Source organism: Vibrio sp. R12-SW3-ISO1 (genome assembly GCF_059834005.1).
Genome location: NZ_JCBDGK010000028.1, coordinates 1 through 56766, shown reverse-complemented (window position 1 = coordinate 56766; position 56766 = coordinate 1). Strand labels below are relative to the sequence as shown.

The following is a 56766-nucleotide window of genomic DNA, read 5'->3' as shown; positions in this document are numbered from 1 at the left end:
TGTTCACTAACGTGATGTTTGATTCTGGTCTTATTTCTCCAGCGTCTCCTGGTTCAATCTTTGCGGTACTACTGATGACGCCTAAAGGCTCATACGTGGGTGTGGTTCTATCTGTGATTGCATCCGCCGCTGTGTCGTTCATCGTTGCTTCTATCCTAATGAAAACTTCAAAAGCGACCGACGAAGACGAGTCTCTAGAGAAAGCTTCTGCCGCTATGCACGACATGAAAGCAGCATCTAAAGGTCAAACCGCTGCAGTTTCTGTGGACCCAGCAGCAGTGAAAGCGATTTACGTTGCCTGTGATGCGGGTATGGGCTCAAGTGCGATGGGCGCAGGTCTTCTACGTAAGAAAGTGCAAGCGGCTGGTCTGGATATTGAAGTCTCGAACTTGGCCATCAACAACCTACCGAGTGACTCGCAAATCGTGGTGACTCACAAAGATTTGACAGACCGTGCTCGTACTCATGCTACTAGCGCAATGCACATCTCTCTAAGCAACTTCTTAGATGGCACTGTGTATGACAACCTTGTTGCTCAGCTAGTTGAAGCAAGGAGTGGCGCTGTAAAAAAGCCTGAGGCACCTGCAGCGGCCGAGGAAAAGGAACAGACGTTGACGCTGACTAGCGACAGTGTATTCCTCGGATTAAAAGCCAACTCTAAGGAAGAGGCGATTAAGTTTGCAGGTGAGCAACTGGTCAAATTAGGCAACGTTGCACCTGAATATGTTGATGGCATGTTTGCCCGCGAAGAACTCGTGTCTACCTACCTAGGTGAGTCAATTGCGGTGCCACACGGAACTATTGAAGCGAAACAGTACGTCAAGAAAACCGGCATTGTGTTCTGCCAATACCCTGAAGGTATTAAGTGGGGTGAAGATGAGGATGACATCGCCAAGATGGTCATCGGCATCGCTGCCCAAGGTGATGAGCACAACATGGTTCTCATGGCTATTACCAATTCACTTGATGACGAAGAGGCCGTTGAGCGTTTACAGAACACAACCAACCCAGAAGATGTTCTGAATATTCTCAATGCATAGCAGTACTTTGTCTAGCTCCTAAGTGAACGAGGCCAGTTCTCCCCCGCTCTGGCCTCTTTTTTAGTCTAGATAGCTGAAGGCTTAGTCGTGTGCTGTTAAGCCGTTAGCTATACAGATTCAACATTTGAAAGGTTAGTGATTATGAAAGCGTTACATTTTGGTGCAGGAAATATCGGTCGTGGTTTTATCGGTAAATTACTCTCAGACGCAGGCATGGAAGTCACATTTGCAGACGTCAACGAAACGGTCGTCTCTGAGTTGCAAAGACGCAACGAATACCCAGTGAAAGTCGTCGGTGAAGAGTGTGTCGTAGAAGTGGTGAAAAACGTCACGGCAGTCAACTCCGCCACCGATGAGGTGATTGGCTGTATCGCCAACGCCGATCTCATCACCACAGCGGTGGGTCCTACCGTACTTAAGATTATTTCTGGCTCAATTGCCAAAGGCATTGAACAGCGTTTTGCTGGGGGCAACACGTCACCACTGAACGTTATCGCGGCAGAAAACATGGTGCGCGGCACCACCCAGCTTAAAGAAGCCGTGTATGCGCATCTTAGTGATGAACTCAAAGCGTTCAGTGATGCGCACATTGGTTTTGTCGACTCTGCGGTCGACCGCATCGTGCCGCCAGCAGAAGAAGGCGAAACCGATCCACTGGCGGTCACGGTGGAAACCTTCAGTGAGTGGATTGTAGATCAAACTCAGTTCAACGGCCCAATCCCAACCATCCCGGGAATGGAATGTACAGACAACTTGATGGCGTTTGTCGAACGTAAGCTGTTTACGCTCAACACTGGTCACTTGATCACAGCTTATCTCGGTGTACTGGCGGGTCATGAGACCATCAAAGACTCGATTGAAGATCCCGCGATTCGCCAAGAAGTGAAAGCGGCGATGGAAGAAAGCGGGGCGGTACTGATCCAGCGCTACGGTTTTGATTCTAAAGCCCACGCAGCCTACATTGATAAAATCTTAGGTCGTTTTGCCAACCCGTACTTGCGTGATGAAGTGGACCGTGTGGGTCGCCAGCCTATTCGTAAGCTCAGCCCGCAAGATCGTTTGATCAAGCCACTTAATGGCACGTTGGAGTATGGGTTACCAAACGCGCATTTGATCAAAGGGATTGCAGCGGCCTTCCATTACAAGAATGACGATGACCCACAAGCGGTTGAATTGCAGAGTATGTTCGCAGAGAAAGGTTTTGCCGAGACGCTAGCTCACTATTCGGAGCTGAATATTGACTCAGAAGTTGTTAAACTAGCCGAACAAGCGTACAACGCAATCAATGAATGATGGAACACCAAAGTGCCACTGATGTGGCACTTTCTCCTTTTGAAGAAGCCATGCCAATACACTCGAGTCATGAAGTAGAGCTCTTAGAAGAGCTAGCAGAATCAGCCAATGCCGCTGAGTGTCTGCTATGTGCTTATGATGTATTGGAGGACATGCTTGATACCCTGTTAAAAAGTATTTTCCACAAAGACGATTATGCAGTGAAATTCGTCGTTGATCCGTTACTGACCAGTGATGGGCCATTAGGGGAAATACTGGTGCGCATCAAGTTACTGCTCGGGCTTGGGGTGATCAGTAAACAAACCTATGACGACATCGAAGTGTTTGTCACCCTAAAAGAGTGGGTTAAGGTTCAAGAGGGGAAAGTGGACTTCTGGGACCAAGATATCGTGTTTGAGCTCAACCGAGTGAATGCGATACAGAAAATCATGCCTATCGATTACTCACCCGAGTTGGTCGAGGGATTAAATGACGAAATGAAAGCCATGTTTTTAGATCGTCATTTCCAAAAAGTGCGTTCCACCATAGTGTTGGCCGTGAACGACATCCATCAGCAGCTCGCAAGAGAAAACGCGCTGACTTCTTAGTGATTTTCTTTGTCAGTTCTGTTGACGCTATCTTTAGATAGCGTTTTTCGTCATCTACAGTAGACAAGCATTCTAGGCAATTATTCTTGGTAATTTCCTTCGCCAACTATATCAGACAAGAAAAAAGCCACCGAAGTGGCTTTTTTTGTTTCGTGCTAGCGAAAACGTCTTACAGACCTTTAATGTTTTCCGCTTCCAGTTCAGAGAAGTATTTCACTGTCTTCACTTTAAGCTCTTGCTGCGCTGGTTCATCCGCAACGATGATTGCTTTGCGATGCATTTGCAGTGCAGTGACTGTCCACATGTGGTTTACGCTGCCTTCAATCGCCATTTGCAGTGCCAAGGCTTTGTTGTGACCAAGCGAGAGAATCATCACTTCTTCGGCGTCCAGTAGCGTCGCGACACCAATCGTTAACGCAAATTTTGGCACTTGGTTGATGTCGTTATCAAAGAAACGAGAGTTTGCGATACGCGTGTCTTCGGTCAATGTTTTGATACGAGTACGTGATGAGAGTGATGAGCCTGGCTCGTTAAACGCGATGTGACCATCAATGCCAACGCCACCCATGAATAGGTTGATCTTGCCGTAAGAGCGGATCTTGTCTTCGTATGCCGCGCAGTGTGCATCGATGTCGTCCGCTTGGCCGTCAAGCAGGTTGATGTTCTCTTCCTGAATATCAACATGGTTGAAGAAGTTGTTGTACATGAAAGAGCGGTATGACTCTGGGTGATCTGGGTCGATGCCCACGTACTCATCCATGTTGAACGTGACGACGTGTTTAAAGCTGACTTCACCTGCTTGGTATAGCTCGATCAGTGCTTTGTATGTCGACAGTGGCGTACCGCCAGTGGGTAGACCTAAAACAAATGGGCGTTCTGCCGTCGGTTTGAAGGCGTTGATTTTCTTCGCGATATGACGCGCAGCCCATTTGCCGACTTGTTCTGCATTTTTTAGGGGAATCAGTCTCATTGGTCTTTATCCTGTTTCAAGTGCTCGATTGGATTTCTTAATTTGCATTGTAAAATAAGGCGTGAGGTTTCGCCACTATTTTTGTGGAATAAATGATCTTTCGTCACGAATTAGGCTGTCAATGGCTTTTATGACTCTATTCTCTATATCAATAGTGACAGTTTTTTTATAAAGCGAGAAAAGAAGAGTGAAGGAAGGATGGGGTTGATCATCGAGCGACTAAAACGCCGCCCGAAGGCGGCGATAGTGATTGAAGACGTCACTTTGAAAGCAGTACTTTTTGACAGGAATAACCGTACAGCGCTTAAGGCGTCGTCTCAAGATAGGCTTTGGTTGAGATGTCGGTCCAAGCGCGCACTTTAGTGAGGTACTCGCGTTGCGAAGTGATGATCTCTTGCGCCAGTGCGTCTTTTTCTGCTTGCTCTTGCAGTAAGGCTTCTGTGGCGCTGTGTAGCGCTGACAATACTTGCGGCGGGAAGTCGCGCACTTTGATGTCTGGGAACTCTTGGCTCATGCTTGCCCAACTGTTGGCATTAGCGTCAATCGCTTGGGTATACATATCAAAAGCGGCCACTCTAAAGGCGGTTTCTAAGATCACTTGCAGATCCTTTGGCAAGCTGTCCCACACCTTCTTGTTGACTAAGAACTGCGTCTCGGAACCTGGCTCGTGCCACGCGGTGTAGTAATACGGCGCGATTTTTTGAAAGCCCATGCGTAAATCAAAAGCAGGGCCGACCCATTCGAGTGCGTCAATCGTGCCTCTCTCTAGTGAGGTGTAGAGTTCTCCAGGTGCGATGTTGGTTGGAGCGGCGCCGACGCGCGCCATGACTTCACCGGCAAAGCCCGGAATGCGGATCTTCAGCCCTTGCAGGTCATCAATGGTGTTGATCTCTTTTTTGAACCAGCCGCCCATCTGAATATCGGAGTTACCACCGGGGAAAGAGAGCAAATTGTGCGGCGCGTAGACTTTCTCCATCAACTCCATACCGCCACCGCGATAAAACCATGCGTATTGCTCGGTCGCCATCATGCCAAAAGGCATCGAGGAGAAAAATAGCGTATTGGGTACCTTGCCTTTCCAGTAGTAAGAACTGGAATGGCCTAAATCGTATTGACCGGATTTGACCATATCAAAAATACCCAAAGGCGCTTTGTGCTTATTGGCAGAGTCAATACGGATCTGCAAACGACCATTGGACATCTCTTCAGCCAGTTTGGCCATGTTCTTACTGGCATCACCTAGGATAGGGGTATTGGGCCCCCAAGTTTCGGCAAGTTTGAGTCGGTAGACTTTATCGTCAGCGTGGCTGACGCTAGCAAGCAGAGCGCATACGCTCGCGAGCAACGTGGTCGTCACGCGTTTCATGTTTTTGAGTGAGCGGGGAGTGGATGGCAGCATGTTGAGTTCACGTCCTTTTGTGTTGTTATTAGAATATTGCAATGATTTTTGTTTATTGCTTCAAATTCTCTGTTAGCTTCGAATTTGCGCTATTTTTCGTCAACCATTTTATTGGTGGCATCAAGTGATTGGGCGAGAAGATATTCGGGTAGAGAATGAATAAACAGTGAGAAGTGAGCTTAGCTGAGCGGCAAGAAGTTAAATTGCCCTAAAACCAGCCGTGCTTTTAGAGTAATGATGCGATCGATAGAAAATGCCATGTGAATCACATGGCATTGAGTTTTTGCTCGACAGGGATCAATCCGCTTGCGGGTTATGATGGTCAAGGTATTGGCTTGCGGCGTCTTGACCCATATAGCGGGCAAGAGTTTTGGTGGCAACGCGGGTTAAATCCACCATGATCAATCCATCCAAAGCGTTGTTGAAATCAGGATCGACATTGAATGAGACCAGCTTGCCATTGAGGTTCAAATATTGGCGCAGAAGAACAGGCACTCCCTTGCCTTCATCAATACGATCAATCACGCGAGAAAGCAGTTGTAAATCCGCGAGCGCGGTTAACATGCTGGTGTTCCAGTGGGTGTCGTGTTTCGGCAGCGGGTTGGACGGCGAGACGTACTCAGCGGCTTTCGTGTCGTAGTGGTGCAGCGTCATGGTTTCTGCGAGCAGTTGTCTTGCCTGCTCGCTGTAATCACTACTGATGCTGACTGGGCCAAACAGGTGCGTATAGTGAGGGTGGCGAGAAACAAACGTTGCTATGCCCTTCCAAAGCAAGAGTAAAGCGCCCATGCTTTTTTGATACGGCTTATCGATCACTGAGCGGCCCATTTCAATGGCGCAGCCCATCGTATTAATAAAGCGCTCATCATATTCAAACAAAGTACGAGAGTAGAGCGCATCAACCCCTTGTTGCTCAATCAGTTTATCGACTAAACCGAGTCGGTAGGCGCCGACCAGGCGTCGTTGCTCTCTGTCCCAAATAAACAGGTGTTGGTAGTGACCATCAAACTGATCGATGTCGAGGGCCAAGCCCGTTCCTTCTCCCACCGCGCGAAAGTTCTTTTCACGCAGGCGGCCTATTTCATACAACACAGAGGGAATGTAGTCGGCGCTGGTACAGTAGACATCGAATTCACCGCTCGATAATAGATGATGTTCGCGCGGCAATTGGTTGAGATCCACTTCAAGATCGCTCGCAGGGAGAGGGCTCGCGATAGGACCGCTGAGATCAATGCCAGGCGCTTTATTGGAGCGAAGCTGAGTGTTTGCCGCGAGCAAATAGGTATTGAGACGCAGATAGTTAACGATTTGAGTATCATTGAGCGCGTGGAGCTCTTTGTACTTGATGGCGGAGCCGATGGAGAGTCGAATCGGGGTGTGTGATTTGTTGAGTAACTCTCGACCCAGCATTAATGTTCGCAGCAGTGGGTGCACTTTTCCCGCAAGGTAAAAGCGTTTTGAGTTTTGACCGTCAATAAAAACGGGTACCGTGGTAGCTTTGGATCTTCGCACTAAGCTAGCGACCGAGCGGCTCCACTCTTTATCTTCTAATTTCTGAGTTTTGCTATCGACCAGTTGTGACACTTCGCCGGCGGGAAAGATCAATAAGATCCCGCCTTGCTCTAGGTGTTGGTGAGCCAGTCTCAGCGCTTTTAAATTGGCTTTGTGCGCCTGTTTGCCTTCAAACACATCCACACCAATAAATAGACGATCCAACTCTGGGACAGTTTTGAGGTACTGATTGGCTAAGATCTGCACGTCTTGACGGATATGCAGCAGCAATTCAGCGAGGATCACACCTTCGACACAACCTAGCGGATGATTGGCGACAATAACCGTCGCGCCACTGCGCGGAATAGGATCGAGCGAGCCTTTTGCAATCTGGTAGTCGATACCTAGGATAGTTAAGGTGTAGCGCAGAAACTGCTCTGTTGTGGCGTTAGCCGGGCGCTTGGCGTAAAACTTATCCAAACGACTGAGGCCCGTGGCCCATTCAGTGAGGTTCTCACCAAGGCCAAATGGCGTTTTGCGCGGCAATCGGAAAGGGCTAGATACGTCCATATCAATCTCGTCTAAACAGGAGTTGATGATGAGCGTAGGTCGTTTAGATGTCACTGAAAGGACAGTTTAATGAGAGTTCGGTGACTGAGCAATGACAGTTTGATGACGAACGATAGGATGGCGATCAGGTAGTGAGCAGGCAGTGAATTTTGACTCACTGCCTGACAAGGAGAGGACGATTTCGCTGTTTAAGCGCTGCGATGCACCGCCATATGAGCAAGCGTTACCAATGCTTCTTTATAAGGCGAGTCAGGCACAAGGGCAAGCTGAGCGATGGCTTTATCGGCTTCTTGATAAGCCAGCTGGCGCGTGTACTCCAAAGAGCCGGTTTCATCCATCGCGGCCAGAATCTCGTTGAGCTTCTCCATTCCGTTTGCTTGTTCAATGGCTTCGCGAATCATTGCCGCTTGTTCTGGGGTGCCATGGCGCATTGCGTAAAGAAGAGGGAGTGTCGGTTTGCCCTCGGCCAGGTCGTCGCCCACGTTCTTACCCATCTCCTCGCCGTCAGAGGTGTAATCCATCACATCATCAATCAACTGGAATGCGGTGCCGAGATATTTGCCGTAGTTTTGCATCGCGAGCTCAAGTTCGGCGTCAGCGTCGGTGAGAGTCGCGCCGATTTGCGTTGCCGCTTCGAATAGGCGTGCCGTCTTCGAATAGATGACCTGCATGTAGCTCTCTTCGGTTGTATCGGGATCGTTACAGTTGATCAACTGCTGCACTTCACCTTCGGAAATCACATTCACCGCGTCACTCATTAGCTCGAGGATCTTTAATGATCCGAGTGCCGTCATCATTTGGAATGAACGGGTATAGATGTAATCACCCACCAAAACACTGGCGGCATTGCCAAACGCGGCATTCGCGGTGGCTTTACCACGGCGCATGTCAGATTCATCCACGACATCATCGTGCAACAGGGTCGCTGTGTGAATAAACTCAATGAAGGCGGCGGCGGTGGTGTGATCCTGACCTTGGTAGCCCAGTGCCCGGGCAGATAACACCGCAAGCAGCGGCCGGATCCGTTTACCGCCACCACTGACGATATAAAACCCGAGTTGGTTGATTAAAGAGACGTCAGAGTTGAGTTGGGCATGAATTGTTTCATTCACTTTTGCCATGTCATCGGCAGTGAGCGCTTGGATAGCTTTAAAATCCATTATACATCCGGCTGAAGGTTAGAACTGGTAAGGTATTCTTATCTGTATTTGTTGGCCAATAATACACTAAAAAACGTTGATTAATACATGCTTAACGGGCATGATTGGCGCACTTTTCATTGGCGATTAGCTTTTCGCCAATTTTTTAAAAATATGGCTTGTCATAGGTGCGAGCTTTCTGTAGAATCTGCGCCCTATTGATGATTAGTTTAGCGCACACCCAAATTGCCCAAAGTGCATAAGGCTGTGCGGAAAAAGCGGAGTAAGATATGTACGCTGTTTTCCAATCTGGTGGTAAACAACACCGTGTAAGCGAAGGTCAAACTCTTCGTTTAGAGAAATTAGACGTTGAAACTGGTGCAACTGTTGAATTTGATAAAGTTCTTCTTGTTGCTAACGGTGAAGACATTAAAGTTGGTGCTCCTCTAGTAGAGGGCGGTAAAGTTGTAGCAGAAGTTGTACAACACGGTCGTGGCGATAAAGTTAAAATCGTTAAGTTCCGTCGTCGTAAGCACTCTCGTAAGCAACAAGGTCACCGTCAGTGGTTCACGGAAGTGAAGATCACTGGTATCAACGCTTAATCGATTAGGAGAGTTTAACAATGGCACACAAAAAAGCTGGTGGTTCTACTCGTAACGGCCGCGATTCAGAAAGCAAACGTCTAGGTGTTAAGCGTTTCGGTGGTGAATCTGTTCTTGCAGGTAACATCATCGTTCGTCAACGTGGTACTAAGTTCCACGCTGGCACCAACGTTGGTATCGGTAAAGACCACACTCTTTTCGCTCTTACTGAAGGTAAAGTGAAATTTGAAGTGAAAGGTCCTAAGAACCGTAAATTTGTAAGCATCGAAGCTGAATAATTTACCTTCTGACTGAATTCAAAAGCCCTGCCGATTCGGCGGGGTTTTTTATTTATGAACCAATACTCAGGCACTCTGTATAAGAGTCCCTCATTATTGGTTCCCCACGGGCGATGTCCTGCTCAGCTGATGAGATCAAGCTGAAGGTGGAATCTGCTAGAATTTATATCATTCAACCTGAGCGGTTGAGATGATGTTGCAACGCAGCGGCGCACTCAGCGAGGTGCGCGGTAAGAGAGCGGAGTAAGAGATGAAATTCGTTGATGAAGCGGTCGTTAAAGTTCAAGCCGGCGACGGCGGTAGTGGTGTCGTCAGTTTTTGGCGCGAAAAATTCGTAACCAAAGGTGGCCCTGATGGTGGTGATGGTGGTGACGGTGGTGATGTTTACATCCTAGCGGACGAAAACCTCAACACCCTAATTGATTACCGTTTTCAGCGCTTCTATGAAGCAGAGCGTGGCGAAAATGGCCGCGGCGGTAACTGTACGGGTAAACGCGGAAAAGACAAAGTGTTGCGCGTGCCTGTTGGTACACGTGCGGTGGATATCCACACTAATGAAATCGTGGCTGAAGTGGCCGAGCATGGCAAAAAAGTCATGGTCGCAAAAGGCGGTTGGCACGGTTTAGGTAACACGCGTTTTAAATCCTCGGTGAACCGTGCACCACGTCAAAAGACGCTGGGTACGAAAGGTGAAATCCGTGAGCTGCGTTTAGAGCTATTGCTATTGGCCGATGTGGGTATGCTTGGTCTTCCTAACGCAGGTAAATCGACCTTTATCCGTGCCGTTTCTGCGGCGAAGCCGAAAGTGGCGGACTACCCATTCACGACCTTGATCCCAAGCTTGGGTGTGGTCAGTGTTGTCCCAGAGAAAAGCTTTGTTGTCGCCGACATCCCTGGCCTTATCGAAGGCGCGGCTGACGGTGCCGGTCTTGGTATTCGATTCTTGAAGCACCTTGAGCGTTGTCGCGTGTTGCTGCATATGATCGATATCATGCCGATTGATCAATCGGATCCGGTGCAAAATGCGCTGACGATCATTGATGAGCTTGAGCAGTACAGCGAGAAGCTTGCGGATAAGCCTCGTTGGTTGGTCTTCAATAAAGTGGATCTGATGCCAGAAGAGGAAGCCAATGAAGTGATTCAAGCTATCCTTGATGCACTGGGTTGGGAAGACGAGTACTTCAAAATCTCTGCCATCAACCGACAAGGCACTAAAGAACTGTGCTACAAGCTGGCTGACTTTATGGAATCTCTACCACGCGAAGAGGAACAGATCTCTGAAGAAGAGAAGGTCAACTTCATGTGGGATGATTACCACAAAGATGCCATGTCAGGTAAAGATGTCATCACTGAAGATGAAGACGACTGGGATGATTGGGACGACGAAGAAGACGACGGTCATGTGGTCTACGTCCGCGATTAATTAAACCTTTTTAAACAGCCGCAATCACATATTGCGGCTGTTTTTTTATCTACATCAATACGTATAGTGTGTGTGAGTTGCACAATAGGGCACTTTCTTGATCAATATTTCTTGATCAATATAAGCAGCCTATGGCTGTGACTTCTCTCTAATGGAATAGGACATCGGTAATATGGCATCGAAGCAGCGAGCCGTCTCTCGCTTGATTGCCCAAGCAGGGCAAATGCTCTTGGCCCACGGCGCGGAAAGCACGTTGGTGGGCGATTTGATGCGCCGCTTTGGGCGCGCCTCTGGAATGGATGAGGTGGAAATCTCGCTATCATCAAGTTCACTCGTCGTGACGACCTTATATCAGCAGCACTGCATCACCACCACTCGCAGTTGCCCCGATCGCGGCATTAATATGCGTGCCGTCACTCAAATCCAACGTATCTGCATTATGCTTGAGCGCGGCGTGATTGACTATGAGATGGCGCAGCGTAAGCTCAACGCCATCAGCCCCGAACGATATAACCGTTGGTTGGTAGTCGGGATGATTGGGCTATCTTGCGCCGCCTTTAGCCGCCTTGCGGGAGGTGACTGGACGGTGTTTATGATGACGTTTCTCGCCTCATCCGGTGGCATGATCGTGCGCCAAGAGGTAGGCCATCGTCACTTTAACCCGCTGATGAACTTTGCCGTGACGGCGTTTGTCACCACAGTGATTTCGGCCCAAGCCGTGATTTATGAGCTGGGTAATGCGCCATCGATTGTGATGGCGTCTTCTGTACTGATGCTCGTACCGGGCTTTCCGTTGATCAATGCGGTGGCTGATATGCTCAAAGGCTACACCAACATGGGCATCGCTCGATTCGTGATGGCAAGCTTACTTACGTTGGCGACCTGTTTGGGCATTGTCGCCGCGATGAGTGTGGTTGGCGTTCGTGGATGGGTAGTGTGATGATGGATGTCGGAATGGAACTGTTGTTAGGTCTACTCAATGATATGTTGTTCGCCGCAATACCCGCGGTGGGCTTTGCCCTGGTGTTCAATGTGCCGCAAAAAGCCTTGCTTTACTGCGCGCTAGGTGGCGCGATTGGTCATGGCTCTCGCTATTTGATGATGCAATTTGGCGTGCCGATTGAGTGGGCGACGTTTTTCGCGGCCATGATCGTCAGCATGGTGGGGATTGTTTGGTCACGCCGCTTTTTGGCGCATCCGAAAGTGTTTACTGTCGCCGCGTTGATCCCTATGGTGCCGGGTGTGTTTGCTTTTAAAGCCATGATTGCGTTAGTCGAGCTCAACCATGTGGGTTACAGCCCTGAGTTGGTGGCCATGCTGCTCGAGAACTTTCTCAAGGCGATGTTTATTATTGCCGGATTAGCGGTTGGCTTAGCAATGCCTGGGTTGCTATTCTATCGCCGCAAACCCATTGTATAGCGTTGATATTGCGCAGTCTTGATTAGGAGTAGAGTATGATCATCAGTATGATCGCGGCGATGGCCCAGGATCGTGTCATTGGAAAAGATAACCAAATGCCGTGGCATCTGCCCGCCGACTTTGCGTGGTTCAAACGCTGTACGATGGGCAAGCCTGTGGTGATGGGGCGAAAAACGTATCAATCGATTGGTCGTCCTTTACCGGGACGAACCAATATTGTCATCAGTCGAGACAGCAGTTTGTCTATTGAAGGAGTGACGGTGGTGGCGTCGATTGAGCAGGCGCTTGCCGCAGCTGGAAATGTCGAAGAAGTGATGATCATCGGTGGCGGATCCATCTATCAACACTGTCTGGCGCAAGCAGATAAGTTGTACCTGACCTTTATTGATGCCAAGGTAGAGGGCGATACCCAGTTCCCAGACTGGGGCGATGCGTATCAAGAAACCTACCGCGAAGCCTACGCTGCGGATGAGAAAAATCGCTACGATATGCAGTTTGTGGTGTTAGAAAAGTAGGGCAGTACTCTGGCGCGGACCATTCCCGTTCGCGCTCTTTTTACCTAATAGCGTTACCTAATAGCGCTTGCACTCCCCCATCCTGTCCCTAAGCTGCATCACCCATCACCCATCACCCATCACCCATCACCCCAAACCTCTACTATTTCTTCCCTGCTTCGACACTGTGGTAACGCTGCTTTTCCCAATGGAGTAAGGTCAGCTTTCCGCCCCACACGCAGCCGGTATCTAAGCCAATCACTTCCTTGCTCTGGTAACCTTCTAAGGCCGCCCAATGACCAAACAGCACGGGCTTTTCCAGTGCGATGCGACTTGGCAGTTTAAACCAAGGCATCAATTCACCGCCGCTCACTTGTTTTGGTGGCAGTTTGCAAGCCATGTCCAGCCGCCCATCGGCAAAACAAAATCGCATCCGCGTGAAAGCATTGATGGTGTAGCGATAGCGCTCCAATCCGCTTAGTGCGTTGTGCCATTTGTCTGGTTGGTTGGCATACATGTTTTCAATCAGCCAAGGCCAATCGTCACTTTTTAAAATCGCTTCCACTTCGGCGGCGCACGCTCTGGCCTCTGCAAGATCCCAGTCAGGTGAGATGCCCGCATGGCACATCACGAACTCGTCATGTTCTGCCAATAACGGCTGTTGTCTCAACCAGTCAAGCAGTGCCTGTTTATCGGGCGCATCAAAAATCGGCGCCGTTTTGTCTTTGTCTTTTTTCTTATGGATACCCAGCGCAACAGCCAGCAGGTGTAAATCGTGGTTCCCGAGCACCACTTTGGCGCTCTCGCCGAGGCTTTGGACAAAGCGCAGGGTTTCCAGTGATTTGGGCCCGCGTGCGACCAAATCGCCGGCGAACCAGAGGGTATCTTTTTTGGGTTTGAATTTGATGTTGCTGAGGAGTTGCTGCAATTCGTCAAAGCAGCCTTGAATATCACCGACAATATAGGTAGCCAAACCGTTGTCCTAATTTAGTTAAGAATATTGGGCAGTGCGAGGCGAAAAGGCTCAATCTCGGCATGGAACTCACGACCTTGCTCATCGTGCATTATGTATTGACCTTGCATAACACCGACTGGTGTTTCGAGTGCGGTACCACTGCTGTACGTGTATTCATCACCGGCAGCGATAAATGGCTGCTGGCCGACGACGCCATCGCCTTCAACCGTCATCTGCTTGCCATTGGCATCGGTAATCAGCCAGCGTCGGCTGATCAATTGCACGGTCTGATTGCTGAGGTTTTTTATGGTGACCATGTAGGCGAAAATATAGCGCTTCGCGTGTGGTTGAGACTGCTCAGGGATATAGCGAGTATTGACCTGAACTTTGATGCAAGGGTCGACATCCATTTCACACCTCCAAAAAAGAAAAAGGGCGACAATGCTTGGCACTGTCCCCCTTATACTAGATGATTTTATTGATGTTTTGCATCCAGCCAGTTAGCTAGGGAGACAAATTGCTGCAAGGTGAGGTTCTCTGGTCGCATGCCTGGGTTAATACCTAGCGCTTCAAGCGATTCTGCATCAATCAGTGACTTGTAGCAGTTGCGCACGGTTTTACGGCGCTGGTTGAAGCCTTCACGGCAAACGCGATCAAGCCAATTCAAGCTGGTCGCTGGGTAAGGCAGCATCTCGTAGGGCACCAAGCGAACCACGGCTGAGTCCACTTTCGGTGGCGGAACAAACGCAGTCGGCGGCACTTCAAGGACCGGCACCACTTTGCAGTAGTATTGTGCCATCACCGTCAAGCGGCCGTATGCCTTAGTGCCAGGGCCAGCAGCGAGGCGGTTCACCACTTCTTTTTGCAACATAAAGTGCATGTCTTGTACGTCTTTATGGTACTCAAAAAGGTGGAACATCAACGGCGTTGAGATGTTGTATGGCAGGTTGCCGAAGATGCGTAGCTTATTGTTCGGCTTAACGAGTTGCGAGAAGTCGAAACGCATCGCATCGCCTTCATGGATGGTCAGCTTATCCGCCAGTTCAGGGTGATTGCGTAGGCGCTCTGCTAGATCGCGATCGAGCTCAATCACGGTGAATTTATCCACTTCACGACCGACTGGCTCAGTGATGGCGCCAAGGCCAGGACCGATCTCAACCAAGTTCTGCCCAGGTAGTGGGTTTATGGCCGAGACGATACCGTCAATGATGTATGGGTCGTTTAAAAAGTTCTGACCAAAGCGTTTACGTGCTTTGTGTCCTAAGTGGACATCGTTTCTCATAATGATCTCAAGTTAACTGGGTTTCTTTTCCACTAGCTCAATCGCATGAGCCAGTGCAGTTCTAAAGCTTCCTGTGTCCGCATCGCCTGTTCCTGCAAGATCTAATGCGGTGCCGTGATCAACGGAGGTCCTAATAAAGGGCAAGCCCAAAGTAATGTTTACTGAGCGCCCAAATCCTTTGTATTTTAGTACAGGAAGTACCTGATCGTGGTACATCCCTAATACGGCGTCCGCCTCTTCAAGGTATTTTTCGTTGAAGATGGTGTCAGCGGGTAACGGTCCGATGAGGTCGATGCCATCGCGCTCGCGTAAGCGCTCTAATGTTGGCGTTATCGTCTCTATCTCTTCTCGGCCTAAGCAACCGTCCTCACCTGCGTGCGGGTTTAAGCCACACACGTAAATTTTCGGTGATGGGATCGCAAATTTCTCGACCAAATCTTGGTGAAGAATATGGATGATGGCTTCCAAGCGTTCTGTGGTGACCGCTTTGGACACATACGCTAAAGGAATGTGTGTGGTGACCAGCGCGACGCGTAAGCCTTGTGTCGCCAACATCATGACCACCAGTGGCGTATTCGACTTTTCAGCGAAAAACTCAGTATGACCACTGAATGCCACACCTGCACGGTTGATGACCCCTTTGTGCACAGGGCCGGTGACAATAGCATCAAATTCACTATTCATACAGCCCAAAGCGGCTCTTTCGAGCGTTTTTAGTACGTAGTGACCGTTCGTTTCATTGAGTTCGCCCGCAATGCAGGGGGCATCCATCGCAATGTGATCGACAATCAGCGTACCTTGACGTTGTGGGCTCGGATCGGTGCCTTTCTCATAATCCAGCAGCTCAACCTCAATACCGAGTTGAGCTGCGCGCTCGGCAAGTAAGGACTTATCGGCGCACACCACTATCTGATGAGTCCAACTCTCTTTGGAGAGCGCCAGAACTAAGTCTGGACCAATACCGGCAGGTTCACCGGCGGTGACTACGATACGTCTAATTGTCATCTTGCTCATCCTCAACCATTTCGACAAAGGCGCTGGCTCGGATCTCTTGAATCCATGTGCTGGCTTCTTCATTAAATTTGCGGTTGAACAATATGCGATACGCGCGGTTTTTTAGCGCGGAGTCCGTGCGGTCCACCTCGCGGCGATCGAGGACTTCGACAATGTGCCAACCATGAACGGTTTTAAATGGCGCACTGATCTCTCCAGCAGGTAAGGTGTCCACTTGGTGTTTGAACTCAGGGACGTAAAGATCTGAGGTTTGATAGCCGAGTTCACCGTCACGTGCAGCTGAGCCTGGATCTTGGCTGTATTGCTGCGCCATCTCACCAAAGGTCGCTTCGCCATTGTTGATGCGCTCAATGATGTCGTTCAGCTCTTTTTGCACCCCTTCATCACTGAGGATTACCGTCGGCTTAATCAGGATGTGACGCGCATTTACCTCGGTCACCGCCACGGTTTCTAGCCCTTTGACGTCGTCGATTTTGAGGATATGGAAACCGACACCACTGCGAAATGGACCAATGATGGTGCCTTTGTTTTGCAAGCTAATTTGGTCGGCGAAGATGGTCGGCATCTCTTCTTTACGCATCCAGCCCCAATCACCACCTTCAAGGGCTTTCGGACCTTTTGAATAGGTGTAGGCCATGGTGCTAAAATCTTCACCCTGATTGAGGCGTTCAACGAGCGCTGTCGCCTCTTTTTCTACCGCTGCTTTGTCTTCACCGTCGTCGACACGTAACTGAATATGGCTGATTTTGTACTGCACGGTAGCGTTGGTCTCTTGCGCGAGAATATCCGCTAGGTTATCGACCTCAGCCGGCAGAATGTTGATGCGGCGACGGACCAGTGCATTGCGTGCTTCGCTCGCCGCGATTTCTTTGCGGATTTGTTCACGAAACTCAGGATAACTCAAACCTTCACTGACAATAGCGTTACTCAGTTCTTCGATGGTCTGGTTATTGTTTTCGGCAATCTCAGCGATGGCTTGGTTAAGACGGTTGTCATCAATACGCACACCCAATCGTTCGGCTTCTTGCTGCTGAATGGTATCAACGATAAGTTTTTCCGTGACTTGTTCACGCAGCGTCGCTTCATCGGGTAACGCTTGGTTGTTTTTACGCGCGTTGGCTTTCAATGTTTTCAGTGATGCGTTGATGTCACTGTGTAAAATCACCCCATCATTGACGATGACAGAAACGCCATCCAGCTCAACCGGCTGCGCGTGAGCGATGGCAACTTGGCTCGCGGCAACGAGCGCGAGTAGGGTGTGTTTCAATGGTTTCATTAACATCCTATCCATTATTAGGCTCCTGCCGCTGCGCAGCAGGAGAGAGATTTAGTTGTTTAAGAAGAATGGGCGACCGTAGCCAAGGGAGTTGCCTGCACTGTCCATCCCTGCCATTCCTGAGCCTGCCCCAATATTTGTGCCAAAGCCGATAATGCCAAAGTTAACACTAAAGTTATTTTCATAGACAGGGTCTGAATCTGGATAACTTGAGAAGCTAGGATCCCAGCTATCCAGCTGATTGCTGTAGGTGAAGCCGATATACCAGCAGTCGTCGGTATAGTTCACTCTCGCCAGCCACTCTAATGCTTCGTTGGTCGTGACATCATGAAAGTACTGAGCACCTACACTCCAGTGGCGGGAGATATTATAGCTGGCCAAAATACCGGCTTGAGAAATACCTTCTTCCGTGATGCTGTCTAGGTCACCTAAGCTGTCGCCTAATGTTTGCTCAATATAGTCTCTCGTGACATATCGGTAATTACCTTGAAGGTAACCACCATTGAATCGATACTCCAATGTGCTGTTGGCGAGTTGTACCTCTTCCGCATCTATATCGTATTGGATACCACCATGATAGAACAAGAAATCATCATAGTTGAAATCCATTTCGACGGCCCACGCAGAGTAGTTGGATGTGCTATCAGTATCGCTATCAGTGTCACTATCCGTGAGAGACTGGTTTTTTATGCCATTCTTCAAGTAGAAGATTTGTCCAAAGGAGACGTTCAATCTTTCTTTAAACTGGTCGTCTAAGAAACGAGTCGATGCACCGTAGCTAATTTGGTTAGCGTGAGCAATTTGATCAACACCACTGTATCGACGACTGCGAAATAAGCCGTAATAGTCGGTTTGCATCAAGGTTGTATCATATGTTGCGATGTTGCTTTGGTCTTGATTCGGGACATAGACATACTGAAGTTGTGGTTCTAGTGTCTGCGTATAACTGTCTAACACGACAGTATCTCGCTCCAGAATCAGACCTGCGTGAGTTCTAAATTCGGGTATTACACGAGACACACTCTCTTCTAGTCCATAATAATCACTATCGGAGGAAGTGGTATCAACACCTTCGAGTTCTTGTTGATAGTAGGTACCTAGCAATCGTGCTTCGGTTGTCCATGAACCCCAAGTCGTACCAATAGGAATTTTGAATCCAGGCTCGACGTGTACGCGGGTGGCACTGGGCTTTCCGTCAGCGTCAGTGTCAAAACGGGATATGTGACTGATTACATCAAAGTCTAAATAGCGCAGTACTTCTGGCGCATAGTAGTTAAACTCCAGTTGAGGTAACAGTCGGTATGGAAGGCTGCTAGTACTTTCGGTTAATAGCTGAAAGTCACGGGTGAGGATTGATGCGTCCCAAGAATCACTACGGTACGTCGCTTGTGCTTCTTGAATCAATTGCCCATCTTCTCTATTACCGATACTGGAGTCTACGTGGGAGAAATAGTAGATATCACTGACTTTTGAGTAATCAACCTCAAACTTCCAATGTTGCTTGTAAATTCCATTGTGCTCCCATTGCATGCCCCAGCGATCGCTATAGCCATCAGAGGTGTACTTCTTATCATCCGGTAAGTATTCCGATTTGATATTAGTGTTGCCCAGCGTCGACAGATAGCGGAATTCACTATTGAGTTGCGTCCCACGGTTTTGCATGTATTTGAGTGTGGTTTCGAGGTCATAGTTTGGTGCTAAGTTCCAGTAAAACGGCACCTCCATTTCAAAACCATCGCTTGAGCCGTATGAGACCGTTGGATACAAAAAGCCTGTCTTACGAGTGTCTCCAATAGGTACGGTCAAATAAGGCAAGTAGAATACGGGCACATTGACGATTTCGAAACGCGGATTGTAGAAGGTCGCTTCTTCTTCGTTTTGGTCAACATCGATACTAGAAGCACGCAGTCGCCATGATTTATCACCTTCCGGGCAAGAGGTAATCGTACCGTCTTCGATTTCGTACATCGCCTTGCCCGTTTTGGCCACGTAGACCGCTTCACCGCGCCCTGGCTCACACAAGAATTGATACTGGGTGTTCTCCAATGTCACTTCTTCTGTGTTGAGGTTGTTGGTGGCTTTCTCTGATATACTTTTCAGCTCACCGTCGCTGAACATCACGTTCCCTTCCGCAACCACGATGTTTTCTTGCTGGTGGAGGGTGACGTTGTCGGCACGCATCTGCTTCTTGCCTTGAACGACCACAACGTTCCCGCTGTAGGTGGCTTTATCACCGTTGATCGCCTCTAAGCTGTCGGCTTCGACATTGATGGGATCTTGATTCGGGTTATCAGACTCAGGTTCGTTGATTAAGCATTGATCAATAGAGGGCAGTTCCTGCACACTATCGTCTACGATTGCTTCAGATAAGGCCTGAGGGACATAGAGCGCAGCGCCGATCGATGCGGCCAGTAAGGTGCGGGGGAAAAATGACATCGAGTTTTACTATCCTGTTGAACTTGATATATCCGGTGAATAGGTAACCGAATCTAAGATAAAACGGTCTTTATAATAAAGTAAATTGTGGCGTACGGCACTATCAGACCGCGTTGAGAAGAAAAAATTCAGAGGTTGAGAGCATATAATGCACATTTTCGGCAAAATCCTTGGCACTTTTTTTGGTTTTCTGTTTGGAGGACCATTTGGTGCGTTATTCGGTCTTTTTCTAGGCCATCAGTTTGATAAAGCACGCCGTTTAAGACAGGCGGGGTTCAATAGCGGCTTTGGTGAAGGACCAAGCCAAGCGCAGCGCCAAGAGGAGTTTTTTAAAGCGGCGTTCTCTGTGATGGGGCACGTTGCGAAATCAAAAGGGCAGGTCACTCGCGAGGAGATTCAGCTGGCTTCAACGATGATGGATCGCATGAACCTACATGGTGAGCAGAAATTAGCGGCACAAGAAGCCTTCAGAGAAGGCAAAAGCGCAGATTTCCCATTGGAGCGAGTCTTAGAGCGTGTCCGCATCTCAACCGGAGGTCGTTTTGATTTGCTGCAGTTTTTCCTCGAGTTACAAATATCAGCAGCGTTTGCGGATGGCGAGATTCACCCGGCAGAGCGCAATGTGCTGCACAAGATTGCACAAGGTTTGGGCTTTTCATCAGAACAACTTGAGCAACGCCTTCGCATGCAAGAAGCGGCGTTTCGTTTTCAACGCGGGGGTTTTGGTGGCAGCAACGGTGGGCACTCTCATCAATCTGGCGGGCAGTGGCAGCAAGCGAGTACTGCAGATCAACTGAGCGATGCCTACAAATTACTGGGTATTGATAGCAGCGCTGATGCCAAAGCGATCAAGCGCGCCTATCGTAAACTGATGAATGAGCATCATCCAGATAAGTTGATGGCGAAGGGGCTCCCTCCTGAGATGATGAATGTCGCGAAAGAAAAAGCCCAAGAAATTCAAAACGCTTACGACTTGATTAAGAAAAGCAAAGGCTTTTAGTAAAAACATGTGCCCGACGCTGGTCGGGCACATGTTTTTATCAATCTTTGACCAGTTGCGTCACCGTATCTGCAACGTTTCGCGCCCCTTGTCGAATCTCGTCAATTAGGGCTTGTGTCTCCTGCAACTGCTGGTTGCATTCGACGACTCTCGCTTGAATCTGCGCCATGGTTTCCTCAGATTCTGAAGTCAACTCACTGTTGCGCTTAACAATATTCCCTATCTCATCGGTCGCTTTCGTTGTATTCGCTGCGAGGTTTCGCACCTCGTCAGCAACAACCGCAAACCCGCGGCCAAACTCCCCTGCTCGTGCGGCCTCTATGGCGGCATTCAGTGCGAGTAAGTTGGTTTGATCGGCAATGTTGGAGATGGTGGTGACAATGTGGGTAATTTGTTGCGATTGCTCCGTCAGTTTCCCCATTAGAGTGGAAGCGGTACTGACTGATACGTCAATTTGATTGGCGACATCGGTCGCGGTACCCAGCGTGCGAGCGCCATCATTGGCAATGTCTAAAGTGTGAAGCGAGGTCTGCTGAGCCACTTTAGAGGCATCTCGTATAGCCTGCTGATGACGAATTCGGTCAGTGATATCACTGGCAAATTTCACCACACGCACCACCTTACCATGACGATCAAAAACAGGGTTGTAGGTTGCTTCTAACCACAGTATCTCACCGTGTTTGTTACGTCTTTCAAAGAGACCACCTTTGAACTCGCCTTTGGCTAGTGAGGGCCAAAAATTTGGATTGTTGTGGATGAAATCTTCGCTACAAAAAATGTGGTGATGCTGACCTCGAATCTCAGAAAGCTTATAGCCAACACAGGCGCAGAAGTTATCGTTGGCATTGATGATTTCCCCTTTTGGGGTAAATTCAACATAGGCCATGGATTTTCTAAGCGATTCAAAAATGGCTTCTTGATTGTCTAGGCGGTGCTTTTTCTCCGTGACATCGCTGGCGACTTTGATCACTTTGACCACTTTATTATTGTCATCTTTCACGGGAACGTAGGTCGCCTCAATCCAAATCTCTTCGCCCCCCTTACGAAGGCGTCTGAAGGTGCCTGTCTGAGGCTGTCCATTGGCTAGATCGCGCCAAAATTGTTGATAATCGGAAGAAGAGGTCAGGATCGAATCACAAAAAAGGCGATGATGTTTACCCTGTACGTCACTCAATTGGTAGCCGAGTGTGTCGAGAAATAAGTGATTTGCGGTGATGACATGACCGTCAGGCTGAAACTCAATGTAGGCAACGCTGGATTTGATGGCGCTGAACACTTGCGCAGAGGTACGCATTGCATTGAGTTCAAGATCAGTGTAAGCAGAGTCTTTACGGCTGCGAAAAAATAACATAAATGGCCTCATTGGCACCAACAGGGTGCGTTAGGTCGATGAAATATAAAAAGGAGTGCTACTTTCTAATGAGTGCTTGTTATCAACCTAGCCGAAAAAGCTGACGCCCACTTATACTAACTTAGTTTATATGTGGCACAGATTCAAAAAATGTCTCGTTTTTAAGAGTTTGAAAAATTAGCGTTTACTAATGTGTAAATCGAACGATAGGAGTTCATAAAGCTACTTTTTCTGTAGCCCTGTGCTCAGTATAGTATTTTGTGCCTCGAGGTTTACCATTAAAGAAGCTCACTCATTTCTGGCATGCTGTCGGCTTGTTCTAGCAAGTATTCACACTCTGTTTGGATGAGTGACACACATAGCTCTATGTGTTCACGTTCCCCATCGTCGATTCCTTGAGCTTCGGTAAGTTCAATCGCTTCCTTCAGGGTGTTTTTTATAGCACCAACGGTTTCTACCATTATGGAAGCCATTTTGGTGCCTGAATAACCCAGCAGAGCGCCGAATTCAGCTAAATCATAGCTGGTGATAGGGCGTTTGAAGTTACCTTTCGGCGGATTTTGAAAGTCTTCACTTTCCCAATCTCCAATCGACATTGCAAAATATTGAGGGATACTGGCGGCACGACCCTCATCAGCGGACAATTTACCGCTTCGTGAGTTGCGTTGTGCTCCCTCTTGAGCGATAGCTTCTATGTTTACTAAGTCATAAAAAGGGGTTAGTTCCAGCCCTTTAGGGGTGACGAAGAAGCTAATATTTTTACCATGGGCATCGTAGTTTAGCGTTGCTAGATTAAAGAGCATCCATTGGGTGAGCTTTAGGTTGGTGATTACCGTGTCTATGGTTTTTACGCTCAGTAGGCGTGGGAAAGAAACGCCATCACGCATATATACGCCATCGCCTTCATCCCCATTCTGACGCTCGTATTTGTAACCTGGAGGTAAGTCAGTTGCCTGACAGCCATCAATCACATGTTTTCGTTGAACGACATCACGAGTCGCGATATAGGCACGATCGAACCGCTCTATTATCAGTGTCCTAGTCTTCCCAATGCGGGTTAACTCAACATTAGCGACGTCCAAACCTGCTAGCTTGGCTAATGTCATGCAAAAGAACTCATTAACAGCAATACACGGTGCTTTACCGCTTTCAAATTTCAGAATGTAGTTCGAACTTAATTTGCCTTCACCAAACCCCCACTCATCACCGCGCTTAAGTAAGTTTAACTTGTTTTGAACACCAGCAACCGAAAGGCGAACCTTACCGTCCCAATACACTAATGGCGCTAGATTTCGCTCTAGTCGTTCTATTAGTTCATCATCAGGTACAGCTCTAAAACTAGTTTCCCCAGGTTCTGAGTCTGGAATTCGAAAAGACAATGCGCCAGATGTTTCCGCACCAAGCTTACGAATCAGCCCGAACGTGTTGCTTTTGGATATAGTGGTGTTTTGTATCATCTCCTCAAAGGCTTCTCCTTCAGGAAGGAGATTTCTGAGGTAGTTCTCAATACTACGTGGCGAAGCCCGATCATCGAAAGGGATGTGTGGCGAAATCGGGAAACCAGAGTGTTTCCATTCATCTTCATAGATGAATGAGAACTCTGTTTCTGTTCCGACAGGAAGAATCAAACGACCAATTTTGGTATTCGTACCGATAAACACGTCTAACTGTTGTAACTTACTCATACCAACCGTCCTCATTGCTTCTCACGCTGTTTTCAGCTTGGGAGGGTATTTGGCTATGTGGACGAACAAATAGGTTTACATCGATAAGGCGTAACGACAGCCCTAAGATGTCCATGAGGATGAGTACATTGGCAAAGGTGACACTGGTATCGCCTTTTTCTACTTTCATGACTGTTCTACGAGATAAGTTGGCTTTTGAAGCGAGATCATCAATACGCCAGCCTCTATCGGTGCGTTTTGAGCGAATGGCGCTCCCCAGCGTTTCCATACTGAACTCGGTATTCAAATCAGGCATAGGTTGTGCCTTTACCATCTTACCTTTTTTCATAAGTGCTTTTTAATGTACTTTTGTCACTATTGGGTTCGTCTTAATATATAAGTTCACTATAACTCACTTTTGTCGTGACTGTATAAGAAATTAGTTATAAGTGCAATTTAAGTTACTTATGGCTGGTTTGCGAGTTTAATACCTCTCTTTGTTCTCTATGAGAGAGTTTTATCAGCCAGAAGGACACATTTGGCAACAGCGTAGTATTCGGATTAATATTGGGAGAAGACAGAGAAGAGTGCGTGATTGGGGCTTACCTGACCCATTACCTGACCCAAAATCGTCAGGTACAAAAAAAGGTTAGTAAACACTACGCTTACTAACCTTCTAGAATCTGGTGGCCCCTCCCAGACTTGAACTGGGGACCAATCGATTATGAGTCGACTGCTCTAACCACTGAGCTAAGGGGCCGTAGGGCATCGATTATAGGGGAAGCCCCTGAAGCTGTCTAGCCGCAAGCATGGCTAAATGCGCTTAGTTTTTATTCACTTAAGTCTACCCATAATAAAAAAGGTGAGCGCTTGCTCACCTTTTCATCAATCATGCGTCTTAGCGTGAATTACTCATCCAAGAAGCTGCGCAGAGTTTCTGAGCGGCTAGGGTGGCGCAATTTACGTAGCGCTTTTGCTTCGATCTGACGAATACGCTCACGCGTTACATCGAATTGCTTACCGACTTCTTCCAGAGTGTGGTCCGTGTTCATGTCGATACCAAAGCGCATACGCAGTACTTTTGCTTCACGAGGTGTGAGGCCGGCCAGTACGTCTTTTGTGGCCACTTTCAAGCTGGTGGCGGTGGCAGAATCGAGAGGCAACTCAAGCGTGGTGTCCTCGATAAAATCACCTAGATGCGAATCTTCATCATCACCGATCGGTGTTTCCATTGAGATTGGCTCTTTGGCGATCTTCAGCACTTTACGGATCTTATCTTCTGGCATCTGCATGCGCTCAGCCAGCTCTTCCGGTAGGGGCTCACGACCCATCTCCTGCAACATTTGACGAGAGATACGGTTGAGTTTGTTGATCGTTTCGATCATGTGTACCGGAATACGGATCGTACGTGCCTGGTCTGCAATCGAGCGAGTGATTGCCTGACGAATCCACCATGTTGCGTAGGTCGAGAATTTGTAACCACGACGGTATTCAAATTTGTCGACCGCTTTCATCAAGCCGATGTTACCTTCTTGGATAAGATCCAAGAACTGTAGACCACGGTTGGTGTATTTCTTCGCAATCGAGATAACCAGACGTAAGTTCGCTTCCACCATCTCTTTCTTCGCACGGCGAGCTTTCGCTTCACCGATCGACATACGGCGGCTGATCTCTTTGATGTTTTGCACCGTCAAAGAGGTCTCTTCTTCAATCGCTTTTAGCTTCATGATCGAGCGGCGGATGTCGTCTTCGCTGCGACGAACTTTCTCTGCGTACGGCTTGTCAGAAGCAAGGATCTCATCAAGCCAAGCGTCGCTAGATTCATTGCCGGTAAAGAGCGTAATGAACGATTTCTTCGGCATTTTGCCGTATTCAACGGCCGCTTTCATGATCAGACGTTCTTGAGTACGAACGCGCTCCATCGAGGTGCGAAGTTCATCGACCAAGTAGTCAAACTGCTTCGGCGTCAGACGGAACTCTTTGAATACGTCGAGGACGAGTTCATGAGCGATTTGCGCTTTCGGACTCTCTTTGCCGTACTCGTTACAGGCGAGCTGGAAGTTCTGGAAGGTATTACGCAGCGACGTGAACTTCTCTAGTGCAAGTTCAGGGTCGATGCCAGTATCTTCTTCAGAGTCATCGTCATCTGAATCGTCCTCATCGTCATCCGCATCTTCTTCGTCTTCATCTTTCAAGTCAGACTCTGCGAGCTCAGAACCGATGTGCGTCGCCGTCGGTGCTGTGGTCTCTTCTGCGTCTGGATCTACAAAGCCAGTGATGAGATCGGTAAGACGAAGCTCTTCCGCTTGTACTTTGTCGAACTGCTCAAGAATGTATGGGATAGTGCCTGGGTATTCGGCAACAGCGTTTTGAACTTGGTTAATACCGTCTTCAATACGCTTAGCGATGTCGATTTCGCCCTCTCGAGTCAGAAGTTCAACCGTACCCATTTCTCGCATGTACATGCGAACTGGGTCAGTTGTGCGGCCAATTTCGTTCTCTACGCTAGAAAGCGCCGCTGCCGCAGCTTCTGCTGCGTCTTCATCGGTAATGGTGTCATCATCATTCAATGCAAGATCATCGGCATCGGGCGCCGTTTCGACGACTCGAATGCCCATGTCGTTGATCATCTGAATGATATCTTCAACCTGCTCGGAATCAACGATTTCTGCTGGCAGGTGGTCGTTTACTTCTGCGTAGGTCAGATAGCCTTGTTCCTTGCCTTTAATGACAAGTTGTTTCAGCTGTGACTGCGGATTTTGATCCATAGACGGTATCCAACTTAGTATCTGGTGAAGGAATTAGTATGCGAGTTGCAAACCACACATAATAACAAATTAATTGATTGCTGACTAATTAAACAGGGTTACGCTTTCAAATCTAGCATCAACGCTAGCAGCTCCCTTCTTTCTTCGGCTGATAAACCGACACTTCTTTCTTTGGCCTGCAGGTTTTCAATTTGTTTTTCGACGCACTGGGCCAGTATTCTGTCCAATGAGTCTAAAAATATATCTTGCTCGTTATCTTCATCGAGCGGGATTTCCCAACTCGCTAAACGAGACAGTAGCGCTTCATGGCTCGTATTTCGCCAGGTCTCTAGCAGCTGGCCTGTGTTGATATTGGGGTGCTGATGACAATATTCAAGCACCTGGGCAAATAAACTTAAACCGGGTACGGGTAACTCTCGGACGCTCGATAAATCCGGTACCATTTGAGCATAGCTCGGATTTTGGATAAGCAAAGCGATCACCTCACGCATGGGTGTGCGTTTGATCTCTTTGTGTGGCTGAGGTCGAGTTTCGCTTTGCTTTTTGCGCGGCTGTCTAAGCTGATTATCGAATCCGGTTCGCTCATCGAGCAATTTTTCTAGCAGTTCTTGAAAATACGGGTCTGGAATCTTATCGATCAGGCTACTGGCGTGCGCGCGCAGTGCTGACTTGCCCTCGTTTGAACCTAAATTGAGGTTGTGAATCTCAATCAGATTATCAAACAAGTAACTGGAAAGCGGCGTAGCCTGCTCCATTTGTTGCTCAAACGCTTCTTTACCGTATTTACGTACGTAACTGTCTGGATCTTCTCCGTCCGGCAGGAAGAGAAACTTCAGCGTGTTGCCTGTTTTTAGGTACTGAAGGGCATTCTCTAGAGCGCGCCATGCGGCTTCTTTACCCGCTCGGTCACCGTCATAACAACAGACCACGGTATGGGTTTGTCGAAACAAAAGCTGGATATGATCACCGGTCGTTGAGGTGCCAAGGGACGCTACGGAATAATCAATACCATATTGCGCGAGGGCAACCACGTCCATATAGCCTTCAACCACGAGGATTTGCTTGGGCTCTCGATACGCCTGCATGACTTCATATAAGCCATAGAGTTCTTTACCTTTGTGGAAAATTGGCGTCTCTGGCGAGTTCAGGTACTTGGGCGTGCCTTCGTCAATAATTCGGCCACCAAAGCCAATCACCCGCCCGCGTCGGTCACGAATCGGGAACATAATACGCCCGCGAAAACGGTCGTAGCGGTTGCCTTTGTCGTTCTCAATCAACATGCCGCCAATGACCAGCATGTCTTGGGTCGCTTTATGCTGACCAAAGTTCTTGCGCACTAAATCCCATTCGTCGGCGACATAGCCAATGCCAAATTTCTGCACGATTTCGCCAGAGAGGCCGCGCTGCTTAAGGTATTCAATCGCAGGCTTGCTGCTAGAGAGCTTAAGCTGGTCACGATAAAACTGCGCGATGGTGCCCATCAAATCGTAGAGGTTGCGCTTTTGTTCGCTGCTGGCTTGCGGTTGATTGCTTCGGTTGAAACGACCATCTTGGCGCTGCTCTCTCGGGACATCTAAACCTAGGAATGAGGCAAGCTCTTCAATGGCTTCGACAAATTCGAGGCGCTCATACTCCATCATAAAGTCGATGGCGTTGCCATGCACACCACAGCCAAAACAGTGGTAAAACTGCTTCTCTTGCGACACGCTGAATGATGGGGTCTTTTCGTTATGGAAAGGGCAGCACGCGCTGTAGTTTTTGCCTTTTTTCTTAAGTTTTACTCGTGCGTCTATGATGTCGACGATATCCAATCGAGCAAGCAGATCATCAATAAAACTACGAGGAATGTGTCCTGCCATAAAACCTTAGAAAAATGCACTAACTAAACAATTGGGGGATAGATACAAACAAGCCGCGCATTCCGAAGGATAGCACGGCTTGTTGTAATAGGCTTGGGTGTGTTAAGCCAGTTTAGCGCGAACTAAACCGCTCACTTTACCCATATCTGCACGTCCTTGAATCTGTGGTTTTAGAACGCCCATTACTTTACCCATGTCTTGCATGCCCGCTGCGCCTGATTCAGTGACTGCATTGTCAATCAATGCGACAACTTCGTCGTCGGTCAGTGGTTGAGGCATAAAATCCTCAAGTACTGTAATTTCGGCTTTTTCTGCATCCGCTAGGTCTTGGCGACCCGCTGATTCATACTGAGCGACAGAATCGCGACGCTGTTTAACCATTTTCGTCAACACAGCAAGAATGTCGTCGTCGTTCAGAGTGACCTGTTCGTCGACTTCACGTTGCTTAATTGCTGACAAAGCTAAACGGATAGTGCCAAGGCGCAATTTGTCCTTGGCTTTCATCGCTAATTTTTGCTCTTCTTTGAGTTGGTCAATCAGAGCCATAACTAGAATCCTTTAGGACTTAGCTATTAGTACAGGCGAACGCGACGAGCGTTTTCGCGAGCTAGCTTCTTAGCGTGACGCTTTTGAGCTGCTGCTTTAGCGCGTTTGCGAACTGTAGTTGGTTTTTCGTAGTGCTCACGACGACGCACTTCAGAAAGGATACCTGCTTTTTCGCAAGAGCGTTTGAAACGACGTAGTGCAACGTCGAACGGTTCGTTTTCACGTACTTTAACTACTGGCATATGCCTTTCACCTCAGGGGTTAATTCGTTAATGCTGACTTCACAGTACCTGCTCAGTTGCAAGGCCTACAATCAGCTTGATCAAAAATGGTGCGGAATTTTAATCCGATCACATTAGCTTTGTAAAGCCTTTTATTGTTTATACACTGTACAAAATTTGTTTGCAGCGCGAAGGCAAGGTAAGATTGCGCCAATTTTGAAATTGAGACAGAGGCATCCAGGGTAAACCATGCGCATTATTGGTATTGAAACCTCGTGTGATGAGACAGGCATAGCCATTTACGATGATGAGAAAGGGCTGCTTTCCCATCAACTCTACAGCCAAGTTAAGCTTCATGCTGACTACGGCGGTGTTGTGCCTGAGTTGGCCTCTCGCGATCACGTTAAAAAGACGATTCCGTTAATTAAAGCGGCGATGAAAGAAGCGGGCGTCACGCCAAAAGAGATTGATGGTATTGCTTACACCGCTGGCCCAGGTCTTGTGGGTGCGCTGCTGGTTGGGGCGACCATTGGTCGCAGTCTCGCGTACGCTTGGGGTGTGCCAGCCGTGCCCGTACATCATATGGAAGGGCATTTGCTCGCGCCGATGCTAGAGGAGAACCCGCCGCCGTTTCCGTTTGTTGCGGTGTTGGTCTCAGGTGGCCACTCGATGATGGTCGAAGTAAAAGGGATTGGCGAGTACAAAATCTTAGGTGAGTCGATTGATGACGCCGCGGGGGAAGCCTTTGATAAAACCGCAAAACTGATGGGGCTAGATTACCCAGGTGGTCCGCTGCTGTCGAAACTGGCCGAGAAAGGCACGCCGGGCCGATTTAAGTTTCCGCGCCCTATGACGGATCGCCCGGGCCTTGATATGAGCTTCTCTGGCTTGAAAACATTCACGGCCAATACGATTGCCGCTAATGGCGATGATGAACAAACCCGCGCGGATATTGCTCTAGCGTTTGAAGAGGCCGTGTGCGCGACGTTAACCATCAAATGTAAGCGAGCGTTGGAACAAACCGGCTTTAAGCGCATCGTTATTGCCGGTGGCGTGAGTGCTAATAAGCGTTTGCGAGCTGATTTAGCTGCGCTGGCGAAAAAAATTGGTGGGGAAGTCTATTATCCGCGCACGGAATTTTGTACCGATAATGGCGCGATGATCGCGTTTGCGGGTATGCAGCGTCTTAAAAACGGTGAGGTAGCGGATTTGGCGGTTCAAGCGACGCCGCGATGGCCCATCGATACTCTGCAACCACTGCGCGGCGCAGAATAATCGCTGGATTCTTCGTTCGGTTCAATGGAATACATCGTGTTTAGAGGCTTCTTGGTGGAAGCCTTTTTTTATGCCTGCTTCTTTTCACCTACTTTGGGCTCGGTGCCCGCAAACAGGCGTTTAATGTTTTGATGATGACGCAAGACAATCAGACAACACAGCATGGCGACTGGCAAGGTGTATTGCGGCTTGACCATCCATGTATAAAACGGGGCCAGCAGCACGGTGACAATCGCCGCTAACGAAGAGTAGCGAAAGATCAGCGCAACGCTGAGCCAAGTGGCGATGATCATGCCTGTTAAATCCAAACCAATGGGGGCTATTGCACCCAATGCGGTAGCCACGCCTTTCCCACCTTTAAAGTGAAAGAAGATGGGGTACATGTGACCCAAGCAGGCAGCAATTGCAACAACACCAAGAATGATTGGATCAATGTGCAAAAAGTACCCACCCCATACTGGAATAGTGCCCTTGAGCATGTCGCACAGTAATACCGCGATAGCGGCTTTTTTGCCCCCAATACGCAACACATTGGTGGCGCCGGGGTTGTGTGAGCCTTGCTTTCTGGGGTCGGGGAGTTTGAGGAGACGACAAATCAGCACCGCACTTGAGATTGAGCCTAATAAATAGGCGCAAATGATCAAGATGAGGGCAAGTGGTGTCATTCGAATTCACTCATAGTCAGCAAGGGTGAGGTAAACCAGTCATTGATATTCTGTTGCGTTTAACTGGTATCATATCGCGGCTTCGCGACTTAAACTACTGACACTGAGCGCCAGAGCAGTAAAATAGTACGACTTTTTATGAGAAATGGGTATCCGACCTCTCCTCGGATCAAACAGGACAGCAGTGACCATGGATAAAGTATTTATTGAGCAGTTAGAAGTCATCACCACCATTGGCGTGTACGACTGGGAACAACAAATTAAACAAAAATTGGTGTTGGACATTGAAATGGCGCACGACAACCGCCCCGCAGGTAAAAGCGATGATGTGGTGGACGCCTTAGATTACGCCAAGGTGAGTGAAGCGGTATTGAACCACATTGAGCAAGGCCGTTTTTTGTTGGTTGAGCGTGTGGCGGAAGAGGTCGCGGAGTTAGTCATGACCACCTTTAATGTACCCTGGATTCGCATTCGACTAGCCAAGCCGGGCGCGGTGGCACAGGCCAAAGCTGTGGGTGTGGTGATTGAGAGAGGCAAGGCATGATCACCGCATACATTGGCGTCGGTTCCAATGTGGAGAGAAAAAAGCACATCAAGGCGGCGATTGATGAGTTACGCCATTTAGGCAAAGGATTAAGGCTGTCGACCATTTACGAGTGCCCGTCGGTCGGATTTGACGGAGACCGTTTCTATAATTTGGTCGTTGAGTTGCAAACGACTGAAAATCTGACAAAATTTTCACGCTCTCTGCGCGATATTGAGCTTAAATGGGGCCGCTGTGAACACGCAGAAAAATTTCAGCCTCGCACTATCGATCTGGACATTCTGCTGTTTGGTGATGAAGTTTCTGCGCAATCGCCCCAGATTCCGCGCAAAGACATTTATCACTACGCGTTTGTTCTCAAACCATTGGCGGAGCTTTGCCCCGATAGGGTCATTCCCGGTGATGGCCGACAAGTGCAAGAACTCCAGCAACAACTGAATTTAACCACGCCATTGACCGCCGTTCCGATGTGGTTCGATGACACCACCCAATGAGATATCCATGAGTTATTTTGAAGCCTTTATTTTGGCCTTGATCCAAGGTCTGACCGAGTTTTTGCCCATCTCCAGCTCTGCGCACTTAATTTTGCCTTCCGCCATTTTAGGTTGGGATGACCAAGGCTTAGCGTTTGATGTCGCGGTACACGTGGGTACGTTAGCGGCGGTCATTATTTATTTCCGCCAAGAAGTGGTGACACTGCTCTCGTCCTTTTTTGCGTCCATTTTTAGAGCAGAGCGCAGCAAAGAAGCCAAATTGGCGTGGATGATTCTATTAGCCACGATTCCGGCCTGTATCTTCGGGCTACTGATGAAAGACATCATTGAGATCTACTTGCGCAGTGCCTGGGTGATTGCCACCACCACCATAGTGTTTGGTTTGTTGCTCTGGTGGGTGGATAAAACCGCCACGCTGACCGATGATGAATACCAAGCGGGTTGGAAAAAGGCGCTCTTTATTGGTCTTGCGCAAGCGATGGCGATGATTCCGGGTACCTCACGTTCTGGCGCAACGATGACGGCAGCGCTCTATCTAGGCTTTACTCGCGAAGCCGCGGCGCGTTTTTCGTTTTTGATGTCTATCCCTATCATTCTTCTTGCCGGCGGTTACTTAGGTCTTAAGTTGGTGATCAGCGATGAGCCTATCCACACTGGTTTCCTATTAACGGGCATTGTCACGTCATTTGTCAGCGCTTACCTCTGTATTCACTTCTTCTTGAAGCTGATTTCAAAAATGGGTATGACGCCATTTGTGATTTACCGTTTGCTTTTGGGTGTCGGTTTGTTTGCTTTTCTGCTGACTCGCTAATCCCACTCTTCTCAGACCACATAGATAATCCGTACCTCGCTTGAGGGGCAACATTGTGATATATATGTGGTCTTTCTTTATCTCTCATCTTTGATTGACATTATGCGTGTTTTTGCTCTGACTCTATTGCTGATTTTAGGCTGGCTACAATATGAGTTGTGGCTGGGTAAGAATGGCGTGGCCGACTACCAAGCGGTCAGTGCAGAAATCGACGTTCAACATCAAGTCAATGCGAGCCTCCAATCTCGCAACAATGAAATGTTCGCCGAAATTGACGATTTACGCCAAGGACTTGATGCCATCGAAGAGCGTGCTCGGCATGAGCTGGGCATGGTGAAAGAAGGAGAAACCTTCTATCGCATCATTGGAGAGGACAACTAAATGTCAGGCAGCCATTTTGCTGGCAAAATTACTGCGATTGTCCCCGCGGCGGGCGTGGGCAAACGCATGCAGGCGGATCGTCCCAAGCAGTATCTAGAGATCTTGGGTAAAACCGTTCTTGAGCACACCCTCTCGCGTCTACTTTCTCACCCAGATATTGAACATGTTGTCGTCGCGATTAGCGATGGCGATCCTTACTTTGAACAGCTACCCATTGCGACTCACCCCAAGGTGATTCGTGTCAGTGGTGGTAGTGAGCGCGCTGATTCTGTGCTGCGTGGGCTCGAGTATGTTTCTCAGCATCAGATGTCACCTTGGGTGTTAGTGCATGATGCGGCCAGACCTTGTGTGAAATTAGCGGATATTTCTCATCTGATTGAGCGCTGCTTAGCTGAGCAAATCGGAGGCATTCTTGCCATGCCGGTACGAGATACCATGAAACGAGCTGCTCATCACAACGCCGTCAGCAATACGGTGGATTACACCGTCGATAGAGAGGGGCTGTGGCATGCCCTGACACCGCAGATGTACCCGACTCACACCTTGACCCAAGCGCTGAGCAAGGCGTTGCAAGCTCAGGCCGTCATTACGGACGAAGCCTCCGCGATTGAGTGGAGTGGCGGAGCATCACTGCTAGTACCTGGAAGCGGCGACAATATTAAAATCACCCAACCAGAGGATCTGGCTCTGGCAGAGTTTTATTTGCAGAGGGAACAGACCCTTTGCCTCGAATAAATGAAAGGACATAACACGATGATTCGAATCGGTCACGGTTTTGACGTGCACAAATTTGGCGGAGAAGGCCCAGTCATCATTGGCGGTGTTGCCATTCCTTACGAGCAAGGTTTGATTGCTCACTCCGATGGCGATGTGGCGCTGCACGCACTGTGCGATGCACTGTTGGGCGCGATTGCTGCCGGTGATATTGGTCGCCATTTCCCTGATACCGATGATGAGTGGAAAGGCGCGGACAGCCGTTTTCTTCTGCGCGATGTGTACCAACGAGTACAAGCGCAGGGGTATGTGCTGGGTAATGCTGACATCACCATCATTGCTCAAGCACCGAAAATGGCGCCATATATCGAATCGATGTGCCAAACCATCGCACAAGATTTGGACACCGACGTCACCAACATTAATGTCAAAGCGACCACCACAGAGCGTCTCGGCTTTACTGGGCGCAAAGAAGGCATTGCCAGCGAAGCAGTTGTGCTGCTGGTTAAAGCGTAATTTCTAGCTATTTTTCAACAGCGGACGGTCACAAGTCCGGCCGCTGGCTAAACGGAACTCTATTCATGTCTGATTTACTTTCTTCGTTGGCGTACCTCAATGGTCAGCCTGTCGCCACCGGCGTACTCAAAGCGCAACCCGAGCACTTTCAAGTACGCGAAAACTTAGGGTTCTCGTTTAGTGGTACGGGTGAGCACCTAATGGTGCGTATTCGCAAAACCGGCGAGAACACCAGCTTTGTGGCTAATGAACTGGCCAAAGCGTGCGGGGTGAAATCGAAAGACGTCAGTTGGGCAGGGCTTAAGGATCGTCATGCAGTCACAGAGCAGTGGCTGAGTGTGCATCTACCTAAAGGCGAGACACCAGACTTTAGCGCCTTTCTGGCGGCGTACCCGAGTATCGAAATTCTTGCCACAGACCGACACCATAAAAAGTTGCGTCCCGGAGACTTAATCGGTAATGACTTTCGCTTAACGTTAACCCAAGTATCCGACATGCCATCGGTGCTGTCTCGATTGGAGAAGGTGCAAGCGAAAGGGGTTCCCAACTACTTTGGCAGTCAGCGTTTTGGTCACGATGGCAATAACCTCACTGAAGCCAGACGTTGGGGAAGAGACAATGTCCGTACTCGTAACCAAAACAAACGCAGTCTCTACCTCTCTGCTGCTCGCTCTTGGGTGTTTAACACCATCGTCTCCGCGCGGATTGAACAAGCGCTATTGAACACCTGTATTGCGGGCGATATTGTCTACCAAGGCAATGAAACGCGCCTTGTCACGCCTGAAGAGTGCGAGGCGTTCAATGCGCAGTTGCAGCGTGGTGAGGTGGCATTAACCGCTGCGCTCGCGGGTGACAATGCCTTACCCACTCAGCACGAGGCGCTCGCACTTGAACAACCGCTGCTTGATAATGAGCCAGATCTCATGGCGTTGATTCGTGGTAATCGTATGCGTCACGATCGCCGAGAGGTGTTATTGAAGCCTGAGAATCTGACTTGGTCCGTCGATGGTGACAGCTTAACGCTCGACTTCTCATTGGATGCAGGCAGCTTTGCGACTGCTATTCTGCGAGAGTTGCTCATTGCGACGGAAAAAGAACGCCATTACGCTAATGACAGCAAGGCCAATGACAGCCAGGACAATGACAGTCAGTAGCCGGTAGGGCCATGTGCCCTCTTTCAACAGGAAGTGACAGGACTTATGACAGCCAACACACTGAGAGTATTGATCAGTAACGATGATGGCGTGCATGCGAAGGGCATACACGCGCTCGCGCAGGCACTGAGTGACATCGCCGAAGTGACGATCGTCGCGCCAGATAGAAACCGCTCAGGCGCATCCAACTCGTTAACCCTAGAGCAGCCTTTGAGGGTGACTCGCATCGCCGAGCGTACTTACTCCGTACAAGGAACGCCGACCGACTGTGTTCACTTTGCGCTTAATGAGCTGATGAAAGACGATCTGCCGGATCTGGTGCTAGCGGGCATTAACCATGGTGCAAATCTTGGGGATGATGTGCTCTACTCTGGCACGGTAGCGGCGGCGATGGAAGGGCACTTTCTCGGTGTTCAGGCGATCGCCTTTTCACTGGTGGGGCAGCGCCATTTTGACACGGCTGCGCACATTGCCAAACAGCTGGTGTTGCAGCACGGACGACGCCCTATTCCCACTAACCGACTGTTAAACGTCAATATTCCCGACGTTGAGCTCTCCGCGCTAAAAGGCTCAAAAGTAACCCGTTTAGGTGCGCGCCATCACGCGGAAGCAATGATAAAACAGCAAGATCCTCGTGGTCATGATATTTATTGGTTAGGCCCACCAGGAAAAGAGCAGGATGCGGGTGAAGGAACCGACTTTTATGCTATCGAACATGGCTTTGTCTCCATTACACCGCTGCAAGTAGATTTGACCGCTCATGAATCGCTGATGAGCATGGATAATTGGTTAAAGGACAAGTAACAATGGTAAACCCACATGCCGACAGATTAATTGACTTTCTTGTCGCGAGTGGCATTCAAGATCAACGCGTATTAGATGCCATCTATCGATTGCCTCGTGAGCAGTTTGTGTCACAGGCGATGATGCATCAAGCATACGATAATAATGCGCTGCCGATTGGCGCTGGGCAGACCATCTCTCAGCCGTATATCGTGGCGAAAATGACCGAACTGTTGGCTCTGAATCGAGACAGCAAAGTGCTGGAAGTTGGCACTGGGTCTGGTTACCAAACCGCAGTACTGGCTCAACTGGTCGATCACGTCTTCTCCATTGAGCGGATTAAGGCGTTGCAATGGGAAGCTAAACGACGTTTAAAGCAGCTCGACATTTATAACATCTCCACCAAGCACGGTGATGGTTGGCAAGGTTGGCCAGCGAAAGGCCCATTTGATGCCATTATTGTCACAGCGGCAGCGGAGTCTGTGCCACAGGCACTGCTCTCACAACTCAGTGAGGGCGGCACCATGGTCATTCCTGTTGGTGTCGAGCAGCAACAACTGTACAAAATCACCCGACAGGGTGAGGCGTTCTCCACAGAGCCCATAGAGATGGTGCGTTTTGTTCCTTTAGTCGCAGGTGAATTGGCGTAGGCATGAGCTTGAGAAGGTGTGTGTGGCTGATACTGGTATTCAGTGCGCTGTATGGCTGCGCTGCACACTCGCCTGCTCCTGTGTCTGGGTTAAACAAAGATTATGGGTCTGTCACTCGTGGCAGTTATCGCGGCAGCTATTACGAAGTAGAAAAAGGCGATACGCTATACTTTATAGCCTACGTCACAGATAAAGATGTAAACGATATTATTCGTTACAACGGCTTGACTGAGCCCTACACCATTTACCCCGGTCAAAAACTCAACTTATGGCGTAGTGCCTACAAAGCGCCCGCTTTTGGTGGGACGGGGGCTGGTGCCGTAACTGCGCCTGTCGCTGTAGTTGCCGTTACCCCATCCACTCCGAATTCAAGTAAAAACTCTAATCAATCAGTTACATCGCAAAACAGCAGCAGTCAGAAAAACGTCACCCAAACGCCACCTAAAAAGAGTATTGATCAATCAAAATCAAAGGAGTATGTTGAACCTAAGAAGCAACAAAGTGTTAACAAAAACGCCAATACTGCCTCTAGCAGTAAAGCGAGTAACACGGCTTCTAATCAAAAGGTTTCCAAATGGTTATGGCCAACAAAAGGGAGGGTAATCAAAAACTTTTCTGCTGGCGATCAGGGAAATAAAGGCATTGATATCGCAGGACAGCGTGGTCAATCCATCGTATCGACAGCAAGTGGCACTGTCGTCTATTCAGGCAACGCACTGCGCGGCTACGGTAATCTGGTGATTATCAAACATAACGATAACTATCTAAGTGCGTATGCACACAACGACAAGTTGCTAGTACATGAAGGACAAAGTGTTAAGGCTGGTCAAAAAATAGCAACAATGGGCAGCTCCGGAACGAACAGCGTTCGTTTGCATTTTGAAATTCGCTATCAAGGTAAGTCGGTCGATCCGAAACGATACTTACCTTAAATTTACTTTACTGACCGGGTAAATTAGCGACATTAGAGGTAGTAATGTCTTGCTAGCTCGCCAAGGGGAGGCGCCATGAGTATCAGCAATACAGCAACGAAAGTCGAAGAGTTTGATATTGAGCAGGAAGCACAACTAGATACGCTTCAAGGCAGCAATGAACTCACCTCATCCAAATCTGAGAGTGTCAAAGAGGAGTTTGACGCTTCATCGAAAAGCCTAGATGCCACACAGCTTTACCTTGGCGAAATCGGCTTCTCACCCCTATTAACCGCAGAGGAAGAAGTCCTCTACGCAAGACGTGCATTACGTGGCGATGAAGCAGCGCGTAAACGTATGATCGAAAGTAACTTGCGTTTGGTTGTGAAAATCTCCCGTCGTTATAGCAACCGTGGCCTTGCTCTCTTGGATCTTATTGAAGAAGGGAACTTGGGATTGATTCGCGCGGTAGAAAAATTCGACCCAGAACGCGGATTCCGTTTCTCGACTTACGCGACGTGGTGGATACGTCAAACCATTGAACGTGCGCTCATGAACCAAACTCGTACCATTCGTCTACCTATTCATGTGGTGAAAGAGCTCAACATCTATCTACGTACTGCGCGTGAGTTGTCGCAAAAACTCGACCATGAGCCGACTGCTGAAGAAATTGCTCAGCAACTGGATAAGCCAGTTGATGACGTGAGTAAAATGCTGCGTCTTAATGAACGCATTAGCTCAGTGGATACGCCTATTGGTGGCGACGGTGAGAAAGCGCTGTTGGACATCATCCCAGATGCCAACAACTCAGACCCAGAAATTTCCACTCAAGACGATGACATCAAAAATTCATTGATCCATTGGCTGGACGAGCTCAATCCGAAACAAAAAGAAGTGTTAGCACGCCGCTTTGGTCTACTTGGCTACGAGCCTTCAACACTTGAAGAAGTCGGGCGTGAGATCAACCTCACCCGTGAGCGGGTGCGCCAAATCCAAGTGGAAGGTCTGCGTCGTTTACGTGAGCTGCTGGTTAAACAAGGTCTCAACATGGAGAACTTGTTTGGTGTGACCGAAGAGTAACGACAGACGTATAATGGAAGAGATATAACGATAGACACATAATCCATAATCAGAGATATAGATAGAGTGTCTTAATCAGAAAAAAGCCTTGGTACCCCAAGGCTTTTTTGATCGTGCCGTTGTTGAATCAGTGATGAAAAACGGCAAAGGTTAACCGTGCTTTTTCCCTTTGCTGCGAGGGAAGACTTTCACCGTCTTGATACGATTCTCTTCTAGCTCGACGATTTCCATTGGGTGGCCAGAGACATGAACGCTCAAATGGCTCTCAGGGATCTCTTCAAGATGCTCGAGAATCAAACCGTTTAGGGTTCTTGGGCCATCGGTAGGGAAGTCCCACTTAAGACCTTTATTGATATCGCGGATGTTGGCGCTGCCCTCAATCAAGAAACTGCCATCACGTTGCGGAGTAATCTCATCCGACAAACTTGGCGTGATAGAAGTGGTGAACTCACCGACGATCTCTTCCAAAATATCTTCCAACGTAATGAGACCTATGATGTCGCCATACTCATCAACAATCAGACCAATCCGCTCTTTGTTGCGCTGGAACTTAAGCAGTTGGACGTTGAGTGGTGTGCCTTCAGGGATAAAGTAGACTTCATCGGCAGCGCGTAGCAAGGTCTCTTTGGTCGACTCGTTTTTCTCCAGCATCAAGCGATAAGACTCACGCAAACGCAGCATGCCGACCACTTCGTCAATTTGACCGCGATACAGCACCACGCGCCCGTGCGGTGAGTGAGACAATTGACGCACAATCGATTTCCAATCGTCGTTGATATCAATGCCGGTGATTTCGTTTCTCGGCACCATGATGTCATTCACCGTCACATGCTCTAAATCGAGAATGGAGATCAACATATCTTGGTGGCGTCTTGGGATCAGGCTGCCCGCTTCGTTCACCACGGTGCGCAGTTCTTCCGAGCTCAGGTGATCTTCGCCATTGTGTTCGACTTTAATCCCAAGTAAGCGGATAAAACCATTGGTGATGAGGTTAACGAACAGCACCAGCGGCGAGAGCAACTTCATTAAAATGCCAAGCAAGATACTGCTGGTGTAAGAGACTTTTTCTGGGTAGAGCGCCGCGAGTGTTTTCGGCGTGACTTCGGCAAAAACCAGCACCACAAGCGTCAGAGCACCGGTTGCGATAGCCACCCCTAAATCTCCGTATAGACGCATACCAATGATGGTGGCGATGGCGGAGGCTAGAATATTGACTAAGTTGTTACCAATCAGAATCAAACCGATCAAACGATCGGGCCTATCGAGCAGTTTTTCTACGCGCTTAGCGCCTTTATGGCCATTGTTCGCGAGGTGCTTTAAGCGGTATCGGTTGAGAGACATCATCCCTGTTTCTGAACCGGAGAAATATCCTGAAATTACAATCAGACACGCGAGTAGCGCAAATAAGATACCCGTTGATATGTCGTCCAAAGCTTAATGATTCCTTGTTATGTTTGATTAATTTATCGCCCAGTGTTGCGGCTAAGTCAATATCACTTCACGAACGAAGCGACTGCCAAAATAGGCGAGCGTCAACAGGGTTGCACCGGCAACGGCGAACCAAGTGACTTTGCGTCCGCGCCAACCTTTATGGAAGTGGCCCCATAACAGCACGCTGTACACAATCCAAGCGATGAAAGAGAGAATCGCTTTATGGGCTTTTCCTTGGGCGAACATGTCCTGAACAAAGACAAATCCAGTGATTAATGTTCCGGTGAGGAGTAAGGTGCCCACCATGATGATGTTGAAAAGCTGACGTTCCACCATCATTAAAGGAGGAAGGTTTGGGTTAATCGCCAGTGCTTTCTTCGCTTTGAGCTTGTGATCCAACCAAGCCAGTTGTAGAGCGTACAGAGCGCCGATACTGAGAGTCGAGTATGAAAACAGCGCAAGAGAGATGTGGATCAGCAGTTTAGGGTCTTGCTCTAAATGGGTAATGAAAGTGCTAGGCAGAAACGCCGCTGCGCTTAAGTTGATAGCGGAAAAGCTGTAAACGACAGGCAACAAAAACCACAGTCGTGTTTTGAGCATCGACGCACTCATTACCAAAGAAATAATGAAGCTGATGAGAGAGGCGACATTGAGAATGCTTAAGTTTTGCCCCGAGGCTTCAATGATCAGATCGCTTAATAGCCACGCGTGAAAAACCAGTGCCAGAGACGCACTGATCAACACGGTTTTTGAGCGGATACCGGTTTGGTGAACCAGTCCCGGAACGATAGTCGCAATTGCGAGCAGATACAGCACTGCAGCGGCTACGGCAATTAAGTTGTCCATTCTTCTCTTGGTGGTGGTGGATTTTTAACAAATTATACCCTGCATCAACGGCTTGAGCCATGACTTATCTGTGTCATTTATTCGAGTTGAGAGATCAAATCATCACGCAACCGTGCAAAGCGCCACTTGGCTAAGGTATACTCTTAGTAATTGTCGCTCAATTTTAGGTAGTGGCGTCGTCTACGCAAGCCACTCAGTGTAAAGAGACTAAGATGTTTGAGAATTTAACGGATCGTTTATCCAGAACGCTGAAGAACATCAGCGGTAAAGGTCGTCTGACCGAAGACAACATAAAAGAAACGCTGCGTGAAGTCCGCATGGCGTTGCTCGAGGCTGACGTTGCACTGCCTGTCGTTCGCGATTTTATCAAGCGAGTGAAAGAAGCGGCAGTGGGCGTAGAGGTCTCCAAATCGCTCACGCCAGGGCAAGAGTTCATCAAAATTGTTCAAGGTGAACTGGAAGCCGTCATGGGCGAGTCCAATGAGGCACTAAACCTCGCGGCTCAGCCACCTGCGGTGATTTTGATGGCCGGTCTGCAAGGTGCGGGTAAAACCACCTCGGTGGGTAAGCTGTCTAAATTCCTCAAGGAAAAAGACAAGAAGAAAGTCTTGGTCGTGTCTGCTGATGTGTATCGCCCAGCGGCGATCAAACAGCTAGAAACCCTATCGCAAGACATCGGCGTTGACTTTTTCCCATCGAGCGCTGATCAAAAGCCGATTGATATTGCCAATGCCGCCATCGATCACGCGAAGAAGAAATTCTACGATGTGTTAGTGGTCGATACCGCGGGTCGTTTAGCGATTGATGAGCAAATGATGGGCGAAATCCAGCAGCTTCATAGTGCGATCAATCCAGTGGAAACGCTGTTTGTTGTTGACGCGATGACAGGTCAAGATGCGGCGAATACCGCGAAAGCCTTTGGCGAAGCGCTACCGCTGACCGGGGTTATCCTGACCAAAGTGGATGGTGATGCTCGTGGTGGTGCTGCGCTGTCGGTGCGTCACATTACGGGTAAACCGATCAAGTTCTTGGGTGTGGGTGAGAAAACCGACGCGCTAGAGCCGTTCCACCCTGATCGCGTCGCCTCGCGTATTTTGGGAATGGGTGATGTTCTCTCTCTGATTGAAGACTTGCAGCGCAATGTCGACCATGAGAAAGCCGAGAAACTGGCGAAGAAATTCAAAGAGAAGAAAGGCTTCGATTTGGAAGACTTCCGTGAACAGCTTGGTCAGATGCAAAACATGGGCGGCATGATGGGGATGATGGACAAGTTGCCAGGTATGAGTAACTTGCCAGACAATGTCAAAGACAAAGTTGACGACAAGATGTTTAAGCAGATGGAAGCGATCATCAGCTCAATGACCATGAAAGAGCGTCAACGCCCTGAAATCATCAAAGGTTCGCGCAAGAAGCGCATTGCTGCCGGTTCTGGTGTGCAAGTGCAAGATGTGAACCGCTTGCTTAAGCAGTTTACCCAAATGCAGAAGATGATGAAGAAAATGCAAAAGGGTGGCATGAAAGGCATGATGCGCAACATGCAAGGCATGATGGGCGGAATGGGTGGTGGAGGCGGCGGCTTCAACCCGTTCGGTCGTTAACTGAGACACCAAGTCTGTTTCGCTCGATAAAAGGCTTAGCCGTGGTGCTAAGCCTTTCGGTTTTTTATTTTCAAGGTGTTAGCTAAGTCACAATCTTAAATCCGGTTTTATGGTGGTGAAAAAATAGCTAAAGACCTTGCAATGCGTCGGAATAAGAGTAAAATTCCGGAGCTTTATTTTGGCACGAGACCCCAAACTGTTTAGTAATAGACCACAACGGTTTACTGATAGATAGTTTCTGGGGTTAATTTTATTTTTGAGAAAGCAAAGAGGACGACATGGTAACCATTCGTTTGGCACGTCACGGCGCTAAGAAGCGTCCATTTTATCAAATCGTAGTAGCGGACAGCCGCAATGCTGCAACTGGCCGTTTCATCGAGAAAGTAGGTTTCTTTAACCCTACAGCTCAAGGTCAAGAAGAAGGTTTACGTCTAGACCTAGACCGCGTTAACCACTGGGTTGGTCAAGGCGCGTCTCTATCTGACCGCGTAGCTAAGCTAGTTAAAGACGCTCAAAAAGCGGCTTAATTCTTACTCTATAAGTAGTAATTAGCTTATGTCGATGAAAGGTAAAGAAACGATGAGCAATGACAAGATTGTTGTAGGCAAGTTTGGTGCTACTTACGGCATTCGTGGTTGGCTTAAAGTTTTTTCCTACACAGACGAGGCTGAAAGCTTATTTGATTACAACCCTTGGTTTGTTAACCATAAAGGGGAGTGGGTCGAGTACAAAGTGGAAACGTGGAAGCGCCATAACAAAGGTATGGTGGTGAAGCTGGAAGGTCTGGATGTTCGCGAAGACGCGCATCTGTTGACGAACTTTGAAATTGCTATTGACCCTGCAGTATTACCAGAATTGTCAGAAGATGAATTCTACTGGCGTGAATTGTTTGGCATGCAAGTCGTGACGACAAAAGGTTATGACCTTGGTGTGGTGACGGACATGCTCGAAACCGGCTCAAACGATGTTTTGGTAGTCAAAGCAAATCTAAAAGATGCTTTTGGCCAAAAGGAACGATTAATTCCGTTCCTTGAAGAGCAAGTGATCATTCAAGTTGATCGCACTGCTCAACGGATCGAAGTTGACTGGGATCCTGGATTCTAACTCCCAAGTAATGAGGCTTTAGGGCATGTGGGTTGGCGTAATTAGCCTGTTTCCTGAAATGTTCCGCAGCGTTACTGAGTTCGGAGTAACAGGTCAAGCGGTTAAAAAAGGGTTGTTGTCGGTAGAGACATGGAATCCTCGAGATTTCACTCACGACAAGCATCGAACTGTCGATGATCGACCCTACGGTGGTGGTCCAGGTATGTTAATGATGGTGCAGCCATTGCGCGATGCCATTCATGCTGCCAAACAGGCCTCACCGGGTAAGACGAAGGTGATTTACCTCTCTCCTCAAGGTCGAAAACTCGATCAGCAGGGAGTCGAAGAGCTGGCTAGCAATGAGAACTTGCTTCTTATTTGCGGTCGCTACGAAGGGGTAGATGAGCGCATCATTGAGTCTGAAGTTGACGAAGAATGGTCAATCGGTGACTTTGTGATGACAGGAGGAGAGATCCCAGCCATGACCTTAATTGATTCTGTCTCTCGGTTTGTACCGGGGGTACTGGGCGATTTTGCGTCAGCAGAAGAAGACTCTTTTGCCAATGGCTTGTTGGATTGTCCTCATTACACCCGTCCTGAAGTGTTGGAAGGAAAAGAAGTACCCGCGGTACTGAAATCTGGCAACCACAAGGACATTCGTCGTTGGCGACTGAAACAGTCGCTCGGCCGTACCTGGATTAGAAGACCAGAGCTCCTGGAAAACCTAGCTCTGACTGACGAACAGGAACTACTACTAGCTGAGTTCATTAAAGAGCATCATGCTAAGTAACCTATTAAATTTAGTATCAGTTTATTCTAGGAATATTGAAAATGAGTAACATCATCAAAGCTCTTGAAGAAGAGCAAATGAAAAAAGACCTACCTAACTTCGCACCTGGTGACACAGTTGTTGTTCAAGTTAAGGTAAAAGAAGGTGACCGTGAGCGTCTACAGGCTTTTGAAGGCGTTGTAATCGGTATCCGTAACCGTGGTCTACACTCTGCATTCACTGTACGTAAGATTTCTAACGGTGAAGGTGTTGAGCGTACGTTCCAAACTCACTCTCCAATGGTTGATAGCATTGAAGTTAAACGCCGCGGTGCAGTACGTCGTGCCAAACTGTACTACCTACGTGAGCGTTCTGGTAAGTCAGCTCGTATCAAAGAGAAACTTGCTAAGAAGTAATGCTATAACTAGCGTTCTCATAGTATTAGCGGAGGCCAATTGGCCTCCGCTTTTTTGTACTTAATCATCCCGAGAGAATTGAACCGCTTTAATACTGATCTTCCGACCATCCATCACTGTCGGACATATCGGGGGCACCGGCAATGGTGTTTTCTTCATCGGCCCACTCGCCGAAATCGATCATTTGACACTGTTTACTGCAAAACGGGCGGTGAGGGCTTTTTTCGCTCCACTCGACGTTTTGGCCGCACTGTGGGCATGGAACCACGGTAATCTTAGACATCATGCTTTCCTATTTCTTCGGAGTTTAGCCGCAGTATACCGAACTTAGCGCCGCGCTTCATTAAACAGCGGGATGCCGATAGCAAAGGGTGAGCGATGCCGATGGCAAAGAGTGAGATTAGCAGCAGACGGCCAATTTAAATGGAATGCTCGAGGCGCTCGCTTGGCCAGATTCAAAGTCGATGAACTTGATGGCGAAACGGTTTTTATGCCCGGAGATCATCGGGTAAACGCCCGTTTCTAGAGGGATTTCAAGACGCAGAATGTTGGCCTCTGTCGCATCACTTTGGTAGAAGCCGTTGTTGGCAAGGCGCTCTCGCAGTTGACCGGTTTCACGCGTAAGGCGCAGCCACAGTTTCAATGCTTGTGTCAGTGGGGCTAGGTTGGTGGACCACTTTTGCGCATCCGCTTGTTTTTTCTCAAGTGGAAGGTGGAGCCAGTGGTGCAGTGCCGGCAAGTCGAAACAGCATGAGCCGCCGGGCAGGTTAAAGCGTTGGCGAATGGCGCTTAAGAAGCGGTCTTCTTTCAGGCTCTGGCCAAAACGCTCCGCCGCCATCAGCTCGCTGTGCACGCCATCAATTTCATCCAATACCGCGCGCAGCATCTCCAGATTAACGCCATCGATATTGAGATAGGCTCGATAGCTAAGGCGCTGCTTTTCGATGTCTTTGGCTAACTCGCTTTTGAGCTGAATCTGCTCAAAGATTTCCAGCAGATCAAACAGGGAGCGGAAGAAGATCAGATGCTGCATTTCGTCACCAAACTGCGCCGCTTTATCCATCTGCGTCAGCAAGGCTTCAACGCGAAGATAAATGCGAGTTTTCTCATTGAGTGGGTGTTCGAAATAGTGCGTGGTCATTGATCAATGGCTCTGGGTTGTACTGCCTTTATTCTCACAGATTTTCCCTACAGATTTCTAGGAACTTTTGATGCAATTCTGTGATTTGAGGCAAAAGTTTCTCGTTTGTTGCATCATTTTTAATCACATCATCGGCAATTGCCAAACGTTCCTCTCGGCTTGCTTGCGCACTGAGAATCGCACGGGCTTGTTTTTCGTCGACATTGTCACGAGCCATCGTTCGCTCAATTTGTATTTCTGGCGCTACATCGACCACAAGGACACGCTGAGCCAGTGCTTGGAGATTGTTTTCCACCATTAGAGGGATCACAAGCAGCGCATAGGGTGAGGTGACCTGCTCAAGCTCGGCGAGCATCTTTTGACGAATCATCGGATGGAGCAGGTTATCCAGCCAGGTTTTCTCTTTGGGATCGGAAAAGATGGCCTCGCGCAGTGCGGCTCGATTCAAGCTGCCATCGGCTTGCAACATCGATGCTCCGTAGCGCGCGGCGATGGCTTTTAAACCCTCGCTGCCCGGTTCCACCACTTCGCGCGCCACGACATCGGCATCGACAATATCGATGGCAAAGTGTTGCTGAAATAGGTTTGCGACGGTGGTTTTGCCACTGGCAATGCCGCCTGTTAATCCAACGATTAACGCCATATTAGATTCCTACCATCTCAGTCAGATACCAGTGAAGTAGACCATCGCCCCACATCATGCTGATAAAGCCAGCGATCGCGAGGTAAGGACCAAAGGGAAAGGCTTTGTCGATACCTTGCTGCTTGAGCCTGAGTTGAATCAAGCCAAACAGCAAACCAACCACAGATGACAGCAAGATGATCATCGGAAGTGCTTGCCAGCCTAGCCATGCGCCAAGGGCGGCGAGCAGTTTAAAATCGCCATAGCCCATGCCCTCTTTGCCAGTGACTAACTTAAACAGCCAATAGACGCTCCATAGGGCCAAGTAACCGGCCATCGCGCCAATGACGGCATCCTCAAGCGAGACGGGGCTGATGTCCAATAGCGCCAGTGCCAACCCCGCCCACACCAGTGGTAACGTCAACTGATCGGGCAGTAGCATGGTGTCGAGGTCGATAAAGGTCACGCAGATAAGAACAAAGGTGAACAGCAGCAGCGCGAGGCTCATCGTTGAGAATCCAAATTGCCAGGCGACCAGTACAGATAGGCCAGCCGACAGCAGTTCAATTAAGGGGTAACGCGCACTGATGGGGGCTTGGCAATGCGCACATTGACCGCGCAGCAGCAGCCAGCTGACCACCGGAATATTATCGATAAGGCGCAGTGGCGAGTCGCATTTGGGGCATGTCGAACGGGGAATGCTGAGATTATAGGTGCCTTCGGGGGGCGATATTTTGTACTCAGGGAAGCTCTCGGCGCACTCGCTACGCCACTCTCGTTCCATAATGATGGGTAGGCGGTGAATCACCACGTTAAGGAAGCTGCCAATAATTAAGCCAAACACGCCTGCCAGCGTAGGAAAAAGCCAAGGGTAGTACTCAAACAGCGCAATCAAGAGAAGTGCCTTATCCAATCAATAGAGTGCTCATCTTATCCTAATACACTCATTAAGTTAAAGATGGGCAGGTACATAGCCACGACCAATCCTCCCACCACAACACCCAGGAAAATAATGATCAGTGGTTCGAGGATCTTGCCCAAGTTGTCGACCGTGTTATCGACTTCAAACTCATAGATGGTGGCGATTTTATTAAGCATATCATCAAGTCGCCCCGACTCTTCGCCGATCATTACCATTTGCAGCACCATCTCGGGGAACGATTGCGTATTTCTCATCGCAATGTACATCGGCATTCCGGCGGCGGTATCGTCATACACTTTATCAATTGCGGTTTGGTAGTGCAGGTTGTTGGCGGTTTTCGCGGAGGTTTTGAGACTTGAGAGAATCGGAATGCCAGCGCTAAAGCTGGTGGCAAGCGTGCGGCTAAACTTGGCGATAGAGGCTTTGGTCAATACGCCGCCAATCACGGGCATTTTCAATCCTATCCGGCTCGATATCAGTTTGATTCGGGCCGATTTTTGTTTGGCGATTTTTAGCACAATGGCTGAAATACCCACGCCGAGCGCCGCAGGTAAGCTGTAGGTTTGGGTGAGATGAGACAGTTGGAGCACCTGTTGCGTAAACCAAGGCAGCTCGGCGCCAAACCCCTGAAACATGCTTTCAAACTCAGGAATGACCATAGTGAGCATCAAGTAGGAGACCCCCAACGCGGTGAATACTACCATCGCAGGGTAGATCAGCGCCTTGATGACTTTCGCGCGCAGCTGCTCCGATTTTTCACGATAGAGTGCAAGGCGTTCAAACACTTGTGGCAAGTTGCCCGCTTGCTCTCCGGTGGCGACCATATCGATGTACAAGGTATCAAAGTGGCTAGAGGCGTTACGCATCGCTTTTGAAATTGGCGTACCGGCTTCAACGCTTTTGCCGATTTGCGCCAGTACTGATTTCATTTCGGCTTTCTTGTGATTATCGCCCACCAATTTGATCGCCTGAATGATCGGAATGCCAGTGGCGAGCATGGTCGATAGCTGACGGGTGAGGATGGTGATGTCTTTGCCCTTGATGCGCTGCGTTGCGCGAGTAATGGCGGAGATACTGCGTTTTTTGATCTTTTTAACTTTAATATGCTGCGCTTTCAGTTTGTCACGCACCTCGCTCTCGGTTAAAGCGAGATATTGACCGGAGACTTTCTTCCCTGAACTATTGAGGCCTTTCCAGCGGTAGTTTTTCAGTTGTGCTTGTTTTTGGATGAGCATCAAGAACTCCTAGGGGTATAAAATAAACAACGGATTAAAGGTAGAGCACGCGTTGCAGCTCTTGATAACTGGTGATGCCACTGAGCATTTTCTCTATGCCGGACTCTTTGAGCGTTTGCATGCCTTGTGATCGCGCCAGTTGCTCGATACCAGCGATGGTCGCCCCATCGGCGATGGCACTCGCCAGCGTTTCATTAACGTTCATCACTTCGTATAGACCCACTCGGCCCGAGTAGCCGGCGTTGCACTCTGGGCAGCCATCGAGGTTAGCGGTAAAAAGTGGCGCAACTGAGATGCCAAGCTGCTGGCAGTAGTGCTGAGCACGCGGCTCAGGCTGTTTGCAGTGAGGGCACAGACGACGCGCCAATCGCTGGGCAATAATCAGGCTCAGTGACGAGGCGACATTAAAAGGCGCTATGCCCATGCTGCTAAGGCGCACAACGCTCTCGGCGGCGGAGTTGGTGTGCAGGGTCGAGAGCACTAAGTGGCCGGTTTGCGCCGCTTTGACGGCAATTTCGGCAGTATCAAGGTCGCGTATTTCGCCGACCATCACGATGTCGGGATCTTGGCGGAGAAAGGCGCGCAGCGCACTGGCGAAATCGAGCCCAATTTGCGGTTGCACCTGAACCTGATTGATCCCAGGTAAGTTGATCTCCACCGGATCTTCAGCGGTGGCGATGTTGACTTGCGAGGTGTTGAGAATTTTTAGTCCAGTATAGAGGGAGACCGTCTTACCGCTCCCTGTTGGGCCAGTCATTAAAATCAGCCCCTGAGGCTTTTTTAGCGCATTGAGGTAAAGCGCTTTTTGCTGCTCGTTATAACCGAGCTTATCGATGTTCAGATTCGCTTCGCTGCTGTCGAGAAGACGCAATACGATTTTTTCGCCCCACAAGGTTGGCAACGTCGAGACGCGCATATCGATCGCGGTCTCTTCGCTGAGCCTGAGCTTGATGCGTCCATCTTGTGGCAGGCGGCGCTCGGCAATATCCAATTTGGCGAGGATTTTAATGCGCGCTGATAAACGGCGACTGAGGTGATGGGCGGGCTGCTGAGTTTCAATCAAGATGCCATCACAGCGTAGCCGAACGCGAAAGGTCTCTTCATAGGGCTCAAAATGGATATCTGAGGCGCCCTTGCGCACCGCATCGAGCAAAATCTGGTTAATGTAACGACTGACGGGCGCATCATCTTTACTGAGATCTTCAATGCTACCCACTTCGTCATCACTGACATCCACAAGGTTGGCCAGCTCTTGCTCGTTGATCTCTTTGTTGCTGTTTTTCTCGCCGGCGATTGCGCGCCCATACAAACGGCGAATGGCCCCTTGCAGTGCTTTCGCATCGGCCAGTACCAGCTCGACTTGCAGACCGGTGGCAAAACGAAACTCTTCTTCGACATCAAGGTGGGTAGGGTCGGCGACCGCGATACTGAGTGAACAAGCCGTTTTGCCAACGGGCAGCGCTTGCAAGCGAGTGATGAGCTCACGCAAGCCAAGGGTTTGGCACAGCTCAGCGTAGGGCGTTTGCGATAGGTCTATGACGTTGAGCCCAAACAGCTGACTGAGGTGCTCAGTCAATTGGGTATGGTTAATAATGGCCAGATCGTGCAAAGCGTCAGGGACGGAGCCCCCTGACGCTTGCACATGCTCCAGCACTTGTATCTCTTGTGCTGCGCCAAGCAACTTGGCTTGACGCAGGATTGAGGGGAGGTTGGTTAGCATGATTTCAGCGCTATTTTATACACCACTACAACCTTTAGGACGAAGACTTTCCTCAATGTCTGTAGTGCAATTCCAAGCTCCTTGGTCATCTCGGTTCAAGAGTACTTCTTTCTCAAGAACATCAGGGCTTACTCCACTGCTATTAAACGTGAACTTGATCGAACCTGAAGCAGAGGAGGTATCAGTATCATAGTCTATTTCCCCTATCGGAGATGTAGGTATTGGTAGAGCACTCGAGGTTGCTGGAAAGCTGCCTTCTGTCAAAACGTAAGTTTCTACATTAGCCCTATGGCCAGTCAAAGAGGCAAGTGCCGCAGAAGCTTCACTCTTTGCGACGTATTTTTGATATTGAGGCACAGCAATTGCGGCTAAAACCCCAATAATCGCCACTACGATCATCAATTCAATTAAAGTAAAACCAGCTTGCTGGCGACGTGGTTTGGTTTGCATAGAACTCTCCATTTGGGTGCTTGAGGCACCGCGGTGTTTGTTGATGGGGAGAGCATAGAAGGGCTATGAAACTTGTGGAAATGGTGGCGCAGCGCTTTCCGAGTCAATTAGGAAAAAACGCGACTTTATTTCATTTACACAGCAAATTACTTCGAGCGAGGACAAAACTTTGTTTGAATCGAGAAGCTTTCGCGTGAGAGAAAAACAAAAAATGGAGACGCGAGGCCTCCATTTACTGGTTGAAAAATAAGATCTTTATTCCATTTTTTAGTCAATGGCGCACTTTGCTGAAAACACAGCCAAGCGGTAGCGCGAAAACACTGCTTCAAAGCGCTGTTTCAAAACACTGCTTTAAAACGCCTCTTTAAAACGCATAGAGAGGTCGAGCGCTTTAAGGTGTTTGGTCAAGGCGCCGACGGAGATGTAATCCACACCGGTCTCTGCAAACTCACGGATGGTCTCAAGCGTGACATTGCCTGAGTTCTCAAGCGCAGCGCGCCCGGCATTGATTTTCACCGCTTCACGCATCATCTCTGTGGTGAAGTTGTCGAGCATGATGATGTCTGCGCCAGCATCGATCGCTTCTTGCAGCTCTTGCAAGCTTTCGGTTTCCACTTCCACAGGTTTGCCTGGGTTCAGTTGCTTGGCCATTTGAATGGTTGGCGTGATGCCGCCATTGGCAATGATGTGGTTTTCCTTGATGAGGTAAGCATCAAACACACCGATGCGGTGGTTAAAGCCGCCACCGCACGCCACGGCGTATTTCAGTGCGCTGCGAAGGCCAGGAATGGTTTTGCGCGTATCCAGCAAGCGACAGTCAGTGCCTTGCAGCTGTTTGGCGTATTGCGCTACGGTACTCGCGCAGCCAGACAGCGTTTGGATAAAGTTCATCGCGTTGCGCTCTCCGGTCAGCAGCATGCGTGATGAACCCGTTAAGGTGCACAATACTTGGTTGGGCTCCACGGTGTCAGCATCGTCGACGTTCCATTCAATCGTCACTGGGCTGCCACCGGGCTGCTCGGCAAGCTGTTTGAAGACTTCTTCTGCCCACGCTTTACCACAGAACACACCGTGTTCGCGAGTGATTAAGGTGGCTTGGTTCTGTGCATCTGCAGGTATCAGAGCCGCGGTAATGTCGGCTGCGGGATCCAAAGTGCCGCCGAGATCTTCTTTCAGCGCGTCGGCCACCGCTCGCGTGATCTCCAGCGGAAGTTGCTGCTTCAAATATTCAAGACGTTCTTGGCTATTGTGTGTGTTTTTCATCGCAAATCTAATACGCAGTTGAACAGAGTGGGGCATGATACGCTGACTGAGCATGAAATTCAGCCATTATTCTCGCATTTTATCTCAGGCGAGATAGACTCTAGCCAGGCTATGTTTGAGTTCCGAGTCGTATAACAACATGATAGATAACCAAGGGTGGTATCAAGCGGCGCGTCATGTGCCCTCACCGTTTTTTGATCAAAGACCAAAAGGTGAGACGATCTCTTTGCTGGTGGTGCACAACATCAGTTTGCCACCGGGCCAATTTGGCGGCCCCTATATCGAGCAGTTTTTTAGTGGAACGCTCGATCCTAACGCACATCCGTTTTTTTCGGTCATCCATAAAATGGGCGTCTCGGCGCACTGCTTGATTCGCCGTGATGGTGAGGTAGTGCAATTTGTATCGTTTGATGATCGTGCTTGGCATGCGGGCGCGTCGAGTTTTGCAGGTCGCAGCCGCTGCAACGATTACTCGATTGGTATCGAACTGGAAGGCACAGACACCATCGCCTATACGCCAAAGCAGTACCAAGCGCTGGCCACATTAAGTCTAGAGTTAATGAGCGCCTACCCTCAGCTCAACGTCTCGCGGGTGACGGGGCATCAGTACATCGCGCCGCTGCGCAAAACCGACCCAGGCTTGGTGTTTGATTGGCCGCGTTTTCGACGCTTAATAACGCCGGTGAATCGCGCCGGCAAAGAGTGAGCGAACGCAGAGAGTGCGTTCGTTTTAGAGTGACTCTTGGTACTCAGTAAGCACTTGTTCCACCCAAGTCGCAATGCGCTCATCGCTCAGTTCGTATTGAGAATCTTCATCGAGCGCAAGACCGACAAAGAACTGACCATCTTCGGTGAGCGCTTTCGAGGCTTCGAATTCGTACTGCTCATCATTGGGCCAGTAACCAATCAGGCTGGCGCCGGTCTTGACGATTTCATCGTGCAGTAAGCCCATCGCGTCAAGGTACCACTCGCCATAACCTTCTTGGTCACCAAGGCCAAACAGCGCCACGGTTTTGCCGCGGAGATCCACCGTTGGTACTTGTTGCCAAATCGCGTTCCAGTCTTCTTGAATCTCGCCAAAATCCCAAGTGGAAATGCCTAAAATCAGTAAATCGTAGTCGGCCATCTGCGAGAGGTCGGACTCTTTGACATTGTGGATGTCGAGTAAGTCTTCCCCGATGATCGCGCGCATTTTCTCTGCTGCCATCTCTGTGTAACACGTCGTAGAACCGTAAAACAGGCCGATTTTCATCATTGGTTTCCATCTTGATTGGTGTGCGTACCGCGAATTCTAACCACAAAATGGCGAGCTTTGCAGCGAATATCCTCCTCAACGGTGATTTTTTATGGCTTTCTTCTAGCGAGGCACTTACATTGAAAGCCATTAAGAAGCATCAACGTGAGAGAGTAAGTGTGTCGCAGGTGTTGACTCCGGACCAAGGAATCATTGAGCAGTTTTTAGATACCATGTGGATGGAGCGCGGGTTATCGGAAAATACCTTGGCCTCGTATCGCAATGATCTGTTTAAACTGCTGAGCTGGATGAGTGAGCATAACTATCGGCTCAGCTTTATTAGCCTCTCAGGGTTGCAGGATTATCAAAGTTGGTTGATGGACCAAGGCTATAAGCAGACGTCGCGTGCGCGCATGTTGTCGGCGATCCGTCGCTTGTTTCAGTACCTACACCGTGAAAAGATACGCGCTGACGATCCGAGTGCCTTGCTGCTAAGCCCTAAATTGCCTAAACGCTTACCGAAAGACCTCTCTGAGGCGCAGGTCGATGCGCTACTCGATGCGCCGGACGTCAATGACGCGATGGAGCTTCGAGATAAAGCGATGCTAGAGCTGTTGTACGCCACAGGACTTCGTGTGACGGAATTGGTGAGCTTAACGATGGAAAACATCAGCTTGCGTCAAGGCGTGGTGCGGGTGATTGGTAAAGGTGGCAAAGAGCGTTTGGTACCGATGGGCGAAAATGCCGTCGACTGGACGGAAACTTTTCTCAAACAAGGCCGGTCTGAATTATTGGGTGACACCACCTCTGATGTGGTTTTTCCGAGCAAAAGAGCGAGGCAAATGACGCGTCAAACCTTTTGGCATCGTATCAAACATTATGCGGTGAGAGCGGGCATCGATACCGAGCAGTTGTCGCCGCACGTATTGCGTCACGCGTTTGCGACGCACCTATTAAACTACGGCGCGGATTTACGCGTGGTGCAGATGCTCCTCGGGCACAGTGATTTATCCACTACCCAAATCTATACCCACGTTGCGACCGAACGATTGAAACAGCTCCACAGTGAGCATCATCCAAGAGCCTGATTAGGCACTGTGAACCACAAGACAAGAAAGGTGAATTGAATGAGCGTATTACGCCGTATCACTCTACTGACACTGCCACTACTGTTGACGGCGCAAGCCAGTGCTGCAACAGAGCCGACTTTCGACAAAGCGCAGATTGAAGCGCGTTTTAATCAGCTTGGGCTGGAAGTGCAAGATGTTGTCCCTGCCGAGATTGATGGCTTATTAGAAGTGCAAACCAATGGCGGCATCTTGTTTGCGACGCCTGATGGTGAGTACTTTATGGCGGGCACCTTGTACAAGTTAGACAGCAATGGTCAGTATGAAGATGTACTGGCGAAGCGACAAGCTCCGATTAATGCGGCAAAAATCGACGCTTTCAAACAGACCATGATTCCGTTCAAAGCCGACAACGAACAGTATGTGGTGACCGTCTTTACCGACATTACCTGTGGCTACTGTGTGCGTCTGCACAGTCAAATGCAAGACTATAACAAGCTGGGTATCACCGTGCGCTACATGGCGTTTCCAAGGCAGGGTGCAACGGGGGGCACCGCCGATCAGATGGCGGCCATTTGGGGCGCAAGCGATCCTCAGCAAGCCATGTCTGACGGGAAAACCCGACGCGAGATCCCTGAGCCAGGGGAAGACTTTGCCAAATACCAGCAGATCATTAGCCAGCATTATGCGCTTGGGCGTGAGCTAGGCATTCGTGGCACACCGGCGATCTTTCTGCCCAATGGCGACATGGTGGGGGGATACCTACCACCCCGCGATTTGCTCGAGCGTTTAGAGCAAATCCAATAATGAGCAGGAATGAGCGATGATAGAGATTCAACGTCGTCCTGAGGCAGACATTACCCTATTGCCTGAGAGTATCGATCCGCTGCTGCGCCGCATCTACATCAACCGTGGTATTCAAAGTGTTGAGCAGTTGGAGACAACCGCAAGAGCCTTGCACTCTTACCAGAAATTGCATGGTATTGAGGCCGCGGTGAGTTTGTTGTTTGAGGCGATTCGCCTCAATCAGCGCATCATAGTGGTGGGCGATTTTGATGCCGATGGCGCGACCAGCTCTGCGTTGTCTGTACTGGCACTGCGGATGCTGGGATCGAGCAATGTTGACTATTTGGTGCCGAATCGATTTGAAGACGGCTACGGCCTTAGCCCGGAAGTAGTCGATCAAGCGATCGAACTGGGCGCGCAAGTGATCATGACCGTCGATAATGGCGTGTCATCGATTGAGGGCGTGCGCTATGCCAAGCAGCAAGGGCTTACGGTGTTGGTGACGGATCATCACCTACCTGGCCATGAATTGCCTGAGGTCGATGCGATGGTCAATCCAAATCTCGACGAGTGCGCGTTTCCGTCTAAGGCGCTGGCCGGTGTCGGTGTCGCTTTTTATTTGATGATGGCGCTGTGCGTCCATATGCGAAAAGCGGGATGGTTTGCTGAACAAGGCATGGCGGAGCCCAAATTGATGGAGCTGATCGATCTTGTGGCGCTGGGCACGGTCGCAGACGTAGTGCCTCTGGATGAGAACAACCGAATTTTGGTGCATCAAGGGCTGCAACGTATCCGTGCGGGCAAAGCAAGGCCAGGTATTCAAGCGTTGATTGAAGTGGCGAAGCGCGATGCAAAGCGTCTCGTTGCCTCAGATTTTGGTTTTGCCTTGGGGCCAAGAATCAACGCCGCCGGTAGACTGGACGATATGTCGTTTGGGGTTGAACTGCTGATGAGCAACAACATCCACGCCGCAAGACGCATGGCTTCTGAACTTGATGGGCTGAATCAAACGCGCAAAGAGATTGAAGAGGGCATGAAGCAAGAGGCGATGGCGTTTTGTGAGCGGTTACAGTTTGGTGAAGGGAGCCAGCTTCCTTATGGACTGGTGCTGTTTCAACGCGATTGGCA

Annotated in this window: 60 protein-coding genes and 1 tRNA gene (1 of these 61 only partly in view); 31 read left to right on the top strand and 30 right to left on the bottom strand. The window is 49.2% G+C overall.

Annotated features, from left to right (window positions below; genetic code table 11):
- The 3 genes from AC6R0R_RS08680 to AC6R0R_RS08670 form a co-directional block, all read left to right on the top strand.
- Positions 1–1040 carry the 3' portion of a PTS mannitol transporter subunit IICBA gene (locus AC6R0R_RS08680; RefSeq protein ID WP_500626402.1) on the top strand. Its footprint begins 844 nt before the window's first position, so 1040 of the gene's 1884 nt are visible here — the last part of the coding sequence; the start codon falls outside the window, past its left edge; it ends in the stop codon at positions 1038–1040.
- A gap of 141 nt (positions 1041–1181) precedes the next feature.
- Positions 1182–2333 (top strand): mannitol-1-phosphate 5-dehydrogenase, encoded by a 1152-nt coding sequence (locus AC6R0R_RS08675; protein ID WP_500626401.1) that lies wholly within the window; start codon positions 1182–1184, stop codon positions 2331–2333.
- A 50-nt stretch (positions 2334–2383) separates the two neighbouring features.
- A complete protein-coding gene (locus tag AC6R0R_RS08670; protein ID WP_500626419.1) occupies positions 2384–2920 on the top strand; it encodes an MltR family transcriptional regulator in 537 nt (178 codons plus the stop codon).
- A gap of 169 nt (positions 2921–3089) precedes the next feature.
- Here the strand turns inward: AC6R0R_RS08670 and nagB are convergent, their stop codons facing one another.
- The 4 genes from nagB to ispB form a co-directional block, all read right to left on the bottom strand.
- Positions 3090–3890, bottom strand: coding sequence for a glucosamine-6-phosphate deaminase (gene nagB, locus AC6R0R_RS08665; protein ID WP_500626400.1), 801 nt, complete (start codon positions 3888–3890; stop codon positions 3090–3092).
- Between the two features lie 304 nt (positions 3891–4194).
- Entirely contained in the window at positions 4195–5256 is a 1062-nt protein-coding gene (locus AC6R0R_RS08660; RefSeq protein WP_334554112.1) for a TRAP transporter substrate-binding protein, read from the bottom strand.
- 330 nt (positions 5257–5586) lie between these two features.
- The gene (locus AC6R0R_RS08655) at positions 5587–7350 is read right to left on the bottom strand and encodes a bifunctional lysophospholipid acyltransferase family protein/GNAT family N-acetyltransferase (RefSeq protein WP_500626399.1); all 1764 of its coding nucleotides are present in this window, start codon (positions 7348–7350) and stop codon (positions 5587–5589) included.
- A 188-nt stretch (positions 7351–7538) separates the two neighbouring features.
- Positions 7539–8510, bottom strand: coding sequence for an octaprenyl diphosphate synthase (gene ispB, locus AC6R0R_RS08650; protein WP_500626398.1), 972 nt, complete (start codon positions 8508–8510; stop codon positions 7539–7541).
- Positions 8511–8779: 269 nt separating this feature from the next.
- On the opposite strand from ispB, the gene rplU reads away from it, so the two are divergent.
- The 6 genes from rplU to folA all read left to right on the top strand — a co-directional run bounded on the left by rplU (position 8780) and on the right by folA (position 12726).
- On the top strand, positions 8780–9091 hold the full coding sequence (gene rplU / locus AC6R0R_RS08645; protein ID WP_000271393.1) for a 50S ribosomal protein L21: 312 nt from the start codon (positions 8780–8782) through the stop codon (positions 9089–9091).
- Between the two features lie 20 nt (positions 9092–9111).
- Positions 9112–9369, top strand: coding sequence for a 50S ribosomal protein L27 (rpmA, locus tag AC6R0R_RS08640; RefSeq protein ID WP_004409945.1), 258 nt, complete (start codon positions 9112–9114; stop codon positions 9367–9369).
- Positions 9370–9619: 250 nt separating this feature from the next.
- The gene (gene cgtA, locus AC6R0R_RS08635; RefSeq protein ID WP_500626397.1) at positions 9620–10792 is read left to right on the top strand and encodes an Obg family GTPase CgtA; all 1173 of its coding nucleotides are present in this window, start codon (positions 9620–9622) and stop codon (positions 10790–10792) included.
- Positions 10793–10964: 172 nt separating this feature from the next.
- Positions 10965–11732, top strand: a complete 768-nt coding sequence (locus tag AC6R0R_RS08630) for a threonine/serine exporter family protein (protein ID WP_500626396.1) — start codon at positions 10965–10967, stop codon at positions 11730–11732.
- A complete protein-coding gene (locus AC6R0R_RS08625; RefSeq protein ID WP_500626395.1) occupies positions 11720–12211 on the top strand; it encodes a threonine/serine exporter family protein in 492 nt (163 codons plus the stop codon). The genes AC6R0R_RS08630 and AC6R0R_RS08625 overlap by 13 nt, the downstream gene beginning before the upstream one ends.
- 35 nt (positions 12212–12246) lie before the next feature.
- Positions 12247–12726: a type 3 dihydrofolate reductase gene (folA, locus tag AC6R0R_RS08620; RefSeq protein ID WP_500626394.1), complete on the top strand. Its 480-nt coding sequence runs from the start codon at positions 12247–12249 to the stop codon at positions 12724–12726.
- A gap of 142 nt (positions 12727–12868) precedes the next feature.
- Here the strand turns inward: folA and apaH are convergent, their stop codons facing one another.
- The 6 genes from apaH to lptD all read right to left on the bottom strand — a co-directional run bounded on the left by apaH (position 12869) and on the right by lptD (position 19668).
- Positions 12869–13678 carry a bis(5'-nucleosyl)-tetraphosphatase (symmetrical) ApaH gene (apaH, locus tag AC6R0R_RS08615; RefSeq protein ID WP_500626393.1) on the bottom strand — a complete coding sequence of 270 codons (810 nt, stop codon included), beginning with the start codon at positions 13676–13678 and terminating at the stop codon, positions 12869–12871.
- Positions 13679–13692: 14 nt separating this feature from the next.
- Entirely contained in the window at positions 13693–14070 is a 378-nt protein-coding gene (apaG, locus tag AC6R0R_RS08610; RefSeq protein WP_334568374.1) for a Co2+/Mg2+ efflux facilitator ApaG/CorD, read from the bottom strand.
- 65 nt (positions 14071–14135) lie between these two features.
- On the bottom strand, positions 14136–14942 hold the full coding sequence (gene rsmA / locus AC6R0R_RS08605; protein ID WP_500626392.1) for a 16S rRNA (adenine(1518)-N(6)/adenine(1519)-N(6))-dimethyltransferase RsmA: 807 nt from the start codon (positions 14940–14942) through the stop codon (positions 14136–14138).
- A 12-nt stretch (positions 14943–14954) separates the two neighbouring features.
- Positions 14955–15947, bottom strand: a complete 993-nt coding sequence (pdxA, locus tag AC6R0R_RS08600; RefSeq protein WP_500626391.1) for a 4-hydroxythreonine-4-phosphate dehydrogenase PdxA — start codon at positions 15945–15947, stop codon at positions 14955–14957.
- Positions 15937–17232, bottom strand: coding sequence for a peptidylprolyl isomerase SurA (surA, locus tag AC6R0R_RS08595; protein WP_334554114.1), 1296 nt, complete (start codon positions 17230–17232; stop codon positions 15937–15939). Before surA ends, pdxA begins: the two co-directional genes overlap by 11 nt.
- 51 nt (positions 17233–17283) lie before the next feature.
- Complete coding sequence (gene lptD, locus AC6R0R_RS08590) at positions 17284–19668, bottom strand: LPS assembly protein LptD (protein WP_500626390.1); 2385 nt, start codon at positions 19666–19668, stop codon at positions 17284–17286.
- Between the two features lie 148 nt (positions 19669–19816).
- Between lptD and djlA the strand changes: the two genes are divergently transcribed.
- Positions 19817–20668, top strand: a complete 852-nt coding sequence (djlA, locus tag AC6R0R_RS08585) for a co-chaperone DjlA (RefSeq protein ID WP_500626389.1) — start codon at positions 19817–19819, stop codon at positions 20666–20668.
- Between the two features lie 40 nt (positions 20669–20708).
- On the opposite strand, the gene AC6R0R_RS08580 is transcribed toward djlA, so the two are convergent.
- The 8 genes from AC6R0R_RS08580 to rpsU form a co-directional block, all read right to left on the bottom strand.
- Entirely contained in the window at positions 20709–22019 is a 1311-nt protein-coding gene (locus tag AC6R0R_RS08580) for a methyl-accepting chemotaxis protein (protein WP_500626388.1), read from the bottom strand.
- Between the two features lie 278 nt (positions 22020–22297).
- Entirely contained in the window at positions 22298–23704 is a 1407-nt protein-coding gene (locus tag AC6R0R_RS08575) for a HipA domain-containing protein (protein WP_500626387.1), read from the bottom strand.
- A complete protein-coding gene (locus tag AC6R0R_RS08570; RefSeq protein ID WP_025508603.1) occupies positions 23697–24032 on the bottom strand; it encodes a helix-turn-helix domain-containing protein in 336 nt (111 codons plus the stop codon). The genes AC6R0R_RS08575 and AC6R0R_RS08570 overlap by 8 nt, the downstream gene beginning before the upstream one ends.
- 335 nt (positions 24033–24367) lie before the next feature.
- Positions 24368–24443: transfer RNA gene (locus AC6R0R_RS08565), tRNA-Ile, on the bottom strand.
- 148 nt (positions 24444–24591) lie between these two features.
- Positions 24592–26451: an RNA polymerase sigma factor RpoD gene (gene rpoD / locus AC6R0R_RS08560; RefSeq protein ID WP_500626386.1), complete on the bottom strand. Its 1860-nt coding sequence runs from the start codon at positions 26449–26451 to the stop codon at positions 24592–24594.
- A gap of 98 nt (positions 26452–26549) precedes the next feature.
- A complete protein-coding gene (gene dnaG / locus AC6R0R_RS08555; RefSeq protein WP_500626385.1) occupies positions 26550–28310 on the bottom strand; it encodes a DNA primase in 1761 nt (586 codons plus the stop codon).
- 102 nt (positions 28311–28412) lie between these two features.
- Positions 28413–28856, bottom strand: coding sequence for a GatB/YqeY domain-containing protein (locus AC6R0R_RS08550; RefSeq protein WP_500626384.1), 444 nt, complete (start codon positions 28854–28856; stop codon positions 28413–28415).
- Positions 28857–28882: 26 nt separating this feature from the next.
- Positions 28883–29098 (bottom strand): 30S ribosomal protein S21, encoded by a 216-nt coding sequence (gene rpsU / locus AC6R0R_RS08545; protein ID WP_001145625.1) that lies wholly within the window; start codon positions 29096–29098, stop codon positions 28883–28885.
- 228 nt (positions 29099–29326) lie between these two features.
- On the opposite strand from rpsU, the gene tsaD reads away from it, so the two are divergent.
- Positions 29327–30352, top strand: a complete 1026-nt coding sequence (gene tsaD, locus AC6R0R_RS08540; protein WP_500626383.1) for a tRNA (adenosine(37)-N6)-threonylcarbamoyltransferase complex transferase subunit TsaD — start codon at positions 29327–29329, stop codon at positions 30350–30352.
- Positions 30353–30420: 68 nt separating this feature from the next.
- Here the strand turns inward: tsaD and plsY are convergent, their stop codons facing one another.
- Positions 30421–31017: a glycerol-3-phosphate 1-O-acyltransferase PlsY gene (gene plsY, locus AC6R0R_RS08535; protein ID WP_487902140.1), complete on the bottom strand. Its 597-nt coding sequence runs from the start codon at positions 31015–31017 to the stop codon at positions 30421–30423.
- 184 nt (positions 31018–31201) lie between these two features.
- Here plsY and folB point away from each other — a divergent pair, with 184 nt between their 5' ends.
- The 11 genes from folB (at position 31202) to rpoS (ending at position 39055) form a co-directional block, all read left to right on the top strand.
- Positions 31202–31561 (top strand): bifunctional dihydroneopterin aldolase/7,8-dihydroneopterin epimerase, encoded by a 360-nt coding sequence (gene folB, locus AC6R0R_RS08530; protein ID WP_500626382.1) that lies wholly within the window; start codon positions 31202–31204, stop codon positions 31559–31561.
- On the top strand, positions 31558–32055 hold the full coding sequence (gene folK / locus AC6R0R_RS08525; protein ID WP_500626381.1) for a 2-amino-4-hydroxy-6-hydroxymethyldihydropteridine diphosphokinase: 498 nt from the start codon (positions 31558–31560) through the stop codon (positions 32053–32055). The genes folB and folK overlap by 4 nt, the downstream gene beginning before the upstream one ends.
- Before the next feature lie 7 nt (positions 32056–32062).
- Positions 32063–32866 carry an undecaprenyl-diphosphate phosphatase gene (locus AC6R0R_RS08520; protein ID WP_500626380.1) on the top strand — a complete coding sequence of 268 codons (804 nt, stop codon included), beginning with the start codon at positions 32063–32065 and terminating at the stop codon, positions 32864–32866.
- Between the two features lie 102 nt (positions 32867–32968).
- On the top strand, positions 32969–33247 hold the full coding sequence (gene ftsB / locus AC6R0R_RS08515) for a cell division protein FtsB (protein WP_334553629.1): 279 nt from the start codon (positions 32969–32971) through the stop codon (positions 33245–33247).
- Complete coding sequence (ispD, locus tag AC6R0R_RS08510) at positions 33248–33982, top strand: 2-C-methyl-D-erythritol 4-phosphate cytidylyltransferase (RefSeq protein ID WP_500626379.1); 735 nt, start codon at positions 33248–33250, stop codon at positions 33980–33982.
- An 18-nt stretch (positions 33983–34000) separates the two neighbouring features.
- On the top strand, positions 34001–34477 hold the full coding sequence (gene ispF / locus AC6R0R_RS08505; protein WP_487902134.1) for a 2-C-methyl-D-erythritol 2,4-cyclodiphosphate synthase: 477 nt from the start codon (positions 34001–34003) through the stop codon (positions 34475–34477).
- Between the two features lie 65 nt (positions 34478–34542).
- Positions 34543–35631: a tRNA pseudouridine(13) synthase TruD gene (truD, locus tag AC6R0R_RS08500; protein ID WP_500626378.1), complete on the top strand. Its 1089-nt coding sequence runs from the start codon at positions 34543–34545 to the stop codon at positions 35629–35631.
- Between the two features lie 45 nt (positions 35632–35676).
- Complete coding sequence (surE, locus tag AC6R0R_RS08495) at positions 35677–36435, top strand: 5'/3'-nucleotidase SurE (protein ID WP_500626377.1); 759 nt, start codon at positions 35677–35679, stop codon at positions 36433–36435.
- A 2-nt stretch (positions 36436–36437) separates the two neighbouring features.
- On the top strand, positions 36438–37064 hold the full coding sequence (locus tag AC6R0R_RS08490; RefSeq protein WP_487902131.1) for a protein-L-isoaspartate(D-aspartate) O-methyltransferase: 627 nt from the start codon (positions 36438–36440) through the stop codon (positions 37062–37064).
- Between the two features lie 2 nt (positions 37065–37066).
- The gene (nlpD, locus tag AC6R0R_RS08485) at positions 37067–37996 is read left to right on the top strand and encodes a murein hydrolase activator NlpD (protein ID WP_500626376.1); all 930 of its coding nucleotides are present in this window, start codon (positions 37067–37069) and stop codon (positions 37994–37996) included.
- A 75-nt stretch (positions 37997–38071) separates the two neighbouring features.
- Positions 38072–39055 carry an RNA polymerase sigma factor RpoS gene (rpoS, locus tag AC6R0R_RS08480; RefSeq protein WP_487902129.1) on the top strand — a complete coding sequence of 328 codons (984 nt, stop codon included), beginning with the start codon at positions 38072–38074 and terminating at the stop codon, positions 39053–39055.
- Between the two features lie 150 nt (positions 39056–39205).
- Here rpoS and AC6R0R_RS08475 read toward each other — a convergent pair whose 3' ends face one another.
- Positions 39206–40486 (bottom strand): HlyC/CorC family transporter, encoded by a 1281-nt coding sequence (locus tag AC6R0R_RS08475; RefSeq protein WP_500626375.1) that lies wholly within the window; start codon positions 40484–40486, stop codon positions 39206–39208.
- Between the two features lie 51 nt (positions 40487–40537).
- Positions 40538–41332, bottom strand: coding sequence for a cytochrome C assembly family protein (locus tag AC6R0R_RS08470; protein WP_487902127.1), 795 nt, complete (start codon positions 41330–41332; stop codon positions 40538–40540).
- Positions 41333–41544: 212 nt separating this feature from the next.
- Here AC6R0R_RS08470 and ffh point away from each other — a divergent pair, with 212 nt between their 5' ends.
- From ffh to rplS, 5 genes are all read left to right on the top strand, one after another.
- Positions 41545–42930, top strand: a complete 1386-nt coding sequence (gene ffh, locus AC6R0R_RS08465) for a signal recognition particle protein (protein ID WP_500626374.1) — start codon at positions 41545–41547, stop codon at positions 42928–42930.
- Positions 42931–43208: 278 nt separating this feature from the next.
- Positions 43209–43457: a 30S ribosomal protein S16 gene (gene rpsP, locus AC6R0R_RS08460; protein ID WP_004410028.1), complete on the top strand. Its 249-nt coding sequence runs from the start codon at positions 43209–43211 to the stop codon at positions 43455–43457.
- Positions 43458–43485: 28 nt separating this feature from the next.
- Positions 43486–44034 (top strand): ribosome maturation factor RimM, encoded by a 549-nt coding sequence (gene rimM / locus AC6R0R_RS08455; RefSeq protein WP_334553869.1) that lies wholly within the window; start codon positions 43486–43488, stop codon positions 44032–44034.
- 25 nt (positions 44035–44059) lie between these two features.
- Complete coding sequence (gene trmD, locus AC6R0R_RS08450; RefSeq protein ID WP_487902124.1) at positions 44060–44803, top strand: tRNA (guanosine(37)-N1)-methyltransferase TrmD; 744 nt, start codon at positions 44060–44062, stop codon at positions 44801–44803.
- A 41-nt stretch (positions 44804–44844) separates the two neighbouring features.
- Positions 44845–45198 (top strand): 50S ribosomal protein L19, encoded by a 354-nt coding sequence (gene rplS / locus AC6R0R_RS08445; protein WP_045977783.1) that lies wholly within the window; start codon positions 44845–44847, stop codon positions 45196–45198.
- 88 nt (positions 45199–45286) lie between these two features.
- Here rplS and yacG read toward each other — a convergent pair whose 3' ends face one another.
- From yacG to nadC, 8 genes are all read right to left on the bottom strand, one after another.
- The gene (yacG, locus tag AC6R0R_RS08440; protein ID WP_334553876.1) at positions 45287–45484 is read right to left on the bottom strand and encodes a DNA gyrase inhibitor YacG; all 198 of its coding nucleotides are present in this window, start codon (positions 45482–45484) and stop codon (positions 45287–45289) included.
- A 114-nt stretch (positions 45485–45598) separates the two neighbouring features.
- A complete protein-coding gene (gene zapD, locus AC6R0R_RS08435; protein ID WP_500626373.1) occupies positions 45599–46339 on the bottom strand; it encodes a cell division protein ZapD in 741 nt (246 codons plus the stop codon).
- Between the two features lie 34 nt (positions 46340–46373).
- A complete protein-coding gene (gene coaE / locus AC6R0R_RS08430; protein WP_500626372.1) occupies positions 46374–46982 on the bottom strand; it encodes a dephospho-CoA kinase in 609 nt (202 codons plus the stop codon).
- A 1-nt stretch (position 46983) separates the two neighbouring features.
- The gene (locus tag AC6R0R_RS08425; protein WP_500626418.1) at positions 46984–47853 is read right to left on the bottom strand and encodes a prepilin peptidase; all 870 of its coding nucleotides are present in this window, start codon (positions 47851–47853) and stop codon (positions 46984–46986) included.
- Between the two features lie 38 nt (positions 47854–47891).
- Positions 47892–49118 carry a type II secretion system F family protein gene (locus AC6R0R_RS08420; protein WP_500626371.1) on the bottom strand — a complete coding sequence of 409 codons (1227 nt, stop codon included), beginning with the start codon at positions 49116–49118 and terminating at the stop codon, positions 47892–47894.
- 34 nt (positions 49119–49152) lie between these two features.
- Positions 49153–50838 (bottom strand): type IV-A pilus assembly ATPase PilB, encoded by a 1686-nt coding sequence (gene pilB, locus AC6R0R_RS08415; protein ID WP_500626370.1) that lies wholly within the window; start codon positions 50836–50838, stop codon positions 49153–49155.
- Between the two features lie 15 nt (positions 50839–50853).
- Positions 50854–51288, bottom strand: coding sequence for a pilin (locus AC6R0R_RS08410; RefSeq protein ID WP_500626369.1), 435 nt, complete (start codon positions 51286–51288; stop codon positions 50854–50856).
- 351 nt (positions 51289–51639) lie between these two features.
- Positions 51640–52551: a carboxylating nicotinate-nucleotide diphosphorylase gene (nadC, locus tag AC6R0R_RS08405; RefSeq protein ID WP_500626368.1), complete on the bottom strand. Its 912-nt coding sequence runs from the start codon at positions 52549–52551 to the stop codon at positions 51640–51642.
- Between the two features lie 139 nt (positions 52552–52690).
- Here nadC and ampD point away from each other — a divergent pair, with 139 nt between their 5' ends.
- Positions 52691–53257 (top strand): 1,6-anhydro-N-acetylmuramyl-L-alanine amidase AmpD, encoded by a 567-nt coding sequence (ampD, locus tag AC6R0R_RS08400; protein WP_500626367.1) that lies wholly within the window; start codon positions 52691–52693, stop codon positions 53255–53257.
- A gap of 24 nt (positions 53258–53281) precedes the next feature.
- On the opposite strand, the gene fldB is transcribed toward ampD, so the two are convergent.
- Entirely contained in the window at positions 53282–53803 is a 522-nt protein-coding gene (gene fldB / locus AC6R0R_RS08395) for a flavodoxin FldB (RefSeq protein ID WP_500626417.1), read from the bottom strand.
- Positions 53804–53976: 173 nt separating this feature from the next.
- On the opposite strand from fldB, the gene xerD reads away from it, so the two are divergent.
- The 3 genes from xerD to AC6R0R_RS08380 all read left to right on the top strand — a co-directional run.
- Entirely contained in the window at positions 53977–54873 is an 897-nt protein-coding gene (gene xerD, locus AC6R0R_RS08390; RefSeq protein ID WP_420378222.1) for a site-specific tyrosine recombinase XerD, read from the top strand.
- 39 nt (positions 54874–54912) lie between these two features.
- On the top strand, positions 54913–55659 hold the full coding sequence (gene dsbC / locus AC6R0R_RS08385; RefSeq protein ID WP_500626366.1) for a bifunctional protein-disulfide isomerase/oxidoreductase DsbC: 747 nt from the start codon (positions 54913–54915) through the stop codon (positions 55657–55659).
- A 16-nt stretch (positions 55660–55675) separates the two neighbouring features.
- A partial coding sequence (locus AC6R0R_RS08380; protein ID WP_500626365.1) for a DHH family phosphoesterase occupies positions 55676–56766 on the top strand: 1091 nt, incomplete at its 3' end.

Bases quoted from the DNA above. Each gene is read 5' to 3' on its own strand.
- ftsB (WP_334553629.1), top strand. From the start codon at position 32,969: ATGCGTGTTTTTGCTCTGACTCTATTGCTGATTTTAGGCTGGCTACAA.
- djlA (WP_500626389.1), top strand. From the start codon at position 19,817: ATGCACATTTTCGGCAAAATCCTTGGCACTTTTTTTGGTTTTCTGTTT.
- ispF (WP_487902134.1), top strand. From the start codon at position 34,001: ATGATTCGAATCGGTCACGGTTTTGACGTGCACAAATTTGGCGGAGAA.
- nadC (WP_500626368.1), bottom strand. From the start codon at position 52,551: ATGAAAAACACACACAATAGCCAAGAACGTCTTGAATATTTGAAGCAG.
- AC6R0R_RS08490 (WP_487902131.1), top strand. From the start codon at position 36,438: ATGGTAAACCCACATGCCGACAGATTAATTGACTTTCTTGTCGCGAGT.
- truD (WP_500626378.1), top strand. From the start codon at position 34,543: ATGTCTGATTTACTTTCTTCGTTGGCGTACCTCAATGGTCAGCCTGTC.
- AC6R0R_RS08670 (WP_500626419.1), top strand. From the start codon at position 2,384: ATGCCAATACACTCGAGTCATGAAGTAGAGCTCTTAGAAGAGCTAGCA.
- apaG (WP_334568374.1), bottom strand. From the start codon at position 14,070: ATGGATGTCGACCCTTGCATCAAAGTTCAGGTCAATACTCGCTATATC.
- tsaD (WP_500626383.1), top strand. From the start codon at position 29,327: ATGCGCATTATTGGTATTGAAACCTCGTGTGATGAGACAGGCATAGCC.
- lptD (WP_500626390.1), bottom strand. From the start codon at position 19,668: ATGTCATTTTTCCCCCGCACCTTACTGGCCGCATCGATCGGCGCTGCG.
- AC6R0R_RS08660 (WP_334554112.1), bottom strand. From the start codon at position 5,256: ATGAAACGCGTGACGACCACGTTGCTCGCGAGCGTATGCGCTCTGCTT.
- dsbC (WP_500626366.1), top strand. From the start codon at position 54,913: ATGAGCGTATTACGCCGTATCACTCTACTGACACTGCCACTACTGTTG.
- AC6R0R_RS08410 (WP_500626369.1), bottom strand. From the start codon at position 51,288: ATGCAAACCAAACCACGTCGCCAGCAAGCTGGTTTTACTTTAATTGAA.
- rpsU (WP_001145625.1), bottom strand. From the start codon at position 29,098: ATGCCAGTAGTTAAAGTACGTGAAAACGAACCGTTCGACGTTGCACTA.
- ispB (WP_500626398.1), bottom strand. From the start codon at position 8,510: ATGGATTTTAAAGCTATCCAAGCGCTCACTGCCGATGACATGGCAAAA.
- ispD (WP_500626379.1), top strand. From the start codon at position 33,248: ATGTCAGGCAGCCATTTTGCTGGCAAAATTACTGCGATTGTCCCCGCG.
- folK (WP_500626381.1), top strand. From the start codon at position 31,558: ATGATCACCGCATACATTGGCGTCGGTTCCAATGTGGAGAGAAAAAAG.
- cgtA (WP_500626397.1), top strand. From the start codon at position 9,620: ATGAAATTCGTTGATGAAGCGGTCGTTAAAGTTCAAGCCGGCGACGGC.
- nlpD (WP_500626376.1), top strand. From the start codon at position 37,067: ATGAGCTTGAGAAGGTGTGTGTGGCTGATACTGGTATTCAGTGCGCTG.
- AC6R0R_RS08675 (WP_500626401.1), top strand. From the start codon at position 1,182: ATGAAAGCGTTACATTTTGGTGCAGGAAATATCGGTCGTGGTTTTATC.
- rpoD (WP_500626386.1), bottom strand. From the start codon at position 26,451: ATGGATCAAAATCCGCAGTCACAGCTGAAACAACTTGTCATTAAAGGC.
- yacG (WP_334553876.1), bottom strand. From the start codon at position 45,484: ATGATGTCTAAGATTACCGTGGTTCCATGCCCACAGTGCGGCCAAAAC.
- ampD (WP_500626367.1), top strand. From the start codon at position 52,691: ATGATAGATAACCAAGGGTGGTATCAAGCGGCGCGTCATGTGCCCTCA.
- dnaG (WP_500626385.1), bottom strand. From the start codon at position 28,310: ATGGCAGGACACATTCCTCGTAGTTTTATTGATGATCTGCTTGCTCGA.
- AC6R0R_RS08520 (WP_500626380.1), top strand. From the start codon at position 32,063: ATGAGTTATTTTGAAGCCTTTATTTTGGCCTTGATCCAAGGTCTGACC.
- rplU (WP_000271393.1), top strand. From the start codon at position 8,780: ATGTACGCTGTTTTCCAATCTGGTGGTAAACAACACCGTGTAAGCGAA.
- surA (WP_334554114.1), bottom strand. From the start codon at position 17,232: ATGAAACCATTGAAACACACCCTACTCGCGCTCGTTGCCGCGAGCCAA.
- surE (WP_500626377.1), top strand. From the start codon at position 35,677: ATGACAGCCAACACACTGAGAGTATTGATCAGTAACGATGATGGCGTG.
- rsmA (WP_500626392.1), bottom strand. From the start codon at position 14,942: ATGAGAAACGATGTCCACTTAGGACACAAAGCACGTAAACGCTTTGGT.
- zapD (WP_500626373.1), bottom strand. From the start codon at position 46,339: ATGACCACGCACTATTTCGAACACCCACTCAATGAGAAAACTCGCATT.
- rplS (WP_045977783.1), top strand. From the start codon at position 44,845: ATGAGTAACATCATCAAAGCTCTTGAAGAAGAGCAAATGAAAAAAGAC.
- rpmA (WP_004409945.1), top strand. From the start codon at position 9,112: ATGGCACACAAAAAAGCTGGTGGTTCTACTCGTAACGGCCGCGATTCA.
- AC6R0R_RS08550 (WP_500626384.1), bottom strand. From the start codon at position 28,856: ATGGCTCTGATTGACCAACTCAAAGAAGAGCAAAAATTAGCGATGAAA.
- AC6R0R_RS08470 (WP_487902127.1), bottom strand. From the start codon at position 41,332: ATGGACAACTTAATTGCCGTAGCCGCTGCAGTGCTGTATCTGCTCGCA.
- fldB (WP_500626417.1), bottom strand. From the start codon at position 53,803: ATGAAAATCGGCCTGTTTTACGGTTCTACGACGTGTTACACAGAGATG.
- plsY (WP_487902140.1), bottom strand. From the start codon at position 31,017: ATGACACCACTTGCCCTCATCTTGATCATTTGCGCCTATTTATTAGGC.
- AC6R0R_RS08420 (WP_500626371.1), bottom strand. From the start codon at position 49,118: ATGCTCATCCAAAAACAAGCACAACTGAAAAACTACCGCTGGAAAGGC.
- trmD (WP_487902124.1), top strand. From the start codon at position 44,060: ATGTGGGTTGGCGTAATTAGCCTGTTTCCTGAAATGTTCCGCAGCGTT.
- rimM (WP_334553869.1), top strand. From the start codon at position 43,486: ATGTCGATGAAAGGTAAAGAAACGATGAGCAATGACAAGATTGTTGTA.
- coaE (WP_500626372.1), bottom strand. From the start codon at position 46,982: ATGGCGTTAATCGTTGGATTAACAGGCGGCATTGCCAGTGGCAAAACC.
- pdxA (WP_500626391.1), bottom strand. From the start codon at position 15,947: ATGACAATTAGACGTATCGTAGTCACCGCCGGTGAACCTGCCGGTATT.
- rpoS (WP_487902129.1), top strand. From the start codon at position 38,072: ATGAGTATCAGCAATACAGCAACGAAAGTCGAAGAGTTTGATATTGAG.
- AC6R0R_RS08580 (WP_500626388.1), bottom strand. From the start codon at position 22,019: ATGTTATTTTTTCGCAGCCGTAAAGACTCTGCTTACACTGATCTTGAA.
- nagB (WP_500626400.1), bottom strand. From the start codon at position 3,890: ATGAGACTGATTCCCCTAAAAAATGCAGAACAAGTCGGCAAATGGGCT.
- rpsP (WP_004410028.1), top strand. From the start codon at position 43,209: ATGGTAACCATTCGTTTGGCACGTCACGGCGCTAAGAAGCGTCCATTT.
- folA (WP_500626394.1), top strand. From the start codon at position 12,247: ATGATCATCAGTATGATCGCGGCGATGGCCCAGGATCGTGTCATTGGA.
- AC6R0R_RS08630 (WP_500626396.1), top strand. From the start codon at position 10,965: ATGGCATCGAAGCAGCGAGCCGTCTCTCGCTTGATTGCCCAAGCAGGG.
- AC6R0R_RS08625 (WP_500626395.1), top strand. From the start codon at position 11,720: ATGGGTAGTGTGATGATGGATGTCGGAATGGAACTGTTGTTAGGTCTA.
- ffh (WP_500626374.1), top strand. From the start codon at position 41,545: ATGTTTGAGAATTTAACGGATCGTTTATCCAGAACGCTGAAGAACATC.
- AC6R0R_RS08655 (WP_500626399.1), bottom strand. From the start codon at position 7,350: ATGGACGTATCTAGCCCTTTCCGATTGCCGCGCAAAACGCCATTTGGC.
- pilB (WP_500626370.1), bottom strand. From the start codon at position 50,838: ATGCTAACCAACCTCCCCTCAATCCTGCGTCAAGCCAAGTTGCTTGGC.
- AC6R0R_RS08575 (WP_500626387.1), bottom strand. From the start codon at position 23,704: ATGAGTAAGTTACAACAGTTAGACGTGTTTATCGGTACGAATACCAAA.
- AC6R0R_RS08570 (WP_025508603.1), bottom strand. From the start codon at position 24,032: ATGAAAAAAGGTAAGATGGTAAAGGCACAACCTATGCCTGATTTGAAT.